The 56,411-nt window shown below is 63.6% G+C and carries 48 protein-coding genes and 1 pseudogene (2 of these 49 running past the window's edge); 29 read left to right on the top strand and 20 right to left on the bottom strand.

Translation table 11 applies throughout. The features are described 5' to 3' along the window. The 3 genes from ACVC5H_RS14230 to ACVC5H_RS14220 all read right to left on the bottom strand — a co-directional run. Window positions 1-277 carry the beginning of an MFS transporter gene (locus tag ACVC5H_RS14230; protein WP_489618501.1) on the bottom strand. It extends 1,031 nt beyond the left edge of the window, so the window shows 277 of its 1,308 coding nt (coding positions 1-277); the start codon lies at window positions 275-277; its stop codon lies off the left edge, out of view. A 148-nt stretch (window positions 278-425) separates the two neighbouring features. Then, window positions 426-1,184, bottom strand: a complete 759-nt coding sequence (locus tag ACVC5H_RS14225) for an SDR family oxidoreductase (RefSeq protein WP_489618500.1) — start codon at window positions 1,182-1,184, stop codon at window positions 426-428. A 37-nt stretch (window positions 1,185-1,221) separates the two neighbouring features. Next, window positions 1,222-2,655: an aldehyde dehydrogenase family protein gene (locus ACVC5H_RS14220; RefSeq protein WP_489618499.1), complete on the bottom strand. Its 1,434-nt coding sequence runs from the start codon at window positions 2,653-2,655 to the stop codon at window positions 1,222-1,224. Window positions 2,656-2,964: 309 nt separating this feature from the next. Here ACVC5H_RS14220 and ACVC5H_RS14215 point away from each other — a divergent pair, with 309 nt between their 5' ends. The 3 genes from ACVC5H_RS14215 to ACVC5H_RS14205 all read left to right on the top strand — a co-directional run bounded on the left by ACVC5H_RS14215 (window position 2,965) and on the right by ACVC5H_RS14205 (window position 6,261). Beyond that, window positions 2,965-3,741, top strand: coding sequence for a FadR/GntR family transcriptional regulator (locus tag ACVC5H_RS14215; RefSeq protein ID WP_489618498.1), 777 nt, complete (start codon window positions 2,965-2,967; stop codon window positions 3,739-3,741). A gap of 64 nt (window positions 3,742-3,805) precedes the next feature. Continuing rightward, window positions 3,806-4,753, top strand: coding sequence for a LysR substrate-binding domain-containing protein (locus ACVC5H_RS14210; protein ID WP_489618497.1), 948 nt, complete (start codon window positions 3,806-3,808; stop codon window positions 4,751-4,753). Between the two features lie 383 nt (window positions 4,754-5,136). After that, window positions 5,137-6,261, top strand: a complete 1,125-nt coding sequence (locus tag ACVC5H_RS14205) for a GGDEF domain-containing protein (protein WP_489618496.1) — start codon at window positions 5,137-5,139, stop codon at window positions 6,259-6,261. Window positions 6,262-6,287: 26 nt separating this feature from the next. On the opposite strand, the gene ACVC5H_RS14200 is transcribed toward ACVC5H_RS14205, so the two are convergent. From ACVC5H_RS14200 to imuA, 3 genes are read right to left on the bottom strand one after another with little or no spacing between them, the layout of a single operon-like run. Next, the gene (locus ACVC5H_RS14200; protein ID WP_489618495.1) at window positions 6,288-9,497 is read right to left on the bottom strand and encodes an error-prone DNA polymerase; all 3,210 of its coding nucleotides are present in this window, start codon (window positions 9,495-9,497) and stop codon (window positions 6,288-6,290) included. Window positions 9,498-9,506: 9 nt separating this feature from the next. After that, window positions 9,507-10,991, bottom strand: a complete 1,485-nt coding sequence (locus tag ACVC5H_RS14195; protein ID WP_489618494.1) for a Y-family DNA polymerase — start codon at window positions 10,989-10,991, stop codon at window positions 9,507-9,509. After that, complete coding sequence (gene imuA / locus ACVC5H_RS14190; RefSeq protein WP_489618493.1) at window positions 10,918-11,649, bottom strand: translesion DNA synthesis-associated protein ImuA; 732 nt, start codon at window positions 11,647-11,649, stop codon at window positions 10,918-10,920. The genes ACVC5H_RS14195 and imuA overlap by 74 nt, the downstream gene beginning before the upstream one ends. A 386-nt stretch (window positions 11,650-12,035) precedes the next feature. Here imuA and ACVC5H_RS14185 point away from each other — a divergent pair, with 386 nt between their 5' ends. Then, on the top strand, window positions 12,036-12,377 hold the full coding sequence (locus ACVC5H_RS14185; RefSeq protein WP_489618492.1) for a KGG domain-containing protein: 342 nt from the start codon (window positions 12,036-12,038) through the stop codon (window positions 12,375-12,377). A 157-nt stretch (window positions 12,378-12,534) separates the two neighbouring features. Here ACVC5H_RS14185 and ACVC5H_RS14180 read toward each other — a convergent pair whose 3' ends face one another. Next, window positions 12,535-13,290 carry a YoaK family protein gene (locus ACVC5H_RS14180; RefSeq protein WP_489618491.1) on the bottom strand — a complete coding sequence of 252 codons (756 nt, stop codon included), beginning with the start codon at window positions 13,288-13,290 and terminating at the stop codon, window positions 12,535-12,537. A gap of 276 nt (window positions 13,291-13,566) precedes the next feature. Here ACVC5H_RS14180 and ACVC5H_RS14175 point away from each other — a divergent pair, with 276 nt between their 5' ends. Further along, window positions 13,567-13,827: a hypothetical protein gene (locus ACVC5H_RS14175; protein ID WP_489618490.1), complete on the top strand. Its 261-nt coding sequence runs from the start codon at window positions 13,567-13,569 to the stop codon at window positions 13,825-13,827. 338 nt (window positions 13,828-14,165) lie between these two features. Here the strand turns inward: ACVC5H_RS14175 and ACVC5H_RS14170 are convergent, their stop codons facing one another. After that, on the bottom strand, window positions 14,166-14,696 hold the full coding sequence (locus tag ACVC5H_RS14170) for a CBS domain-containing protein (protein WP_489618489.1): 531 nt from the start codon (window positions 14,694-14,696) through the stop codon (window positions 14,166-14,168). 282 nt (window positions 14,697-14,978) lie between these two features. On the opposite strand from ACVC5H_RS14170, the gene ACVC5H_RS14165 reads away from it, so the two are divergent. From ACVC5H_RS14165 to ACVC5H_RS14155, 3 genes are all read left to right on the top strand, one after another. Continuing rightward, window positions 14,979-15,257 (top strand): SemiSWEET family transporter, encoded by a 279-nt coding sequence (locus ACVC5H_RS14165; RefSeq protein WP_489618488.1) that lies wholly within the window; start codon window positions 14,979-14,981, stop codon window positions 15,255-15,257. A 140-nt stretch (window positions 15,258-15,397) separates the two neighbouring features. Continuing rightward, entirely contained in the window at window positions 15,398-15,967 is a 570-nt protein-coding gene (locus ACVC5H_RS14160) for a DUF4142 domain-containing protein (RefSeq protein WP_489618487.1), read from the top strand. A 142-nt stretch (window positions 15,968-16,109) separates the two neighbouring features. Next, entirely contained in the window at window positions 16,110-16,358 is a 249-nt protein-coding gene (locus ACVC5H_RS14155; protein ID WP_489618486.1) for a hypothetical protein, read from the top strand. Window positions 16,359-16,732: 374 nt separating this feature from the next. Here the strand turns inward: ACVC5H_RS14155 and ACVC5H_RS14150 are convergent. The 4 genes and pseudogenes from ACVC5H_RS14150 to ACVC5H_RS14135 form a co-directional block, all read right to left on the bottom strand. Further along, window positions 16,733-17,281 (bottom strand): annotated as a pseudogene (locus ACVC5H_RS14150) (type 1 glutamine amidotransferase domain-containing protein); the annotation flags it as partial. 70 nt (window positions 17,282-17,351) lie between these two features. Then, window positions 17,352-17,570: a hypothetical protein gene (locus ACVC5H_RS14145; RefSeq protein WP_489618485.1), complete on the bottom strand. Its 219-nt coding sequence runs from the start codon at window positions 17,568-17,570 to the stop codon at window positions 17,352-17,354. A 153-nt stretch (window positions 17,571-17,723) separates the two neighbouring features. Continuing rightward, the gene (locus tag ACVC5H_RS14140; RefSeq protein WP_489618484.1) at window positions 17,724-17,981 is read right to left on the bottom strand and encodes a hypothetical protein; all 258 of its coding nucleotides are present in this window, start codon (window positions 17,979-17,981) and stop codon (window positions 17,724-17,726) included. A gap of 3 nt (window positions 17,982-17,984) precedes the next feature. Beyond that, complete coding sequence (locus ACVC5H_RS14135; RefSeq protein ID WP_489618483.1) at window positions 17,985-19,679, bottom strand: thiamine pyrophosphate-binding protein; 1,695 nt, start codon at window positions 19,677-19,679, stop codon at window positions 17,985-17,987. A gap of 218 nt (window positions 19,680-19,897) precedes the next feature. Here ACVC5H_RS14135 and ku point away from each other — a divergent pair, with 218 nt between their 5' ends. The 4 genes from ku (at window position 19,898) to ACVC5H_RS14115 (ending at window position 26,217) form a co-directional block, all read left to right on the top strand. Further along, entirely contained in the window at window positions 19,898-20,905 is a 1,008-nt protein-coding gene (ku, locus tag ACVC5H_RS14130; protein ID WP_489618482.1) for a non-homologous end joining protein Ku, read from the top strand. Next, window positions 20,902-23,457: a DNA ligase D gene (gene ligD, locus ACVC5H_RS14125; protein WP_489618481.1), complete on the top strand. Its 2,556-nt coding sequence runs from the start codon at window positions 20,902-20,904 to the stop codon at window positions 23,455-23,457. Before ku ends, ligD begins: the two co-directional genes overlap by 4 nt. Window positions 23,458-23,642: 185 nt before the next feature. Next, window positions 23,643-24,728, top strand: a complete 1,086-nt coding sequence (locus tag ACVC5H_RS14120; RefSeq protein WP_489618480.1) for a nucleotide excision repair endonuclease — start codon at window positions 23,643-23,645, stop codon at window positions 24,726-24,728. 109 nt (window positions 24,729-24,837) lie between these two features. Then, the gene (locus ACVC5H_RS14115) at window positions 24,838-26,217 is read left to right on the top strand and encodes a hypothetical protein (RefSeq protein WP_489618479.1); all 1,380 of its coding nucleotides are present in this window, start codon (window positions 24,838-24,840) and stop codon (window positions 26,215-26,217) included. Window positions 26,218-26,649: 432 nt separating this feature from the next. Here ACVC5H_RS14115 and ACVC5H_RS14110 read toward each other — a convergent pair whose 3' ends face one another. The 5 genes from ACVC5H_RS14110 to ACVC5H_RS14090 all read right to left on the bottom strand — a co-directional run bounded on the left by ACVC5H_RS14110 (window position 26,650) and on the right by ACVC5H_RS14090 (window position 35,655). Further along, complete coding sequence (locus ACVC5H_RS14110) at window positions 26,650-29,364, bottom strand: type VI secretion system Vgr family protein (RefSeq protein ID WP_489618478.1); 2,715 nt, start codon at window positions 29,362-29,364, stop codon at window positions 26,650-26,652. Window positions 29,365-29,717: 353 nt separating this feature from the next. Further along, a complete protein-coding gene (gene pdeM, locus ACVC5H_RS14105; RefSeq protein ID WP_489618477.1) occupies window positions 29,718-30,374 on the bottom strand; it encodes a ligase-associated DNA damage response endonuclease PdeM in 657 nt (218 codons plus the stop codon). Continuing rightward, window positions 30,371-32,869 carry a ligase-associated DNA damage response DEXH box helicase gene (locus ACVC5H_RS14100; protein WP_489622697.1) on the bottom strand — a complete coding sequence of 833 codons (2,499 nt, stop codon included), beginning with the start codon at window positions 32,867-32,869 and terminating at the stop codon, window positions 30,371-30,373. Before ACVC5H_RS14100 ends, pdeM begins: the two co-directional genes overlap by 4 nt. 31 nt (window positions 32,870-32,900) lie before the next feature. Beyond that, window positions 32,901-34,601, bottom strand: coding sequence for an ATP-dependent DNA ligase (locus ACVC5H_RS14095; RefSeq protein WP_489618476.1), 1,701 nt, complete (start codon window positions 34,599-34,601; stop codon window positions 32,901-32,903). Then, entirely contained in the window at window positions 34,594-35,655 is a 1,062-nt protein-coding gene (locus ACVC5H_RS14090) for a ligase-associated DNA damage response exonuclease (protein WP_489618475.1), read from the bottom strand. Before ACVC5H_RS14090 ends, ACVC5H_RS14095 begins: the two co-directional genes overlap by 8 nt. 349 nt (window positions 35,656-36,004) lie before the next feature. Here ACVC5H_RS14090 and ACVC5H_RS14085 point away from each other — a divergent pair, with 349 nt between their 5' ends. The 3 genes from ACVC5H_RS14085 to ACVC5H_RS14075 all read left to right on the top strand — a co-directional run bounded on the left by ACVC5H_RS14085 (window position 36,005) and on the right by ACVC5H_RS14075 (window position 38,535). Then, entirely contained in the window at window positions 36,005-36,937 is a 933-nt protein-coding gene (locus tag ACVC5H_RS14085; RefSeq protein WP_489618474.1) for an HDOD domain-containing protein, read from the top strand. Window positions 36,938-37,455: 518 nt separating this feature from the next. Then, window positions 37,456-38,205 (top strand): transporter, encoded by a 750-nt coding sequence (locus tag ACVC5H_RS14080; protein ID WP_489618473.1) that lies wholly within the window; start codon window positions 37,456-37,458, stop codon window positions 38,203-38,205. A 123-nt stretch (window positions 38,206-38,328) separates the two neighbouring features. Further along, window positions 38,329-38,535 carry a hypothetical protein gene (locus tag ACVC5H_RS14075; protein WP_338719658.1) on the top strand — a complete coding sequence of 69 codons (207 nt, stop codon included), beginning with the start codon at window positions 38,329-38,331 and terminating at the stop codon, window positions 38,533-38,535. Window positions 38,536-38,619: 84 nt separating this feature from the next. Here the strand turns inward: ACVC5H_RS14075 and prpF are convergent, their stop codons facing one another. From prpF to ACVC5H_RS14060, 3 genes are read right to left on the bottom strand one after another with little or no spacing between them, the layout of a single operon-like run. After that, the gene (gene prpF / locus ACVC5H_RS14070; RefSeq protein ID WP_489618472.1) at window positions 38,620-39,810 is read right to left on the bottom strand and encodes a 2-methylaconitate cis-trans isomerase PrpF; all 1,191 of its coding nucleotides are present in this window, start codon (window positions 39,808-39,810) and stop codon (window positions 38,620-38,622) included. Further along, the gene (gene acnD, locus ACVC5H_RS14065; RefSeq protein ID WP_489618471.1) at window positions 39,807-42,428 is read right to left on the bottom strand and encodes a Fe/S-dependent 2-methylisocitrate dehydratase AcnD; all 2,622 of its coding nucleotides are present in this window, start codon (window positions 42,426-42,428) and stop codon (window positions 39,807-39,809) included. The genes prpF and acnD overlap by 4 nt, the downstream gene beginning before the upstream one ends. Window positions 42,429-42,481: 53 nt before the next feature. Beyond that, on the bottom strand, window positions 42,482-43,201 hold the full coding sequence (locus tag ACVC5H_RS14060; RefSeq protein WP_489618470.1) for a GntR family transcriptional regulator: 720 nt from the start codon (window positions 43,199-43,201) through the stop codon (window positions 42,482-42,484). A gap of 261 nt (window positions 43,202-43,462) precedes the next feature. Here ACVC5H_RS14060 and ACVC5H_RS14055 point away from each other — a divergent pair, with 261 nt between their 5' ends. The 14 genes from ACVC5H_RS14055 to ACVC5H_RS13990 all read left to right on the top strand — a co-directional run. After that, complete coding sequence (locus ACVC5H_RS14055) at window positions 43,463-44,200, top strand: IclR family transcriptional regulator (protein ID WP_489618469.1); 738 nt, start codon at window positions 43,463-43,465, stop codon at window positions 44,198-44,200. Window positions 44,201-44,337: 137 nt separating this feature from the next. After that, window positions 44,338-45,090 carry a glutamine ABC transporter substrate-binding protein gene (locus ACVC5H_RS14050; RefSeq protein WP_489622696.1) on the top strand — a complete coding sequence of 251 codons (753 nt, stop codon included), beginning with the start codon at window positions 44,338-44,340 and terminating at the stop codon, window positions 45,088-45,090. A 115-nt stretch (window positions 45,091-45,205) separates the two neighbouring features. Beyond that, the gene (locus ACVC5H_RS14045; protein WP_489618468.1) at window positions 45,206-45,871 is read left to right on the top strand and encodes an amino acid ABC transporter permease; all 666 of its coding nucleotides are present in this window, start codon (window positions 45,206-45,208) and stop codon (window positions 45,869-45,871) included. After that, window positions 45,871-46,644, top strand: coding sequence for an amino acid ABC transporter ATP-binding protein (locus ACVC5H_RS14040; RefSeq protein ID WP_489618467.1), 774 nt, complete (start codon window positions 45,871-45,873; stop codon window positions 46,642-46,644). The genes ACVC5H_RS14045 and ACVC5H_RS14040 overlap by 1 nt, the downstream gene beginning before the upstream one ends. Next, a complete protein-coding gene (locus tag ACVC5H_RS14035; protein ID WP_489618466.1) occupies window positions 46,634-47,308 on the top strand; it encodes a HutD/Ves family protein in 675 nt (224 codons plus the stop codon). Before ACVC5H_RS14040 ends, ACVC5H_RS14035 begins: the two co-directional genes overlap by 11 nt. A 91-nt stretch (window positions 47,309-47,399) precedes the next feature. Next, complete coding sequence (locus tag ACVC5H_RS14030; protein WP_489618465.1) at window positions 47,400-48,848, top strand: formimidoylglutamate deiminase; 1,449 nt, start codon at window positions 47,400-47,402, stop codon at window positions 48,846-48,848. A 19-nt stretch (window positions 48,849-48,867) separates the two neighbouring features. Then, window positions 48,868-49,668, top strand: coding sequence for an N-formylglutamate deformylase (gene hutG / locus ACVC5H_RS14025; RefSeq protein ID WP_489622695.1), 801 nt, complete (start codon window positions 48,868-48,870; stop codon window positions 49,666-49,668). A gap of 158 nt (window positions 49,669-49,826) precedes the next feature. Beyond that, the gene (locus ACVC5H_RS14020; protein WP_489618464.1) at window positions 49,827-50,264 is read left to right on the top strand and encodes a universal stress protein; all 438 of its coding nucleotides are present in this window, start codon (window positions 49,827-49,829) and stop codon (window positions 50,262-50,264) included. A gap of 363 nt (window positions 50,265-50,627) precedes the next feature. After that, window positions 50,628-51,062, top strand: coding sequence for a hypothetical protein (locus tag ACVC5H_RS14015; RefSeq protein WP_489618463.1), 435 nt, complete (start codon window positions 50,628-50,630; stop codon window positions 51,060-51,062). 19 nt (window positions 51,063-51,081) lie between these two features. Further along, a complete protein-coding gene (locus tag ACVC5H_RS14010; RefSeq protein ID WP_489618462.1) occupies window positions 51,082-51,999 on the top strand; it encodes a DUF2145 domain-containing protein in 918 nt (305 codons plus the stop codon). A gap of 93 nt (window positions 52,000-52,092) precedes the next feature. Next, a complete protein-coding gene (gene nhaA, locus ACVC5H_RS14005; RefSeq protein ID WP_489618461.1) occupies window positions 52,093-53,280 on the top strand; it encodes a Na+/H+ antiporter NhaA in 1,188 nt (395 codons plus the stop codon). A 489-nt stretch (window positions 53,281-53,769) separates the two neighbouring features. Continuing rightward, window positions 53,770-53,895 (top strand): hypothetical protein, encoded by a 126-nt coding sequence (locus ACVC5H_RS14000; protein WP_338719703.1) that lies wholly within the window; start codon window positions 53,770-53,772, stop codon window positions 53,893-53,895. A 477-nt stretch (window positions 53,896-54,372) separates the two neighbouring features. Further along, window positions 54,373-55,317: a sugar ABC transporter substrate-binding protein gene (locus ACVC5H_RS13995; RefSeq protein ID WP_354563896.1), complete on the top strand. Its 945-nt coding sequence runs from the start codon at window positions 54,373-54,375 to the stop codon at window positions 55,315-55,317. 89 nt (window positions 55,318-55,406) lie between these two features. Then, window positions 55,407-56,411: the 5' portion of a sugar ABC transporter ATP-binding protein gene (locus ACVC5H_RS13990; RefSeq protein ID WP_489618460.1), read on the top strand. Its footprint extends 564 nt past the window's final position; 1,005 of the gene's 1,569 nt are visible here — the first part of the coding sequence; its start codon is at window positions 55,407-55,409; its stop codon lies beyond the right edge, outside the window.

Raw genomic sequence — 56,411 nt, 5'->3', positions numbered from 1 at the left:
AGCGCGCGCCGACCTTGTGCAGGATCATGTTGCTGGGCACTTCGAAGACGAAGTAGCCGAGGAAGAAGATGCCCGCCCCCAGGCCATAGACGGTATCGCTGAACTTCAGGTCCTGCAGCATCTGCAGCTTGGCAAAGCCGACGTTGACCCGATCCAGGTAGGAAGCCACGTAGCACAGGAACAGCAGCGGCAGCAGCCGCCAGGTGACCTTGCTGTAGGTCGCGTCTTCAAAGGATGTGCGCGCGCCGTCGGCGGCTGCGCCTGCTTGGTAGCTCATGTCTCGCTCCAGATGATGTTGGACTTGTCGTTGTTCTGCGTTTCCGGTTCGTTGTGACCGGTTGACGGTGCCCAGCATTGTAGAGACGGTGAGGGTATTGTCAAATCATTATCCTCACCGTTTGCATGAAGATTTTTACAGGCAGCCCTTACACACAACGTCCCCCATCGACCTCGATGCACACCCCCGTGACGAACTCGGCTTCATCCGAGCCCAGGTAGAGGCAGGCATTGGCGATGTCCTCGGGGGTGGAGAAGCGGCCCATGGGGATGGTGGCGACGAACTTCTTGCGGTTTTCGGGGGTATCGGGCACGCCCATGAATTCGGCCAGCAGGCCCGTGGCCGAGATGACCGGATTGACGCAGTTCACGCGGATCTTGTCCGGACCCAGTTCGGCCGCCATGGACTTGCTGGTGGTAATGACCGCGCCCTTGCTGCCGTTGTACCAGGTCAGCCCCGGACGCGGGCGGATGCCGGCGGTGGAAGCGATGTTGACGAAGGCGCCGCCGCCGACCTGGCGGAAATAGGGGACGAAGGTCTTGGCCGAGAGGAAGATGCTCTTCACGTTGACGGCATACACGCGGTCGAATTCTTCCTCTTCCACTTCCAGCATGGGACGGTTGCGGTGCGTGGTGCCGGCATTGTTGACGACGATATCGAGCTTGCCGAAGTGCTCCAGGGCGGTGGCCAGCAGCTGATCCATGTCGGCGCGTCTGGACACGTCGGCCTTGGCGAAGACGGCGCGGCCACCGGCCGCCCTGATTTCTTCGGCCACTCGCAGGCCACCGGCCTCGCTGATATCGGCCACCACCACGGCGGCGCCCTCACGGGCATAGGCCTTGGCGATGCCTTCTCCAAAACCCGAACCGCCACCGGTGACGATGGCTACCTTGTCTTGCAAACGCATGATGTGTCTCCTTGAAATTAAGTGCGTTGAATCGATGTCAGCCGTGACGGATGGCAATGGTCTTCAAGACCGTGAAGCCATAGAGCGCCTCGAAACCCTTCTCGCGCCCGTGGCCGCTGGCCTTCACGCCGCCGAAGGGCAACTCCACGCCGCCACCGGCGCCATAGTTGTTGATGAATACCTGGCCGCTGCGGATGGCCCGCGCCAGCCGCAGCTGGCGGCCGCCATCGCGGGTCCAGACGCTGGCCACCAGGCCATAGTCGGTGCCATTGGCCAGGGCAATGGCATCGGCTTCATCCTCGAAGGGCATGGCTGCCAGCACCGGACCGAAGACTTCTTCCTGTGCCAGGCGATGGCGTGGCGGCACGTCGCGCAGCAAGGCTGGTGCCTGGTAGAAGCCGCTGGAGGGCGCGCCCGGGGCGATCTCGCCTTGCGCCACCAGCGTGATGCCGTCGCCCCGCGCCTGCGACAGGAAGCCGGCCACGCGCTCCTGCTGGGTCTTGCGGATCAGCGGGCCGCAGTCCAGGTCCATCTGTGATGAGCCGACCTTGAGCTGCGAGAACAGCCCGGCCAGGCGCTCCAGCACCTGTTCATAGGCACCGCGCTGCACCAGCAGGCGGCTACCGGCCGAGCAGGTCTGGCCGGCGTTCTGCACGATGGCATTGACCACCACCGGCAGCAGGGCGTCCATGTCGGCATCCTCGAACACCACCTGCGGCGACTTGCCGCCCAGCTCCAGCGTGACCGGAGTGTGGTATTCGGCAGCCGCGCGCACCACCAGCTTGCCCACGCTGGGCGAGCCGGTGAAGGACACGTGATCCACATCCGGATGCCTGACCAGCAGGTCGCCTGCTTCATGGCCATAGCCGGTGACGATGTTGAGCGCACCTTCCGGGAAGCCGACCTCCGCTGCCAGTTCCGCCACCCGCAGGAGGGACAGGCAGGCATCCTCGGCCGGCTTGACCACGCAGGTATTGCCGGCCGCCAGGGCGCCGCCCACGCAGCGCCCGAAGATCTGCATCGGGTAGTTCCAGGGCACGATGTGGCCGGTCACGCCATGCGGCTCGCGCAGGGTCAGGACTGTGTAGCCGGCCTGGTAGGGAATGGTGTCGCCATGCAGCTTGTCGGCCGCGCCGGCGTAGAACTCGAAATAACGTACGATGGCGGCCGCATCGGCGCGTGCCTGCTTCATGGGTTTGCCGCAGTCGCGGCCTTCCAGCCGGGCCAGTTCTTCCTGATGCTCTTGCAGCTTGTAGGCCAGCTTCATCAGCAAGCGGCTGCGCTCGGCGGCGGACAACTTGCCCCAGGCCCCTTCATAGGCCCGGCGCGCGGCTTGTACGGCGCGCTCGATGTCGGCGGCATTGCCGCGGGCGATGGCCTCGAAAGGCTGGCCATCGGAGGGATCGATGACAGCGATGCTCTCGCCGGAGGCGGGTGCAACCCAGCGGTTGTCGATGAAGTGCTGTTTCATGGCAGGGCGGTCCTTGGCGTGCTTGATCTGAGGATGGTGGGACGGGCAGGGCAACAAGACGCCGCAGGTGGCGTGCAAAGGCAGCCGCGGAGTTGATCCGAGGCGGGTCCGGCAGAGGCTTGTCTCCTGATGGTTTGTGTTGTGCTGCTGTTTTGTTGTGCATGAATCTAAGCCCGCACACAGCAAGATGTCAAATTTATTTACTACTTTACTGACTGCCTGCAGGGCAATGCTGGCTCTGAAGCGGGCAAATCCGCTACCATACGCCCTACAAGTCCGCGCCCTGTTCCGCCTCTCTCCGGAGTTCCGATGCCCCTTTCCAGCAAGCCCGCGCGCCCCGGCGCTTCCAGCGAAATCCTGAGCCTCGCCGCCGCCGGCCTGGGGCCGGTGCGGCCTGAACGCTTCGCTGAACGGGTTTATGAAACCTTGTTCCATGCCATCGTCGAAGGCCGCATCGCGGTGGGCAGCAAGCTGCCCTCGGAAAACGACCTGGCCACGCTCTTCGAGGTCTCGCGCCCGGTGGTGCGGCAGGCGCTGGACCGGCTGCGCGAGGATCAACTGGTGGAATCCCTGCGTGGCTCCGGGACCTATGTGAAGGAAAAGGCGGGATTGGCCCCGGCTCGTCCCGATGGCGAACCCGAGACCCGCATCGGCCACATCATGAATGGCCTGGAGCTGCGCCTGGTGCTGGAACCTGAATGCGCCTACCTGGCCGCCCTGCGCCGCAACCGCCAGGATCTGGAACGGATGGATGCCTTGCTGCTGGGTTTCGAGGAGGCCAACCGGGTTGGCGGCATCGCCCACCATTACGATTTCGGCTTCCATGAAGCCATCGCCCTGGCTACCGGCAACCAGCGCTTCGTACAGGTGATGAAGACGCTGGAATACGATGTCAGCCACGCCGTCAACATGCTGCGCCACCTGATGCACATCCCGCCCTGGAAACGCTCCCAGGATGCCATGGACGAGCATCGCCAGATCTTCGAACTGATCCGCCAGCAGGATGCCGAAGGCGCCCGGCGCGCCATGCGCGGCCATATCGAGAATGCCCGCACGCGCATGTTCAACAGCCGGCCCGGCTTGTAAGGCCAGTTGTCATTCAACCTGTCAATCAATTTAACTACTTGCCAGACCGCAGGGACCCCATCGCATGGAATTACGCCAACTGCGCTACTTCGTGGCCATCGTCGATCACGGCTCGCTCTCGCGCGCGGCGCGCGTGTTGCACATCGCCCAGCCGGCACTGACCCAGCAGATCCGCCAGCTGGAAGACGAGCTGGCCGCACAGCTGCTGCACCGCTCGGCCCAGGGCGTGATCGCCACCGATGCCGGCAAGGTCTTCTACGAACATGCGCTGGCGATCCTCAAGCAGGTGCAGGATGCCAGGCAGGCCGTGGCGCAATCCACCGACAAACCCTCGGGGACGGTGGCGCTGGGCATACCGCAGAGTGTTTCCAATGCGCTGGCCTTGCCATTGTTGAATGCGGTGCGTGCGAACTATCCCGAGATCACCCTGCAACTGACCGAGGAATTGACCGGCAACCTCATCACCCAGTTGAAATCCGGGCGCATCAACCTGGCCGTGCTGTTCGACGACGGCCAACTGTCTTCCTTCGCGGCCACGCCCATGATCGAGGAAGAGATGATGTACATCACCCGCGCCAAATCACGCTATGGCGTGACGGGCCGCAAGGGCGTGCCCTTGTCCAAGGCGATCCAGGCCCCCCTGATCCTGCCAGGCCTGGCCCATGGCGTGCGTCCGCGCATCGAGAACCTGGTGCGCGCGCAAGGCATGAGCCTGGAGAACGTCATCGAGATCAATTCGGTGGCCATCCTCAAGTCCGCCATCCTGGCCGATATCGGCGCCACCATCCTGCCGGTGGCACCGCTGCTGGCCGACATCGAACGCGGCGAGATGGTGGCCCATCGCATCGCCGGCCAGCAGATTTCGCGCACCCTGGTGTTGTGCGCCTCCCGCAATATCCCGCTGACCACGGCCGCTGCGGCAGTGGAACGGCTGGTGCTGGATGTGACGGACGATCTGTGCCGCTCGGGCAAGTGGGGGCATACGCGCGTGCTGGAACGCGAGTCTGCGTAAAGAAATTGGTTTATCAATTCAGTTTTTTTGATGATTTGATGAATATTTTTGCTGCAGTGCCGTCATCGGTTAAACTGATGAGCTTCTGCCAGGCATGGGCCTGCATCACCCGATCATCCTCTTAATTTGCGCGAGGGCGCGCGTGGCATGCATTTTGCAGCCCGCAACGTAGCGGCAGGCCGCCTTGGGGGGCGGTCTTGATCCATCGGTTCTGGCAGCGTTTGCGTCACGGGGGGCCGTGACGCAGTGAGCCCGCATCGGCGTGGATGGGGCGGTATGGTCTTCCAGTAATCTTCAATGCCCTGCGGGGCGACCACATCCGGATGAATGCAGCTACTGCCAGCCTTGCGCTGGCCCTCGTACAGTTTTGCGGCGGCGTGATCATGGCGGGTCTGTTTCTGAACATGCCCCATGAACGCTGCACGCGTCTGTGGTCGCTCTCGGGCGGGCTGTCGGCCGCCGGCATCTGCGTCATGGTGGTGGGTTATGCCGGTGTGGGTGGGGCCTGGAATGGCTTGCTGCTGTTGACGGGCAATACCACGCTCTTCGCCGGCTGCCTTACCGCCTGGTGCGGACTGCGCAATTTCTACCAGCGTCGCACGGCGGTCTATCTGCCGCTGGTGATGGTGGGCATTTACGCCATCATTTTTACGATCCTGCTGCTCTACAAGGCGAGCTTTACCAATCGCAGCTACCTGGCCTTGTTCGCCTTGCAGATGGTGTTCTGGCTGGCGCTCATCGAATTCATGCGCGGCATGTCGGGGCCGGATGGGCAGCGCCATGGCGGATGGAGCTTCGGGCGCTGCATTGGCATCGTGTCGCTGTTCATCTTCATCTCCACCCATGTGGCCCGGTTCGTGCTGTCCTTTTCGCAGCCGGAACTGTTCGTTCCGCCAGCCATGAGTACCATCGGGGTGGCCTTGATCTACATGATCCCCATGTGCGGTTCGCTGCTGTTCTCGGTCTCGCTGATGATGATCTACTTCGAACGCCTGCTGGCCGAGAAGCAGCGCCTGGCCACCGTGGACGAGCTGACCGGCACCCTCAACCGCCGCGAGCTGGTGCGCTGCGGTGAACAGGCGCTGGCGCAGGCGGTACACGGCGGACGAGTGCTGACGCTGGCCTTCATCGACGTGGACTACTTCAAACTCATCAACGACAGCCACGGCCACCTGGTGGGGGATCGCGTACTGGCCGACATCGGTGCCTTGCTGCGCGAACACTGCTACCCGGGAGGCCTGATCGGACGCTATGGGGGCGAGGAATTCTGCGGGGTCTTCCCGGAGGTGTCCGAGGTCCAGGCACGCCAGATCGCCCAGCATCTGCTGGACACCGTGCGCAACCACGATTTTGGCCATGGCCAGTCGGTCACCATCAGCGTTGGCCTGGCGATCCTGCAGCCGGGCCGCTCGCGCAGCTGGGATGCCCTGGTGCATGAGGCCGACCAGGCGCTGTACCGCGCCAAGAGCGAAGGGCGCAATGCCTTCCGCATGGCGCTGGCGGCCTGATCGGGCCGGCTCGCTTCAGAAGGCATTCAGAAAAAATCCCGGCTGCGCGGCTGCAGCTCGCCCAGCAGATGGGTCCAGTCTTCCAGCCGTCCCGCCACCAGGTGGCGCACCTCGCCCTGGCACTGCCAGCTGCCATACACTCCCAGCAGGCGTGCATTCAACACTTCGCTGCGCTGCCGCTCCAGCACGGCAGGCCAGATGATGACGTTGGCCGAGCCGGTTTCATCCTCCAATGTCATGAAGATCACCCCCTTGGCCGTGCCCGGGCGCTGGCGCACCGTGACGATGCCGCAGCAGCAGGCGAACTGGCGGTTCTGCAAGCCGTTGAGATCGGCCACGCTCATGAAGCGCCGCCGCCGCAAGGTCTCGCGCAGCAGTGCCAGCGGATGGCGGCGCAGCGTCAGGTTCATGGCGCGGTAGTCGTCGATGATCTGCTCGCCTTCGCCGGGCGCTTCCAGCTGCACGGCATCGTCGCCCCGGGGCGCCGTGCGCAGCAGGTCGCGGTCGGGCACGGCACCGACCGCATGCCACAGGGCCTGGCGCCGATGACCGGCCAGCTCGCGCAAGGCGTCGCCCGCCGCCAGGGCCTGCAGGGCGTGGCGGTCCAGGGTGGCGCGCCGGGCCAGGTCATCGACGTCGGCAAAGGGCCGTTCGCTGCGGGCTTCTTCGATGCGCTGCGCCGCCTGTTCCGGCATGCCGCGCAGCAGGCTCATGCCCAGCCGCACCGCAGGCCGCGCCTGGCCGGCCGGGTCCGGTTCCAGGATGGATTCCCAGCGGCTGCGCAAGACATTGGCCGGCAGTACTTTCACCCCGTGCCGGCGCGCATCCTGGATCAGCTGCGAGGGCGAGTAAAAGCCCATGGGCTGGCTGTTGAGCAGGCCGCACAGGAAGGCTTCCGGCTCGTGGCACTTGAGCCAGCTGCTGAAATAGGTCAGCAGGGCAAAGCTGGCGGCATGGCTCTCGGGGAAACCGTATTCCCCGAAGCCTTCGATCTGGTTGAAGATGCTTTCGGCGAATTCGCGGGAATACCCATTGTCGGTCATGCCCATCACCAGCCGTTCATGGTGCGGCCCCATGCCACCCTTGCGTTTCCAGGCGGCCATGGAGCGGCGCAGGTCATCGGCTTCGCTGGGGGAATAGCCGGCCGCCTCGATGGCCACGTCCATCACCTGTTCCTGGAAGATCGGGATGCCCAGGGTGCGTTCCAGCACCTTCCTGATCTTGCCGCTCTTGCTGGTGTTGTCCGGGTAGTCGAAGCTGCCGCCCTCGCGCACCAGTTCACGCCGCCGCAGATAGGGGTGAACCATCCCGCCCTGGATCGGGCCCGGCCGCACGATGGCCACCTGCACCACCAGGTCGTACTGGGTGCGCGGCTGCATGCGAGGCAGCATGCTCATCTGCGCCCGGCTTTCGATCTGGAACACGCCGATGGTGTCGGCCTTGCAGATCATCTCGAAGGTGGCCGGGTCTTCGCGGGGGATGTCGTGCATCTGCATGACCTGCGGCAAGCCGCGCCGCAGGCTGACCAGTTCCAGGGTGCGGCGCAGGGCCGTCAGCATGCCCAGGGCCAGCACGTCGACCTTGAGCAGCTTCAGCGATTCAAGGTCATCCTTGTCCCATTCGATGACCGAACGGTCTTCCATGGCCGCATTCTGGATCGGCACCAGCCGCGAGAGTTGCCCGCGCGCGATCACGAAACCACCGGTGTGCTGCGACAGGTGGCGCGGGAAGCGCAACAGCTTGCCGGTGATGCTGGCCCACAACTGGATCTGCGGCAGTTCCGGGTCCAGCCCGGCTTCGGCAAAGCGGGCCAGCAATTCTTCGCGGCTGTCGAACCAGTGCTGCGACTTGGCCACCGTATCGACGATGGCGGCATCCACCCCCAGCGCCTTGCCGACCTCGCGCAAGGCGCCGCGCGGCCGGTAGCTGTGCACGGCGGCCGCCAGTGCGGCACGGCGGCGGCCGTACTTGCGGTAGATGTGCTGGATCACTTCTTCGCGGCGCTGGTGCTCGAAGTCCACATCGATGTCGGGCGGTTCATCGCGCTTTTCGCTGATGAAGCGGGCAAACAGCAGCCGGGTGGAGGTCGGGTCGACCTCGGTCACCCCCAGGCAGTAACAGACCGCCGAGTTGGCCGCCGAGCCGCGCCCCTGGCAGAGGATGCCGCGTGAGCGGGCGAACTTGACCAGATCGTAGACGGTCAGGAAATAAGCTTCATATGACTTCTGGGCGATCAGGCCCAGTTCCATCTCGATCTGCGCACGTACCTCGCCCGGCAGCCCCTGGGGATAGCGTTTGGCGGCACCGGCCAGGGTTTCCTGGCGCAGATAACCGGCCGGGCTCATGCCCAGCGGCACCAGTTCGTCAGGATATTCATATCGCAATTCAGCCAGGCTGAAATGGCAATCGGCGGCCACCGCCAGGGTCTGGGCCAGCGCGGCCGGGCCATGCACCAGCGAGAGCCGCATGCGTGGCCGCAGGTGCTGTTCGGCATTGGGCGCCAGCGCATGGCCGCATTCCTGTACCGGCTTGCCCAGGCGGATGGCCGTCACCACATCCTGCAGGTATTTGCGTGAACGCTGGTGCATCTGCACGTCGCCCACCGCCACCAGCGGCAGGCCGTGCCGGCGTGCCGCTGTGTCCAGCGCGGCGCGGTGCAGGTCGTCCAGCGGGCGATACAGGCGCGTCATGCCGACCCAGGCGCGGCCGGGGGCCAGCGCGGCGAACCAGCGCAGTTGGGCATCCAGCGTCTCTTCGCTGGCCGGGTAATCCGGCACCAGGATCAGCTGGCAATCGGGCAGGGCACGCAGGTACGACAAGGCGGGCGGAGGCTGGCTCAGGTCCTCCGGGGAGAGCAGGTAACTGCCTTTTTCGGCGCGGGTACGGGCCAGGGTGATGAGTTCGCAGAGGTTGCCATAGCCTTCGCGGTTCCTGGCCAGCGCCACCAGGGTCATGGCGGCCAGCGGGTGGGACGGTTCATCTTTGAGGGCGGTAAAACGGAAACAACTGCCGATGAGCAGTTTGAAATCCTGCGCCTTGCCGCGCTTGAGTTGCTCCATCCAGGCGGCATGGGCCCGCACCACCCCCGCCATGGTGCATTCATCAGTGATGGCCAGGGCACGGTAGCCCAGCTCGATGGCGCGCTCCACCAGTTCCTGCGCATGCGAGGCGCCGTGCAGAAAGCTGAAGTTGGTGCGGCAATACAGTTCGGCATAGTCGGGCAGAGAGGTTTGCATGCGTTCCTCCTAGCCGAACAAGCCGTGCAGGAACCATTGCGGTTCTTCATCGGACCCCTCGCCGCCTCGCCACTGGCGGAAGATCCAGTAATAGACGTGGCTGGCATCGCGCGCCGTGAAGTAGTCGCGTGTCAGGGGCCGGCCCTCCCACCAGCCGGCTTCGATGCGCTCGGGCGACGAAGTGAATTCCAGCGCACTCCGATAGAAGGGCTTGTGCTGCTGCACCCGCAGTGGCAAGGGTTCCTGCAGCAGCCACAGCGGGCGCGGCGGCAGCCGTGCCGGATCGCTGCTCAAGGGGGCCGGCAGGCTGGCGGCGGACTGCATCACGCTGCACCAGCGGTTGGCGATCTCGGGGCGGTGGTCGGCGCGCGGTGCGGCCTGTTGCACCTTGTCCGCGCCCAGCCGTGCCACCAGCAGCTCCAGCAGGCGCTGGTGGTCCTCGGCACTGCCGCCGGGCTCGGGAAAGAGCATCTCGCTGGCGGCCTGCTGGCTTTCCAGCTCGTCGGCGGCCAGGCCCAGGGCGATGGCCGGGGCGGGCAGTGCAGAGCGGGCCAGTTTTTCCTTGACCAGGGTGTGCAGGTGGTCTTCCTGCCAGGCCGGCACCGACAGCGCTACCTGCAATTCGGTGGGCGGTACCGCTTGGCGTCCGCGTTCATGTTCCAGCCACAGGTGCAGCTTCTTGATGGCCAGCTGGCGCGCGGCCAGCCAGCCGGCCAATTGGGCCAGCAAGCCCTGGGCATAGGCGGCCAGGATGTCGGTATGGTCGATGCGGTCCGGTAGCTCCACCCTGGCCTGGAAGGTCGGCGGCGCCACGATCCAGTCATGCACCTCGGGTGCGGCACCATAGGCGCGGTCCAGCATGGCCAGCAACGCCTGGCCGCAACGACGCTGCAATCCCGCCCGGGGCAGGCGCCGCACCTGGCCCAGCTGGCGGCAGCCCAGTCCGTGCAGCCATTCCAGATGGGTACGCGCAGCAGTGAGCAGGACCACCGGCAGGCGATCCAGATGGCGCTGCAGGGAGCCCTGGCTGAGCGTGCGCACGTAGCCGTAGCGCGCCAGCATCCAGGCCCCGGTGGCCGTGACGGCGCAGGACAGCGTGGCCGACAGGCCCAGCCGGGCGATGGTCACGCGGATCTTGCGGCACAAGGCTCGCACGCCACCGAACAGGCGCAGGCTGGCGCCGACTTCCAGCAAGACGCAGGCTTCTTCGGCCAGCCTCACCTGAGGGGTGTATTGCAGCAGGGCCAGGGCGGCCTGTTGCAGGGTGGCTTGTTCGCGGGCGGCATCGCGCTCGTGCAGATGGGCTTGCGGCGCCAGCAATTGCACGCCGCCGCGCCGCATGCCCTCATGCACGCCCAGCGCGCGCGCTGGCGTGGTCAGGGCAGCCACGCGCTCGCGCTCGATGACCACGGCCGGGGCCTCATCCAGCCAGTTCGGACGAAAGACTTCCAGCGGCAGCAGTGGCAGGTGTACTGCGATCCACAGGGGTGACATGGCGTTGCAAATTCGGTGAAGGCAGCAAAGGGAGAAACAGGCTTTGTTCGCGCAGCGGCCCGCGCCGCTTCAGAAAACCGATCTCCAGCCCGTCCCGCGCCGACTTGAGCGTCAGCCGCAGGGGCGCGGGCGAGGGTTCGCGGGCGCAAGAGAGCGGGCGCAGCATGAAGAACAGCGTCTGCCCGGCCTGGGCCGCCACATGCAGGCGCCGCAGCAGATCGTGATCGCCCTTGCGCAGGCGCGGCTGCCACATCAGCAGGACCTGGCAGCTATCAGCCCGCAAGACCTGCTCGGCGGCCCAGCAGGCATCGGCCGCATGATCGGCCTGCAACTGCAGCAGCCGCGCGGCATCCACTCCCAGGTGCGCCCAGCCGGGGGCATTGACCTGATGCGGCGCTTGCAGCAGCGCAATCCGGTGGGCGCTCGTCGGTGGACGTGCCAGCACCGGGCGCAACAGGCGCAACTCGCCGATGCCGTCCTGCGGCAGCAGCAATTCGATCAGCACTCCTGGCGGCCAGCCGCGTTCGGGCAGTTCGGCATCGAGCGCCTCGAAACCGCTGGCGACGCCGCGCGCACCGCCCCGCGCCAACTGGGAAGCCAGCCAGAGCGAAGGGTGGATGATTTCCGGACTGCGGACCGGAGAGGCGGGTGTCAACATGGCAATCAAACGGCAGGAGGGGCTAAAAACAGCAGAAAAATACGATACTGTATAAATATACAGTAATTGTTTTGGTGTGTGACAAAAACTGCCTTTATCCCTACAGGAGAGTGAAGTTTCCTTGTTGCAATATCGGAATGGAGGTTCCGGGTGAAGATTGATACCAAAAAGGAAAGCTCATCTTCATGCTTTCCTACATGTCCTACAGCTATTGCTGACATGGGCTGGGGAGCTCTTCCGATAGTGAGGTTCGGTGAGGCTTTCTACACTGCAGACGTGGACAAAGTTGGTTGCCAGCCGCGTGCTCGCGCAGAGCAGTAGGGCTTGCCGGGTGGCAAATGTCTGCTCCATCCGATCATCCGATCATCCAAGACAAGGAGTCACACATGGCAAATTCACAAAATCCGGGGAACAGCAATCGCGGCTTTGCCGCCATGGACAGGGAGAAACAGCGTCAGATTGCCAGCATGGGCGGCAAGGCTGCCCACGCCAAGGGCGCGGCCCATGAGTTCACCTCTGCCGAAGCCCGGGAAGCCGGACGCAAGGGTGGCCTGAACAGCCACGGCCGCAAGAATGCCGCTGCGGCGGCCGCAGCGCAGAATGGCAATGGCGGCAACGGCGCCGCCACCAGTGCTCAGCCGCAGATGACCCAGAGCACTCCGCAAGAGGGCAACGACGCCCCGCAGCAACCGCAGCAGTCGGACAGCACCCCGCAGCAGCAAGGCTGAGCCACCACGGCGGCCGGGCCACCTCAGGCATGGCTCAGGCGCTCCCAGGATGGTGGCTGATCGCATCAGGAACCGGGCGGTGCAAGTAGCGATAACAAGAAAACGAAAGGCGCGTTGAGCGCCTTTTTTGTTGCCTGTAGCGGTCAGACGTGTCTTTTCATGGCCGTGCCAGATCATCCATCATCGGCACCAGCGCCAGCAGGAACAGCGCGGCCGCCAGCGGCATGGTGGCCAGGAAGCCCACCAGCTTGAAACCGAGGGCGCCGGTCACTCCACCCAGGAAGAACATCAGCAGCAACGACGACAGCAGCATGAACTTGCGCCGCGCCCCCGGTACCGGATCTTCCGCCCCGGCCTCGCCGGGCTGGTGCGGCGCCAGGGTCCAGTAGCACATCTTGCCGATCTCGATGCCGATGTCGGTCACCAGGCCGGTGACGTGGGTAGTGCGGATCTCGGAGCGCGAAATCTTGCTGATCATGGCATTCTGCAAGCCCATCACGAAGCACAGCAAGGCCACCGTGACCGGGACGAACAGCAGGCGGTGATTCTCGAGATTGCTGCCGAGGATGCCAAAACAGAGCAAGAGCATCGCCTCCAGCATCAGCGGCATGGCGTATTCGCTCTGCAGGCTGCGGCGGCGGGCCCAGTTGATCATCACCGCCGAACAGGCCGCCCCCAGCAGGAAGGAGAACAAGGCACTGGCACCGGCCACCAGCAGCAGGGTTTCCCCCAGGACCAGGTTGTCGGCCAGCGAAGAGACGATACCCGACATGTGCGAGGTGTACTGGCCCACGGCCAGGAAGCCACCGGCATTGACGGCCCCGGCGATGAAGGCCAGCGAGCGTCCCAGGTGGCGGTTGGAAAGATCGGTGCGCGCCGGACTGGTGAGGCGGCGCAGGTAATTGATGGGCATGACGGGTCCAGACGAAGTAGCAACGACACCAGGCGGCAGCATCCCCTAGTCGCCATTTCTTCGCCTGCTACGTCGGAGAGACTCATCTTCGTTCCTTCCTACGCAGATCGGCGGTGGCTTCTTGCTGCCTTTACCTTCAGTGTTTCTTATGCTGACAAGAATACTTCTTCCTGGCCCGGCGCGGGGAAGGATGCAGCAATGCCTGACGTGCGTCAGTGGCGCAGGTGTTGGAGGCATCACCCGGCCGGGTCCTCAATCTTGTTACAGGAGCACACCATGAGCATTCCCATCGACATTCCCGGCGGCGAAAAACTGGGCGAACTGAGCGGTCCAGCGGGCGGCCCGGAGGGGAGCCCGGTCATGCAGCCAGGCGTGCAGCAATCCGAAGAGGGCGGGTTTCGCGGCATCGTGCTCATCGGCGCTTGCGCGCAGGCACCGCAGGAGCCGGTGTCCACTTACGTCTGTGCATTGCTGCGCCCGACCAGCGAGCTGGCCTATGCCGATGCCCTGGCTTATATTGCCGGACGGCGTAATTGAACCTGTCTTCAGAGAGATCGGCCAAGGAGGAAAAAACAATGGCCGCCTGGGGGAGGCGGCCGGAGGGGGAGGGATATAAGACGCCGAGGATCGGGGGAATCTTCGGAGAATTTCTGCTTATGAAAACGACCCGTGGGGATAAACCGATGGGGGATGGACTGTATTCATGACACGACGGAGGGGGACGTTCGTATCGGAATGTGGGGTCCTCGGTTTCGAGTTCGTTGAGATGCATAGTAGCGATGCACCGCAAAAAAGGAGATCGGACATTGCCCGATTAGCGCGTAGGAAAAAACCTACAAAATATCGCGCGCATTCATCGCAAAGCCGCACCAGCCCTAGCTGCGGCCGATATTGACCTCGTGCATGTCGCTGTTGCGCACCTCCGGCAATTCATAGTCGCCAGATGGCGACACCCCGTCGGCGTGGCGCATCGGTGCGGCCGGCAGGGAAATCTCTGCCAGCGCGCCGCCCACGCCACGGTTCTGGGTCTTGGCGGCGACGTCGCCCAAGCTCACCATGCCGACCAGGTTTTTCTGGCGGTCCATCACGGGCAGGCGGCGGATCTGGCGCTGCACCATGTCGTCCAGCACGTCATCCACCGGTTCATCTTCATAGCACCACAGCACGTCGTGGCTCATCACCTCGGTCAGCGGCAGGCTCTCGGAGAGGCGATTGTGGGCCACCGCGCGCAAGACGATGTCGCGGTCGGTGACCAGCCCGACCAGATTGTGCTGGGCATCGCAGACCGGCAGGGCACCCACGTCCAGCGCCTCCATGGCCTGGGCGGCGCGGATGACGGAATCGTCCGGGCTCAGCGTGTGGGCGCCGCGCGTCATGACGTCGGCAATGGTTCGGGTAGCGTGCATGTTGACCTCCTCTGATTGGGTGAGATGGATTTCTCTTGCCCCTCCAGACTAGGCAAGGACAGCCCATGTCGCAATGCCGCATGCGCCTTTTGTCGGGTCGGCAGATTCGCGCAGGCGCGTACGAATGCGCCGACCTGGCGCGGCCGTGAAGCCCAGGCAAGCGAGCCGGGCAAAACTTCCTACAATGCCTCGCGGCGCTGGCCGACTGTGGCCGCCGCCCCGCCTGGTCCACCATCGGCACTCCATCTGCTTGCGGGGCTCGTCCGGCTCCGGTTGACCATCATGTCCGATCACATCACCGACCTCATTGGCTGGGGCGCTACCCTCATCCTTTTGCTCACCATTTCTTCCCAAGTCTATGAACAATGGCGCAGCCGTTCCACGCAGGGGGTCTCGCACTGGCTGTTCGCCGGACAACTGGCCGCGTCGACCGGCTTTGTGATCTATAGCGTGCTGCAGGGGGATTGGGTGTTCGTGGTGTCCAACGTGTTCCTGCTGTTCACCGCGCTGCTGGGCCAGGTGCTGTACCTGCGCAATCGCCGCCGTCAGCAGTCGTCCTGACAAGGCGACGCTCATCGATTCTTACAGCGGTCATTGGCGCTGTCTGATTCAAGCGCACGGTCTTCGTGACTACAGTGAAAACATCCTGACCCGTGCAGGTCAGCAGCAGACCCATCATCCCCAAGTCAAAGGAGTCCACCATGCAACTCATCCCGACCATTCAGTCCCGCCTGCCATCCTGTAGCGGCCGCCGCCTGATCGGCGCCAGCGTGTTGATGCTGGCCGGCGCCGCGCTGTCCTTCAATGCGGCGGCCGAGTCGGTCAGCAGCAAGGACAAGAGCTTCATGACCAAGGCCGCCGAGGCCGGTCACACCGAGATCGAAGCCAGCAAGATCGCCTTGGAAAAGAGCAGCAGCCAGGCCGTCAAGGATTACGCCCAGAAGATGATCGACCAGCACACCACGGTCGACGAGCAGCTCAAGCAACTCGCTTCCAGCAAGGACGTCACGCTGCCGACCGAACCCAGCATGGCCCAGCGCGCCAAGATCGCCATTCTCGACAAGCTCTCCGGCAATACCTTCGACAAGCGCTATGCCAGCATGATCGGCGTGTCCGCCCATGAGGATGCGGTCAAGCTGTTCCAGAAGTCCTCCAAGGAAGCGCAAGATCCTGATGTGAAGACTTTTGCCACCAAGACCCTGCCTGGCCTGCAGGAGCACCTGCAGATGGGCCGCGAATTGAAGCAGAGCATGCAAGCCAGCAAGAAATAAGCTGCCTTGCCAGGGAGCAAGGCAGCTCTCCGTCGAAAAGAAGCCTTTTCTTGCCGTCCCGATGGACTATGCTGAAGGCAGCCTTGCTCCCGTTCCCAGTCATGCCGTCCCCCTTACGCCCACGTGCTCAGGAGACCCCGCCATGAAACACTTCGCCAAATCCGTCGAACAGCAGCAAGCCGGTCACTTCATGCCCCGCGTGACCAAGCTGGACAAGCACAAATACGTCGCCTACCTCGATACCCGCATCGATGCGCTCTGGCATATGGACCTGGACGATCTGGGCGGACAGCCGGTGCGCATCTGCAAGAAGCGCAAGGAGGCCGAAAAGGCTGCGCTGGCCTTGCTGGCCGAGGCCATGCACAAGCATGAGATGGCGCAGAGGGGATAGGCTGACCTCGGAAGCCGGCCGTTTTTGGCCCGGCCATCACCGTGATGCCAATGCCGTCCTGATCATCCCGGGCGGCATTCTTGTTTTTAGGCCAAATCCTTCATCCCCCAACAGCCAACTTCCCGCCAAACCGGCCTCCAGCCAAAAAAAATCGCGGGTCAGCCCCGCGATTCTTCATTTTCCTTCATATCGGCCTGTAACCACCCTCAGCCGTCGCTCTGCGCCGATTCGCCATGGGCGACCGCAAAGGCTTCGTTCTCATGGCTGGGCGGGGCTGCCGGGGCGCTGCCTTTCTCGGACAGATGGGGCTTGCCGGGAGCGCCGGCGGCCGGTTCTTCGCCTGCCGCGCCTGCGGCAGGTTGCTGGCGTTGTTCCCGGCGCTGCTGTTCATCCAGCAGCTTCATGAATTCATTGTTGAAGGCCGGAATATCCGTGGGTTTGCGCGAGGAAACGAAGTTTTCATCGCGCACCACTTCCTGGTCCACCCATTGGCTTCCGGCGTTCTTGAAGTCGTCCTGCAGGCTGGGCCAGCTGGTGACGGTGCGGCCCTTGGCGATGCCGGCCGAGATCAAGAGCCAGCCGCCGTGGCAGATGGAGGCGATGGGCTTCTCGGCATCGTTGGCGGCGCGCACGAAATTGCGTGCCTCCGGCAGCAGGCGCATGGCGTCGCCATTGACCACTCCACCAGGCAGCAGCACGGCGGAATAGTCGGCCGGGTTGGCGGCATCGAGGCTGCCATCGACGCTGACTACCTCGCCCTTGTCCACGTGCTTGAAACCCTGCACGCTGTCGCTCTTGTCAGAGAGGATGTGGACGGTGGCACCAGCGGCTTCAAGCGCCTTCTTCGGTTCCAGCAGTTCGGCCTGCTCGAAGCCGTCGGTCACCAGGACGGCGACCTTCAGTTGGTTGTAGCGATTGCTCATCATGCTTCTCCCTTGAAAAAAGAAGGGCGGCCGGCATGCACCGGCCGCCCGTGGGGTGGGCGGAAAGAATTCAGCCAGCTTTGGGGGTGTTTTCCTTGACCCGGTTGCTGTTCTGATGGTCGTTGCGCGCACGGTCCATCTCGGGTGCCTTCTCGATGCGCGTGATGTTGGAGGTGGCCACCGGATCGCTGCCGGGGAAGCTCATCTCGTTGGCTTCATCCAGAGCCACCTCGGAAGGGGTGTCGTACTGGTTAGGACGATGATCCTTGTTGGATTTGCTTGCGCTCATGCTCTTCTCCTTCTGTTCTGATGGGATGGGCCGGTATCGGCAGGGCCTGATGCAGCCATGAGATGAAGCTTACTGCGCCATCCGGAGCGACCCTATAAGCGGGAGGCGCAACCGTACGTAAGAATGCGCGAGGCAGATTTCCGCCGCGACGACTCAGGGCCAGGGCGCCGGAGTGACGTCCTCGAACTGCGTCTGCTGTGCGGGCGAGTCCGGTACTGCATCGGGTTTGCGGCCCGGATGCAGCATGCTGCCGGTGATGAGCTCCAGCTCCCGTTCGGCGGCGATGAAGGCCGTGTCCTCCAGCGGCTGTTCGGCCACCGGCCAGTGTTCGATGGCCCAGCGCTTGTAATCGCCGAAACGTGCGCGCAGCTGGCGTGCGTACTCCTCTCGCTGTTGTTCGAGGGATTCCATGGCTCATCCTCCCTTCATGGCGATCAGGCTTTCCTTGACCTTGGCCAGACCGAACTTCCAGATCTGTTCCATCTTGATGTGCGGCATCACGGGCAACTCCGCCGGATCGATGAACACATCCAGCACCGCCGGGCCGGGCGCGGCCAGCAATTGCTGCAGGCTCTCCTGCAACTGGTCCGGTGTGCGGGCGCTGAAGCCCTGACCACCACAGGCGCGAGCGAAGGCGGCGAAATCGGCATTGGGGAATTCGGAACCTTCGAAGGCGGGCATGCCGGCTTCTTCCATTTCCAGATGCACCAGGCCCCATTCGCGGTTGTTGAAGACCACCACCTTCACCGGCAGCTTGTGCTCCACGCTGGTCATGAATTCACCCAGCAGCATGGTGAAGCCGCCATCGCCCACGGCCACGATCACCTGGCGCTCGCGGTTGAGCGCCTGGATACCGTTGGCCTGGCCCAGCGAGGTGCCCACTGCCGCATTGTTGAACGAGGCCAAGAGGCGCTGATGCCCGCGCTGGCGGATCCAGTTGCCGCACCAGAGCGTGACCACGCCGGTATCGATGATGAAACGCGCATCGTCGTCGGCCAGGTCGCTCAGGGCGCGGGCCACGCTTTGCGGCTTGATCTTCTTGTGATGGCGCTTGATGTCGGCGGCGCTGTCCAGCTTGGCATTCCAGCGCTCGCGGTCGGCATTGGCCTGCTGCAAAAAACTGCTGTCGGTCTTGCCCTCGACCTTTTCCAGCAAGGCCTGCACCGACGGCCCGACCGAGCCGGTGATGCCCAGCGTGACCGGGGCGCGGCGGCCCAGCACGAAGCCGCGCTCGTCGATCTGGATCACCTTGGACTTGGTGGGCAGGAATTCGGAATAGGGATAATCCGAGCCCAGCATCAGCATCACCTCGGCCGCATGCAGGGCATCAGTGCCGGGCGCGCCGCCGATCAGGCCGACCCCGCCGATCCAGTGCGGATGGTCATAGGCCACCAGATCCTTGCCGCGGAAGGTATGCATCACCGGGGCCTGCAGCTTGCTGGCCAGCGCCAGCACCTCATCGATGGCGCCCCGGCAGCCATTGCCGGCAAAGATGGCGACCGAGCCGGCCGCATTGATCAGGTCGGCAGCGGCGGCGATGTCGGCCGCTGGCGGCGCCAGGTCGGTGCGTGCACGCAGGGTGTGAATGCTGGGCACGCTGCCGCTGACCTTGGCACCGATGATATCTGCAGGAATGTTCAGGTGCGCCACGCCCCGTTGTGCATAGGCCTGGGCAATGGCCTGGTGGAATACGGCGGGCGCCTGTTCCGGGCTGGTAATGATCTGGCTGTAGGCGGCCACGTCGCGGAACAGCAGGTCGGGTGAATTTTCCTGCAAATAATCGGTACCGCGCCGCGCGGCCGGTACGCCGCCCGAGATGGCCAGCACCGGGGCGTGATCCTTGCGGGCTTCATAGAGGCCGGCGACGAGGTGGTTGGCGCCCGGTCCGGTGGTGCCGCAGCACACCGCCAGGCGGCCGGTCAGCTTGGCCTGGCCGGCGGCGGCCAGGGCCGCACCTTCTTCGTGGCGTACGCCTATCCATTCGATGCGCTTGTCGCGGCGCAGGGCGTCGGTCAGGGGATTCAAGGCGTCACCGACCACGCCGAAGATCTGGCGTACGCCAATCTCGTAGAGGGTGTCGATGAGGATGTCTGCAACGGTGGCGGGCATGGCGGCTCCAGAGTGGGGAGGGGATCGCTCAAGGGTAAGGTGCACTGCGTCCTGCCTGTATCGGTGAGTGCGGTAAATCCATGTAGGAGAAGGCCCGTGCTGCCGCTGGGCCGCAGGCGCATTCCTACGCGGGCTTCATTGCCAGTCCGACTGCGCCGCGCGCCGGGCAATTTGATAATTGGTCCAATTGGCCCATCAGCGAACTTGTGGAGGAAGCGATGCGACGCGCACTGTGGAAAGGGGCGATCAGCTTCGGGCTGATCAATATCCCGGTCGAACTCTATACGGCCGAAAAACACGATGAGCTGGACTTCACGCTGCTGGACAAGCGCGACCTGTCGCCGGTGGGCTACAAGCGCTACAACAAGGCCTCCGGGCGAGAAGTGCCGTGGGAAAACATCATCAAGGGCTACCAGTACGAGGACGGCAAGTTCGTCCTCATGTCCGATGAAGACCTGCGCCAGGCCAACGTGGAGGCGACCCAGAGCATCGACATCCAGAGTTTCGTGGAGCGCGATCAGGTGCCCATCCTCTACTATGAGCAACCTTATTTCCTGGCCCCGGCCAAGGGCGGTGACAAGGCCTACACCCTGCTGCGCGAGACCCTGCTGGCCAGCGACAAGATGGCCATCGCCCAGATCGTCATCCGCACGCGCCAGCATCTGGCTGCGCTGATCCCCCAGGGCGACATGCTGCAACTGATCACCTTGCGCTACCCCAGCGAATTGCGCACGCCGGATGATTTGACGGTGCCTTCGCGCAAGTCGAAGAAGTCTGCCGTGACCAGGCAGGAAGTGGAGATGGCGCGCGCGCTGGTGGACCATATGTCGTCCGAATGGGAGCCAGATCAATTCCACGATACCTACCGCGATGACGTGTTGGCCCTGATCCAGAAGAAGATCAAGAGTCGCCAGACCCACGAGGTGGCCGAGCCGGACGAGGCCGCCGCGCCAGCCAGCAGCGGCGCCAAGGTGGTGGACCTGATGGCGTTGCTCAAGAGCAGCCTGGAAGGGCGCGGCAAGTCCAAGCCCTCTCCGAAGGAAAAAGCCGAGGAGGGTGGTGCCAAGGTTCACAAGATCGCTGACCGCAAGCCGGCCGCCAAGCGCAGCAGTGGCAGCAAGGCAGCGGCCACGACTAAAACATCGTCCCGCAGCAAGGCTGCCACCGGCAAGAGCAGCGCGCGCAGCAGTCCCGCCCGCGCCAGCAGCAGGAGGGCACAGGCATGAGCCGTTCGTCTTCTGCGCTGGACCGTTATCACGCCAAGCGCGATTTCAGCATTACGCCCGAGCCTTCCGGACAGGGAGAACGGGCGACCCAGGCGGGGAGCCTGCAATTCTTCATCCAGCGCCACCATGCCCGGCGGCTGCATTACGATTTCCGGCTGGAACTGGACGGCGTGCTCAAGAGCTGGGCCGTTCCCAAAGGTCCCAGCCTGGACCCGCACGACAAGCGCCTGGCCGTGCGGGTGGAAGATCATCCTTTCGATTACGGCACCTTCGAAGGCGACATTCCTGCCCATCAATACGGCGCCGGGCATGTGGTGCTATGGGATCGCGGCCAGTGGCTGCCCCATGGCGATCCGCATGCCGGGCTCAAGAAGGGCCATCTCAGTTTCGCGCTGTCGGGCGACAAGCTGCAAGGCCGCTGGGCGCTGGTGCGCATGGGCAAGCCCGCCGAGGATGGCAAGGAAAACTGGCTGCTCATCAAGGAGGACGACGCCGCCGCCCAGACCGGCGAAGCTGCGGCCATCACCGAGCTGCGCCCGGAAAGCGTCAAGGACAAGGGCGATGCCACGCCTGCAAGCAAGACCCGGCGCGCTTCTCCCGACCATGCCGCCAGCGACATGCCCGAGACAGTCGAGGCCCAGCTGGCCACGCTGGTCGATAGCGCTCCCCAGGGCGATGAGTGGCTCTCCGAGCTGAAATTCGACGGCTATCGTGGCCTGTGCCGCATCGAACAGGGCCGAGCGGCGATCTATACCCGCGAAGGGCTGGACTGGAGCCATCGATGGCCCATCCTGGTGGAGGCGCTGGCCAGGCTGCCGGTCGAGCAGGCCTGGATCGATGGCGAAGTGGTGGCCCTGGACGCCGATGGTCGCATCAGTTTTGACGCCCTGCAAAACCTGGTGCGCGGCGACCGCCAGCAGGCCAACGGCATCCGCATCGCGCTGTATGCCTTTGACCTGCTTTACCTCAACGGCCATGACGTGCGCGAACTTCCGCTGCACCAGCGCAAGGAATTGCTGCGTGACATCATCCCGGGCAGCGATGAACAGGGCTTGCTGCTCTACAGCGAGCACATTGCCGGCCACGCCGATGAAGTGTTTCACCACGCCTGCCAGCACGGTATGGAAGGTATCGTGATCAAACGTGTCGACGCTCCCTACAGCGGGCGGCGTGACCGCAACTGGCTCAAGGTCAAGTGCGAGCACCGGCAGGAATTCGTCATCGCGGGTTATACCGAGCCGGCCGGGCAGCGCAGCGGCTTTGGCGCTATCCTGGTGGGGGTGCATGACGAGCAGGGGCAGTTGCGGTACGCCGGCCGTGTGGGGACGGGTTTTGATGATCGGCTGCTGGGCAGCATGCTCAAGCAGTTCCAACGTCTGGAGCAGGACCGGTCGGCCTTCGTCAACCCTCCCACCGGCCATCAGCGGCGCGGGGTGCACTGGTTGAAGCCGGAGCTGGTGGCCGAGGTGAAGTTTGCGCAGTGGACCCAGGCCGGCATCCTGCGCCATGGCAGCTTCGTGGCCCTGCGGGAAGACAAGGAGCCCGTGGACATCGTGCGTGAGACACCTGGTGCAGCCCCTGGCGAGACATCAGATGCGGCTGGGACAGCCCCGGCTGCACACTCATCCAGGCGCAGCGCCGAAGACCTGTCCAAGCCGGTGATGGTGGCGGGCGTCAAGCTGACCCATCCCGGCAAGATACTCTTTCCCGATACCGGCCTGACCAAGCTGGAACTGGCGCGCTACTACCAGAATGCGGCGCCCTGGATCCTGCCCGAACTCAAGCAGCGCCCGCTGTCGCTGGTGCGCTGTCCCGATGGGCATGCCGGCAAATGCTTCTTCCAGAAACACACGGGCCAGGGCATGCCGGAGGCCATCGATACCATCGAAGTGCCGGAAGGCGATGGCAAGGCCCAATACATGATGGTCAACGACGTGGCCGGGCTGGTGGCGACCGTGCAGATGGGCGTGCTGGAACTGCACGCCTGGGGTGCCACCGGCCGCGCACTGGACAAGCCCGACCGTGTGGTATTGGACCTCGACCCGGCCCCGGATGTGCCGTGGGCCACCGTGGTGGAGGGCGCGCAGCTGGTGCGGGGGTTGCTGCAGGAGATCGGCCTGACGTGTTTCTTGAAGACGTCCGGTGGCAAGGGCCTGCATGTCATGGTGCCGATCCGCCCGGAACACGGCTGGGATGTGGTGAAGGACTGGGCGCACCGGCTGGCGGCACATCTGGCGCGGCTGCTGCCGGATCGCTTCATTGCGCGCATGAGCAAGGCTGCCCGCGAGGGCAAGATCTTCATCGATTATCTGCGCAATGCGCCCGGCGCCACTACCGTGGTGGCTTATTCGGTGCGCGCACGGGATGGCGCGCCGGTTTCCGTGCCGATTACGTGGGAAGAGCTGGAGCAGGGCATGCGGGCTGACCATTTTCAGGTCGCAACCATGCCTGCGCGGCTGGAAAGCCTGACCCGCAGCGATCCTTGGGCCGGTTTCGGCAAGTCGGCGCAGCGCTTGACACGGGCCATGCTGGACGCTTTCCCCCCCGCCTGAACTGCTCTCAAGCTCTACAAGGCGGCAATGTCCTACACGATCTTCATCTTCCTGCCGACTGTGGTGGCAAGAGGCCAACTTCATAATCCACTTCAACTTGATGGCCCGGCATGTCCGGGCCGTTTGCAACCTGACAGAGCACGCCTCGCCGTGACATGAACAACAACAAGGATTTGGCCAGCGCCATGAACACCCTCAGCCACCGCACTTCGCTGACCCAGCTGTTGACCCGCCCCCTGCAAGCCGTGATGCCTGCCCTGATGCCCCAGGCACCCGCTGCGCTGCACGCCGCCCAGCCGCGCAAACTGCCGGCCGCGCTGGTAGACCGGTTGCTGGAGCAGGAAGGCCGGCGCGGTATGCGCCACGCAGATTTGCCCCGTGCCACCTTCAATGCTCCCCAGCCGGCGGCGCATCGGGCGGCCACCTTCAGCTATCCGCTGCATATCGACCGTGCCAGCATTGAAGCCTTGCCGTCGACCTGGGGCGTGTACATTTTGCGCGGTATGAACGATCAGGTCTTGTATGTTGGCCGCAGCGTGAATCTGCGCAGCCGCGTGCTGGCCCACTTGCACAATCATGAAGAACAATTCCTGATTGGCCAGACGCGCCGCATCGAATGCCGCCGCACTGCCGGTGAGCTGGGTGCAGCCTTGCTGGAGAACTGCCTCCTGCGCGATCTGCGGCCTTCGCACAACAAGAAGCAGCGCATCAAGCGTGGCCTGTTCACCTTGCGTCTGAATACCGCTGGCCAGCCGCAAGTGGTCCGGGTTGAGGAGCGCGAATTGAGCCGCGCCGAGAATCTTTTCGGCCTCTACACCAGCGAACACGCCGCCCAGGACGCCTTGCAAAAGATGGTGGAGGGCCACGGCCTGTGCTCCATCGCCACCGGCCTGGAACGGACTGATGGATTCGGCATGGCGTGTTTCGGCCGCCAGATCCGCCGCTGCCGTGGTGCCTGCACCGGTGAAGAGTCGCATGAACAGCACCAGCAGCGCCTGATGCAGGCCCTGGAAGACCTGCGCATCCTGCCTTGGCCTTATGCCGGACCGATGGGGCTGGTGGAGCAGGGCGATGGCTGGCAGCAGGTACACGTGATCGACCGTTGGCGCTACCTGGGTTCGCTGGACCGGGACCACCGCCAGCTTCCCAGCCGCCCGGCGGCCAGCCTCAAGGGCTTTGACCTGGAAAGCTACAAGCTGGTGATCCAGCCCTATCTGCTGGGCCAGCTGGAACTGCGTCCTTTGCCGGGCCTGCCGCTGCCGCAGCACTGAGCATGTCGCCGCACGGGCCGGTTTCGCCGGCCCGTGGCCTTTCTGGCGCGGCTCATCGCCGCTGTCTCCTTCTCCCTCGATTTTTTCTGCGTTTCTCCTTCCCGATCCGATGCAACGACGATTTCCTCTCCCTATCGCCGCCATCCTGCTGGCCGCTCCCGTGACCTTGAACATCGCCCATGCGGCCGAAGCGGGAGGCTACTGCACCCGTGAGCAGACCCTCGACAAGGACCAACTGGCCGCCACGCTCATCCGGACTTATCCCGTGAGTACGGCCTATCTGTCGGTGGGCAAGGAGCCGGCCCCGCTGAATTCGCCCCGGGCGCTGGTGGCCTGGCTGCTGCAAAAGCGTGCGATGGAAAAATCAGGTGGACAGCCCTGCCAGGGGGATAGCTGCAACGTTGACCACATGGCTACGGATGTGCAATCGCTGCTGGAGGGTAAGGACGGGCGCTTCCAGCCCAGCGGCCGCAGCGATGATGTGGTGGCCTTCTTCCGCGACGACAGTCGCGTGGCCTTGCGCTGCAAGGTCCCTGATGCGACCCCGGCGTTGGCCCACGCGGATGCCGCCTTGCGCATGGGTGTGGCGGCGGCTGCTGCGCCCACGCCAGCGGCTGGCCCTGCGACGCCACCCGTTGCCGCTGCGGCTGGGGCGGCGCAGACGCAGCAGGGCGGGTGGATGGATCATGTGCGTATTCGCGGCAATCCTGACCAGCTGTCCATCGATCATCGTGACAAGGCTGCGTTTGCCTCGGTCGACCGCGCGCGCGTAGCGCTGGCCAATGACGATGTGGCGCAATCGCGCACCAATGACGTGGTGGTCTATGCGGGCTATTCGCTGGACAAGCGTCCCATGGGGGAGCCGGGCAGCACTTACGAGGCGGTGCCTTACGTGGGCTTCAAGCAGAACCGTGTCATCAACTATGACAGCGGTAGTGCCGAGGTCACCACGACGCGCACCAGCCAGGTGGGGATGTTGTCGGCCTTCCACTTTGCCCATGCCGATACGGCCAACACTGAAGACCTGACTGCGCGTCCCGACTATCTGGTCAACAACAGCGATGGATCGCGGCTGCTGACGGTCAACTTTACGCTCACGCCGGTGCGGCCGGGCGTGCTCAACGATTTCCTGCGCTGGAACAATGGCCTGGCCTTCAAGCCTATCCTGATCGGCCAGAGCCGCAATGGTATCTACATCAACCGGGGCGATGCAGATGTCTATGACGAGCATCGTGACTTCATCCGTCTGGGTGCACAGGCCGGTTTCACGCTGTCTTCCACCAATCCAGCATTGCCGTTCGATTTCACGACGACCTTTACGGGATTGAAGGCATTGCAGGGGAGCCGCAGCATTCATTACTGGAAGTCGGTGCTGACCTACAACTTCAACCAGAATGTGGGCTTGAGCCTGGATTATTCGAACGGCTTGCTGCCGGATAGCGGAGATCCTGAGCGCAAGTGGGGGTTGGGGGTGTCGAGCAAGTTTTGATTATTGGACGGATTGCTGATGGGGGATGGGTGTCGTGCTGTCGCGCGGTTTAATCGCCATGGTCAAAAATAGCCTTTTGATGAAGAGTAATCCATCACTCCTATTTCGACTGCTTTCCTAGAAATGATGGGCAAGTCTCAACTTCAGGCTTCGAGTAATAAGTCATAGTGACCACTTCTCCCGTAGCTTGGTCTATTACGTAGTCATCCACCATGACCACTTTTCGATCCGCGCTGAAGGTCGCCCCATACGGGTTCATGTCCTTTGTCGCGTGCTGGAGCCTCCAAATGCAAGCCTCCGTGCCACGATAATTTATGGCTGACGGGGAAATTTCCATGCTCCGGGCTACGCATGGCGGTCTCCAGATAAGCATTGTCGTCATGAGCGAGACGAGGAGGAAGAAAAGGCGGGCTGATGAGCATAAACACTCCCTTAGCGTGAGAACGAGAATTTCCGCGAACCTTTTGCACTCACGGTGCTGTTCGGTAAAGGGGGCAGGCTTGCCGCTGCACTCGCCCCACCCGGAAACGCATGCGTTCCCCCCTTCACCGAAAACGTCCCCGGACAAGCAAACGTAATATTCCCGCCCTCCAGCGTCACCGAAGCCTGTCCCGCCTGCAGCACGATCTTCTGGCGCGCCTTGATCTCGATGCCCTCATTGACGCTGATTACGCTCACCTCCTTGTCGGCGAGGATCTCCAGCGCATCGGTATGTGCCTGCAGCGAGACCGGTCCGTTGCCCGCATAAGCCTGGATACCGCCCTCATGCGCAAACAAGGTAGCCGCCTTGCCAGCGGCCAGGCTGGCGGTGTCGGCAGCAGTCCAGTGGGTATCGCCCTGGCTGGTCCAGTGCAGGTTCTCACCGGCATAGAGCACCGTGGAAGCAGCGCTGGCCCAGTTGATGTTGGCCGGAGATTCCATCAGCACCGCCGCCTTGGCGAACTTCTCGACCGGCTGTGCACTGTCGCTCTCGCGGGAGCCCTCTTTGCTCTTGAAGGTGTCCTGGCCATTGACGCTGCCCGGATGCTTGCCTTGATCCGCAGGGTCGATGATGGAGATGAAATCCCTCTTGGACTGCAAGGCATCTGCACTATGCAGCACCTGTTGCTGCGTGGCGGCATCCCCCATGGTTTGGGCCAGTTGCTGCGCCCCCTTCAGTTGGGCGACGGCTTCCCGGGCATCCATCTGCGTGCTGGTTACGCTGGCCCCGGCAGCCGGGCGCGCCGTCGAGGAAATCAGCAAGCCCTCTGCACCGCGCACCACGCCCCAGGCGTCACTACGCAATTCAAAACCCTGACCGCGATAGCTGCCGCGCTGTGCGCCTGTGTCGGCCTGTTCGATCAGGTGGCCGAGATTGAGCTGGGATCTGGCCTGGCTGGAGGCCAGCCGCATGCGCAGTTGCGACTGCGTGTCGTCCACCACCCATTGATTGAAGCCGCTGCCATCATGCGCCGTGCTGTGCCAGCCCGAGATCGTGCCGGCATGGTTGGCCCCCGAGTCGGCACCAGCCGGGAAGGGCGGCACGTCGCTGCCGTTGTAGAGCTGCGCGACTACGACAGGCCGGTCGATATCGCCCTCAATGAAATCGATCAGCACTTCGCGGCCAATGCGCGGAGTGAACTGGCTGCCCCAGTTGGGGCCGGACTGGGCTTCGGCCACGCGTACCCAGGTGCCGGAGGCGTCGTTGCCGGGCGCGTTGCCGTCTTTGTCAGCGAGGTTGCCGGTCTCGCGCAGGCCGCCAGGGTTCGGCGCCTGGCCGCGTTGCCAGTGGAACTGCACCTTGACGCGATGATTGCGGTCCGTGGTGACGGCAGCGTCCGGCAGGCCGGTGACCAATGCCGTCTGGGTGCCGCGTGCAGTCGGCTTGAGACGCTCCGTGATCGCGGCAGGAACGATGGGAACCACATCGCGCACGGCCACGAAGCTGTTGCGGTAGGTGCCGGCTTTGAGATCGTCGTCTGAGCTGGCGCGCGGGGATGGTGAGCCGGTCAAGCCGTGGCCGAGCGATGCGGGCAATACCTCATCAAGGATCTGGGCAATGTTGCTGTCGAAGTTGTTGCGAGCACTATGGCTGACCGACAGCAGCTTGAAGCGGTTCTCTCCTTCCGGATAACGCTCATGCTGGGTGAGGGCGAACTGAGCGCCGGCAATGAGCTGGCGCACAGCGCCCGCACCTTCGAAGCGCTTGTTCTGCAGTTCCATGGCCTGCAGCATCAGCAGGGCATGATCCGATGCCGCCTGCTGGTCGGCAAAGTCCTGCTGGCCGCTGCCGTCGTAGACCGGCAGGTCAGGGAGCTCCCCGGCATCCAGGCTGGAGCGCTCTTCGGCCGAAGGTGAAGAAATCTTCTCAGGATGCCAGCTGGCCAGGGCCACCGCGTTGGAACGCACGCTGCGCACGGCGCTGAAGTCGGTGATGGCATCACTGGACTCAGTGGCCGCGACACGGTGAAAGCGAATGCGCGCATCACCACCCGGCAGGTCCGGCGCCTTGGCATCACGGTCGAAGATGACCAGTTTGTGCCGTGCCTGTTGCTGGCCGCAGGCCTGGTCCTCGTCACCATCCTGCCGATGTTCGAAACGGAAATTGAGGCCTTCGCTGGCCAGAATGCGGCGCAGGAAGGCGAAATCGCTCTCGCGGTATTGGGTGCAGATATCGCGCCTGGCGAGCGTCTGCGTCACGTCCAGCGAGAAATTGGCTTGCGGGTATTCCTTCAGGACTGCGCTGGCGATGTCTATGACGCTCATGTCCTGGAACAGGAAGCTGTCACGGCGCCGGTCGAGGAAGGCGAGGAAGGATTCCAGCCGCAGCCGGTAGCGCACCAGCCCGCCATCGGCGCCCAGCCAGGAAGCCTGGGTGCAGTAGCCGTGCCAGGCGCGCCGGCTGCCATCAGCCTGCAGCAGGCGCAGGGTCAGCTCGGTGCCGATGAATTGCTTGAGGTCGAGATCGGTGGAGACGGACAGGGCATCGATATCGAACTGGAAGTTGTCATTGACGCTTTCCTGGCCGTGGAAGCGCTCTACCACCAGTGATTCAGGGAGATCGGCGGCCTGGGCGCTGCTCAGGGTGATCAGGCGCGCATGTTGCGACAGGCCGGGGCCGAGCAGCGCAGAAAAAAATTCTGTGGGGAGATCCGAAGTGAGAGGCAAGTGCGGCGCAACCGAAGCGGTGCGCAGCCTGTGGTGCGTTGGTGCATCTTGGGTCACGGGATAGCCTCATCTTGATGGTCCGCCATTCGCGCTCTGCGGCGAATGCACGTGTGTTGGTCTTCAACACCACGCTGGCATCAAGTTGTCCCCGTGCTACCCCTGTCATCGACTGCTGCATGGCGACGGCTTCAGATAAAGAGGCCGTCCGTTTTTTGTGCCGTGCATTTTGCCAACCCAGGCTTTCCACCTCCATCGAATTAATTCGTTAATTCACTACTAAAATAGGGCTGCGCAGACGAAAGCTTCATGCCGCGTTGCCACAGCATGAAGTTTCGGTTTTATTGAGCCAGGATTCAGCCAGGCAGCGGCAGCACGCAGTCTTCGGCCGCCAGGTAGATGCGCTGGCCCGGCTGGGCCTCGACGCGGTAGCCGCCCGTAAAGGCGCCGAAAGCCGGCAGCATGGCCCAGCGGCCATCGAGCACGAAGCAGGGCAGGCGCAGGGCATCGCCTGCGGCGCAGAGGCGATAGACGGGATGTACATGGCCGACGATGGCGAAGGCGCCCGCCACCGTCTGCGGATGATGGCAAAAGGCCAGCGGGCCTACGCGCCAGGGCTCATCGACAATCTCGATATCAAGTTCGGCAGGAGGATCGCCGGCATGGTGGTCATGATTGCCGCGTACCAGGGTGAGGGCGAGCCTCGCATTCCGATCACGCCATTGCGACAGGGCCGATAGCGTGCCCGCCGCCCGGCCTGTGCGTGCGTGCAGGAAATCGCCGAGGAAAACGATGTGGCGTACCGCATGCTGCTGAACCAGCGCATCGATGGCCTCCAGATTGGCGCGCGTCGTTCCGTGCGGGACCGGGATGCCACCAGCGCGAAAGGCGGCCGCTTTGCCGAAATGCACGTCGGCCAAGATCAGCATGGCCCGCTCGCGCCACAGCAGGGCGCGTTCCGGCAGCATGGTCAGGGATACGCCATCGGCGTCGAAGCAGGGGTGTTTCATCATGCAGTTTTCTTGGGGCGGGGCTTGCGCTGATCGCGGGCGGCGGTCTTGTCGGCGGCGCCTTCCAGTTCGCGCAGCATGCGGGCCACGCGGTCCGCCAGTTTCTCGGTGGAGAGTTTCTCACGGAAGCGTTCCACCATCAGTGGCAAGGCGAACGGGGTAGGGCGTTGCAGTTGCACCAGCGTCAGGCTGCGCGCGCGCAGCTCGGCCAGGGTGAGGCGCAGGCGTTCCAGTTCCAGCTCCTGTTCCAGCACTTCGCGCTGAGCTTGCGTCAGCAGCAGGTTGCCGGCGTCGTGCTTACGAAAGACCTCAAAGAACAGCGCGGACGAAGCCTGCAACTGGCGCGCGCTCTTGTGCTGGCCCGGATAGCCCTGGCTGACCAGCCCGGCAATGCGGGCAATCTCGCGGAAGCGCCGCTGCGAAAGTTCGGTGGCGTTCAGGCTGGAGAGCACGTCGTCCAGCAAATGGTCTTCGCTGAAGAGTGCTTGTGCCTGTTCCGGGGCCAGCCGCGCCATCTCCACTTCATCGGCGGCCAGCAATTCAACCCCGTAGTCGTTGACGGCAATGGAGAACGTCGCCGCCCGCGTGCTGGCCAGGCGCCAGGCCAATAGTGAGGCCAGCCCCATGTGCACCAAGCGGCCGGCAAAGGGATAGAAGAACAGGTGATGGCCCTCGCGGCTCTTGAGCGCTTCCACCACCAGCCGATCTCCGGTAGGCAGTGCCGACCAGGCGTGCTGCAGCGCCAGCAGCGGCTGCACGGCCTGCATTTCAGGTCCGTCGAAGCGCTGCTGCTCGGCTTGTTGCAGACGGTCCAATACGGCGTGCGCCAGGGTGGAGGACAAGGGCATGCGGCCGCCTTGCCAGCGCGGTACGGCGCCGCTGCCGGCGGTACTGCGGCGTACCCAGGCCGTCATCTCGTGCACCCGGACGAACTCCAGCACCCGGCCGCCGAAGAGGAAACGGTCACCCGGGCGCAGGCGCGCAATGAAGCCTTCTTCAATGGTACCAATCCGCCCGCCCTTCATGTATTGCACGTGCAGGCTGGCGTCGGCCACGATGGTGCCGATGTTCATGCGATGTCGGCGCGCGATGGCCGGGACTTCCACGCGGTAGATGCCATCCTCGCCCGCGCGGACACGGTGGTATTCGGGATAGGCGGTCAGGCTCTGGCCCCCGCGCACCACGAAATCCAGCGCCCATTGCCACTGATCCTGGCGCAAGTCCCGATAGGACCAGGCCTGCCGTACCTCCTCCAACAAGCTGTCGGCCCGAAAGCCGCCGCCCAGGGCGATGGTCACCAGATGCTGGACCAGCACGTCCAGCGGCGTTTCCGGCACCGGACGCTGTTCGACGCGGCCGGCTGCTACCGCATCCTGGGCGGCGATGGCTTCCACCAGTTCCAGGCTGTTGGTCGGCACCAGCGTGGCGCGCGAGCTGCGCCCCGGTGAGTGGCCGGATCGCCCGGCGCGCTGCAGCAGCCGGGCTATGCCGCGCGGGCTGCCGATCTGCAGCACCCGCTCCACGGGCGTGAAATCCACGCCGAGATCCAGGCTTGAAGTGCAGACCACCGCCTTGAGACGCCCATCGCGCAGGCCTTGCTCCACCCAGTCGCGGACCTCGCGGTCCAGCGAGCCGTGATGCAGGGCGATGATGCCGGCCCAGTCGGGCCGTGCATCCAGCAGATTCTGGTACCAAAGTTCAGCCTGGGAGCGCGTATTGGTGAAGACCAGGGTACTGCCGCTGGTCTCGATTTCCTGCACCACGGCCGGCAGCATCTGCATGCCCAGGTGCCCGGCCCAGGCAAAGCGGGCGGGCTGGGGTGGCAACAGGGTATCGATGACGATGCGCTTGCGTTGCTCGCCCCGCACCAGCACGCCTTGCGCGGCAGCAGCCGGGCCCAGCAGGGCTTGCAGGGATTGGTCCAGATTGCCCAGCGTGGCGGAGAGCCCCCACACCACCATCCCTGGACGCCAGCGCTGCAGCCGCGCCAAGGCCAACTGCACCTGCACGCCGCGCTTGTTGCCCATCAGTTCGTGCCATTCATCGACGATCACCGCGTCGAGACGGCCAAATCGCTGTTGGGCATCGGCTTGCGAGAGCAGCAGAGACAAGCTTTCCGGGGTCGTCACCAGGGCCTGGGGCAAGGATTTCATCTGGCGCGCGCGTTCTCCCGAGGCGGTGTCGCCAGTACGCATGCCGGCTTGCCAGTGCGGCAGCAAATCAACCAGCGGCGCTTGCAGGGCGCGCAGGGTGTCGGCGGCCAGGGCACGCATCGGGGTGATCCACAGAACCCGCAGGCCGCCTGCGCTGGCGGGCAGTTCGGGCTGGCCCAGCCTGGGCTCGGCGTGCAGCAGGGCGCCGAACCAGACGGCATAGGTCTTGCCGGAACCGGTGCCCGAATGCAGCAGGCCGCTCTTGCCCTGGCCGGCAGCCTGCCAGACTGCGCGCTGGAAGTCGAAGACTTCCCAGCCGCGCCGGGTGAACCATTGTTCGGCCATCCTCAGCGCGGCTTTTTCGCCTGGGCTGGGTTTATTCGTCTTGCGTGGCACGGTGCAGTTCCTTCTGATCTTCGTGCTGCAGGCTGGCCGATGGTCCCAGCAGTGCGCGTAGGCTGGGCAGGGTATCGGCCTGTTCGACAGTCTTGTCCAGGCGCTGGCGCAAGATGCGGGGAAAACGCACGGCAACGCCTGCCTTGTGGCGCGAAGACAGGGCGATACCCTCAAAGCCTATCTCGAACACCATGCTGGGCTTGACACTACGTACCGGGCCGAATTTCTCGATGGTGGTCTTGCGGATGGCCTGGTCGACCACGGCAATTTCTGCATCGGTGAGACCGGAATAGGCCTTGGCAAAGGGCACCAGCTTGCGTTCGCCCTGTTCGTCAGGGGCATCCCAGACCGCGAAGGTGTAGTCGGTGTAGAGCGAGGCGCGCCGCCCGTGGCCTGCCTGGGCGTAGATCAGCACGGCATCGATGGAATAGGGATCGACCTTCCACTTCCACCAGGTGCCGACGTTGCGGGTGCGGCCAATGCCGTAGTGGGCGTCCCGTTGCTTCAACATCATGCCTTCCACGCCGCGCTCGCGCGAGGTGGCGCGCAACTGGGCCAGCGCATCCCAGTCGGGGGCGGTAATTTGCGGGGCCAGCATCAGGGCGGCGGCAGCATGGTCTTGCAGCATGGCTTCCAGCCGCATGCGGCGCTCGTGCTGGGGCAGGCCGCGCAGATCCTGGCCGTCCTGTTCCAACAGGTCGTAGGCGATCAGGCCGGTCGGCAGTTCGGCCAGCAGGCGCGCGCTCAGACTCTTGCGGCCGATGCGCTTTTGCAGCTCGGCGAAGGGCGCCACGCGATCGGCTTGCCGACCGGAATCGGGCAGGCGGATCACGATCTCGCCATCGATGACGGTGCCATCGGGCAGGGCCAGCGCGGCCAGTTCAGGAAAGCGATCGGTGATCAATTCTTCGCCGCGCGACCACAGCCAGTTGCTGCCATGGCGCCGCACCAGCTGGGCGCGGATGCCGTCGTATTTCCATTCCACTTGCCAGTCCGTGAGCGGGCCCAGGGTGGCCGGTGACTCCAGCAGGGGATGCGCCAGGAAGAAGGGGTAGGGTTGGCCGCCCTGCAATTGCGCATCCTGGCCTTCGGCCGGGGCGATCAGTTGCGCATAGCGCAGGGCATCGGGTCGGGCGCGACCGTCGGTCCAGCCGACCATGCGCTGGGCTACCAGTTTGGGATCGAGCTGGGCAACGCTTGCCAGCGCACGCGTGACCAAGAGACGAGACACCCCCACGCGAAAGCCGCCGCCGATCAGTTTGGAGAGCAGGAATCGCCCTTGCCAGTCCAGCTCATCCCAGGCCGCGAAGAGTGCCGCGCGGATCAGCGCCGGATCGGCTCCCCGCAACGGGGCGATGCGTTCTTCCATCCAGCGTGCCAGGCCCAGGTCGTTGCCGGCCTTGGGCGGGGGCAGCACATGGGCGATGGTTTCGGCCAGGTCGCCCACGCTGTGGTAGCACTCCTCGAACAGCCATTCGTCGATCTGGGCATAGTCCATTGCGCATTGTTTGAGCAAGCCGGTAGGGACGGCCTGGCGAGGCTTGCCGCCGGCCAGGAAATAGACCGCCCAGGCAGCGTCGGCGGCCTCGGCATGGCCGAAGTAGTCTTGCAGCGCGGCCAGCTTGCGGGTGGTGGAGGTGGTGGCGTCCAGTTCGGTGTAGAGCCGGGAGAATTCACGCATGGCGGTTGTCCTGCTCCGTGACGGCCGGGGCTGCGGTCGGGCCGTCGTCAGTTTCTTCATCTCCATACTCGGTAGCGAAGGCCCCGGCATCCAGCCCGTTCTGCCGTAGCCAGCGCACCATGGTGGCGACCTGGCCGTGGGTCACGATGATGCGCTCGGCGCCGGTGGCGCTGATCGCTTCCTGCAGGGCCGGCCAGTCCGCGTGATCGGACAGCACGAAACCACGGTCCACCCCGCGCCGCCGGCGCGTGCCGCGCAAGCGCATCCAGCCGCTGGCGAAGGCATCGCTGTAGTCGCCAAAGCGGCGTATCCAGGGCGAGCCTGCGGCGGAGGGCGGCGCAATGATCAGGCTGCCGGCATAGGCAGCGGCCTTGCCGCGCTTGCCGGCCTCGGCTTCGCCCACGGTGAGGGTGTCCGGCAAGGCGACACCGGCCTCACGGTAGAGACGATTGAGCGGCTCCACCGCGCCATGGCAGACGATGGGACCGATGCTGGCATCGATACCGTGCAAAATGCGCTGGGCCTTGCCGAAGCAATAGCAGAGCAGCACGCTGGCGCGGCCCTCGGCGGCGTTGCCGCGCCACCACTGGTTGATCTCCTCGAAGATGTCCCGCTGCGGCTGCCAGCGGTAGATCGGCATCCCAAAGGTGGATTCGGTAATGAAGGCATGGCAGCGTACGGGTTCGAAGGGGGCACAGGTGCCATCGGGTTCCAGCTTGTAATCGCCGGAGGCCACCCAGATGCGGCCGGCATGCTCCATGCGCAATTGCGCCGAGCCCAATACGTGGCCGGCCGGATGCAGGGACAATTGCACGCCGTTGTGGCTGATCCGTTCACCATAGCGCAGCGCTTGCAGGTTGATCTCGGCACCCAGGCGGGCCCGCAGGATGCCCGCACCCGGCGCCGCGGCCAGGTAGTGCGCATGACCCATGCGCGCGTGGTCGGCGTGGGCATGAGTGATCACCGCGCGAGCCACCGGGCGCCAGGGATCGATGTAGAAATCACCGGGGACGCAATACAGGCCTTCCTTGCGTACCACCACCATGTCTTCCATGCGGGTTTCGTCCTTGCTCTGCTTCGAAAAATCGTTCGGCTCTCTTGTGCCGTCTCTGACGGGTTTTGTCCATGGCCGCAGGGCCTGTGCAGCGGCTTTGCAGCGGGTTATATGAAGCTTTTGGCAAAGTTGCACTGGAGCCATGCCATCAGCTTAACGGCAAGCCCGGCGGCCGGCTGTCGGCGCGGGTCTTGCGTTTCTGTCAGCAAGCAGGAAATCACGAGCCGATAAAACTTGTGTTGCCTTTGCATTGCCGCATCGCACAACGACCATTATTTGGGTATGCTTGTCGCCAACTCAAATTGGCACCGCGCCAAGTATCAAACTACAAAGAATCCCACGAATCCTCATGCCTCATTACGTCGACCCCCAGGTTTTCCGTGAATTGCAGGACTCCGAAGTCTTGCCTGCCCCCTCCGGTGTGCGTCTGAAGATCATGCAGATGTGCCAGCAGGAAGACATAGCGCTGCCTGAGCTGGTGGCGCAGGTCCAGGGCGATCCTGTGCTGGCTGGCCGTCTGATCCAGATCGCCAACATTCCCAACATCAACAAGGGCCGCATGGTGGCCTCGGTCAATGTCGAGCTGTTGCTGATGGTGGGCTTGCACGCAGTGCGCCAGATGGCGCTGGCGATCTCGCTGACGGAATCCGCCCGGCGCGGGGATTGCAAGGAATTCGACTATGACCAGTTCTGGAGCCGGTCGACGGCCATGGCCTGTGCCGGCCAGGCCTTGGGCGACCTCTTGCAGATAGCGCCACCGGCCGAGATGTTCACCATCGGGCTACTGGCCGATATCGGCCGTCTGGGCCTGGCGTCGGCGCGCCCGAAGCGTTACGGCGAACTATTGGGCAGTGGCATGCAGGGGGGCGCTTTGCGCCAGGAAGAAAAGGCGCTCTTCGGATTCAGTCACCTGGAGCTGGCCGCAGCGATGATGCAGGACTGGCTCTTCCCCAAGCTCTTCTGTGAAACCGTCTTGCACCACAGCGAGGCCGACAGTACCGGCATGGATGAAGAAGACCGCCAGCAGCGGCTGATCCGCCTGCTGGAACTGGCCGCCTGTGTGGCCGACGTCTGCGTAGCCAGCGACACCGAGCGGACGGCCTTGCTGCCGCGCCTGCTGGCCTTGGGTGAACGTTTCGAGTTGCCGGTTTCCAGTCTCGAATATCTGTGCGGCCGCGTCTCCTGGGACTGGAGCGACTGGGGTGCCTTGCTGAAGGTGCCGACCCGTGTATTGCGCGAAATCGGCCCGGAACTGGCCGCTGCCGCCGAACAGCCGACATGAGCTGACTGCAAGAATCGTCAGATTTAGTCAGGAAAAATCGAAGTTTTTTGTTGTAGTTTTGTCAGACCCCGATGTTACTATCCACCTCGCTCTGGAAGTGAAGCGCCTCTGTTGACCGTCAGGACCGCCGCAGCAAACGCCTGCGGCACTGAGCGTCCCGTCATCATCAGATCCAGCCCGAACTTCGCTTCCAGCTGCGCGCGAGGCGCGATGAACCCAGCCAGATTGATGTTCCTTCCGTAAAAGCCACGGCATTTACCGCAGCCACCAACGAGGACATATTCATCAAATAAGCCTTGCCAGCACCTCTCCTGTCCGGAATGCATGGCCAGTCTCTTTGCTAATGTGTCCCGGCAAGGCAGCGGTGCGATTTCCCTTCGGTTCGCTCCGACCACATCGTTTTATCCGTCGCCTGCGACGTGTCCTGTCACGTCCGTGGCAGGCAGGGGTGTGTCATGGCGGCGGCTCGGAGAATGCCGTACCGATCATAGAAAAAACACAAGAAAGTGGGGTCTTTCATGAAAAACAAAACCATCAAGCTGTCCTGTTTGGGAGTACTGCTGCTGGCAGCCAGTCATCCGGCCTTCGCGGCGCACCCGCTGGTGACGGACGACGCGGGCGTGCAGGGAGACGGCGGCATCCAGCTCGAAATGAATACCGACTGGAGCAAGCAGAACGGCAACGCCGGTCATGTAGGTGCATTTACCTTCACCTATGGGATCACCGACAAGCTGGACCTGTTCTTCAACCTGCCGCAGACCTTCCAGTCGGCGACCGGCACGGGCGTGGGAGACGTCTCGGTCGGCGCCAAGTGGCGCTACTACGAAGCGGACAGCCTGGCCCTGGCGCTCAAGCCGGAGTTCTTCATGCCCAGCGGCGATGAAGACAAGGGCCTGGGCACGGGCGAGAACAGCATGGCCCTGACCGGGATTGCTTCCTACGAAACCGGCCCCTGGACCCTGCACGGCAACCTCGGCTTGCGTTATAACCGCTTCAAGCTGGAGAGTGACCAGCAGGCCCAGCGCAAGACCCTGTGGCGCGCCTCGGCGGCCGTCTGGTATGGCTTGAATGAGCAATGGCGTCTGGTGGGCGATACCGGCGTGGCGCAGAATGCCGATGCCTCCAGCAAGAAGCTGCCGTCCTACGCCCTGGTGGGCGTGATCTGGTCGCCCAGCAAGACGGTGGATCTGGACGCCGGCGCCAAATTCGGTCTGAACAAGGCCGAGGTGACGCGTCAGTTCGGGGTAGGGGTTACCTTGCACTTCTGACAGGGCAGCTCAGCAGCGCACAAAGCTTCATCTCTGTGCGCTGCAACATGCAATGCGCTGGAAAGCCGCGCCAAATCTGCTATCGTTGACCTTGGCGCAAGGCCACGACTAAGGAGACGACATATGGATCTGGTGGAAAAATTCGATGCCAAGGGCAAGACCGGCGCACCTTACCACGTAGAGGTGTACCAGACGCAGCAGGATGAGGCCGATGAGGCTGCACAAGCCTTCACCCGCAGCTACAAGCTGGCCGATGGCCGCGCGCTGGATCCCCTGACCAACGAAAAATTCAGGATCGTCCAGACGGGCGAGAAAATCTACCGCGTCTGAGTCCCGACCCGCAGCAGGCCGATCAAGCCGGCACCGCAAGGTAGCCGGCTTTTTTGCGTCCTGTAGCGCCGCTGAAGCGATGGCTCAGAACGCATCCCCCGGCACTCGTACCCAGCCTTCCATCAGCACGCGCGCACTGCGGCTCATGATGGCCTTGGTAACGACCCATTGTCCGCCTTCCAGCTTTGCTTCCGCACCCACACGCAGGGTGCCGGACGGATGGCCGAAGCGCACGCTGTTGCGCTCGCCGCCGCCCGCCGCCAGGTTCACCAGCGTGCCCGGAATGGCTGCGGCCGTGCCGATGGCCACCGCTGCGGTGCCCATCATGGCGTGGTGCAGTTTGCCCATGGACATGGCTCGGACCAGCACGTCGGTGTCCTGCACCGTGACAGTTTTGCCGCTGGAAGAGACATATTCCCTGGGCGGGGCCACGAAGGCCACCTTGGGCGTGTGCTGGCGCGTGGCCGCTTCTTCCACCTTGCTGATGAGACCCATGCGAATGGCGCCATGGGCACGGATGGTCTCGAAGCGCGTCAGCGCGGCCGGATCGCTGTTGATGGCGTCCTGCAGTTCGGTTCCGCTGTAGCCGATCTCGGCTGCATTCAAGAAGATGGTCGGGATGCCGGCATTGATCATGGTGGCCTGGAAGCTGCCCACGCCGGGCACTTCCAGCGTATCGACCACGTTGCCGGTGGGGAACATGGCGCCGCCTGCGCCTTCCTCCTCGGCCGCCGGATCCATGAATTCCAGCTGCACTTCGGCGGCCGGGAAGGTCACGCCATCCAGTTCGAAGTCGCCGGTTTCCTGTACCTGTCCACCGCGCATCGGCACGTGGGCCACGATGGTCTTGCCGATGTTGGCTTGCCAGATGGTGATGACGGCCACGCCATCCTGCGGCAGCTTGGACGGATCGACCAAACCGGCGGTGATGGCGAAAGGACCGACGGCGGCCGAGAGATTGCCGCAATTGCCGCTCCAGTCGACGAAATCCTTGTCGATGGAGACCTGGCCGAACAGGTAATCGACGTCATGGCCCGGGCGTTCGCTGCGCGAGATGATGACGGTCTTGCTGGTGCTGGAAGTGGCGCCACCCATGCCATCGATCTGCTTGCCATAGGGATCGGGACTGCCGATCACCCGTTGCAGCAGCTTGTCGCGGGCACGGCCCGGTACGCGGGCGGCGTCGGGCAGGTCGTCCAGCTTGAAGAAGACACCCTTGCTGGTGCCGCCGCGCAGGTAGGTGGCGGGGATGCGGATCTGGGGGACCTGGCTCATGCTTGTTCCTTGGCGTTCTGGCCGGCGTTGGCGGAGGCTTCCAGGAAATCCTGGGCGAAGCGCTGCAGCACGCCACCGGCTTCGTAGATCGAGACTTCTTCGGCGGTATCGAGGCGGCAGGTTACCGGCACTTCCACGCGCTCGCCGTTCTTGCGATGGATGACCAGCATCAGGTCGGCACGTGGACGGCGTTCGCCGATGACGTCATAGGTCTCGGTGCCGTCGATGGCATAGGTGTTGCGGTTCTCGCCGGGCTTGAATTCCAGCGGCAGCACGCCCATGCCGATCAGGTTGGTGCGATGGATGCGCTCGAAGCCCTCGGCCACAATGGCTTCCACGCCGGCCAGGCGCACGCCCTTGGCGGCCCAGTCACGGGACGAACCCTGGCCGTAGTCGGCGCCGGCGATGATGATCAGGGGCTGCTTGCGCTCCATGTAGGTTTCGATGGTTTCCCACATGCGCATGACCTTGCCGTCCGGTTCCAGTCGCGCCAGTGAACCTTGCTGCATGCTGCCGTCGGCTTTCTTCACCATCTCGTTGAAGAGCTTGGGATTGGCAAAGGTGGCGCGCTGCGCGGTCAGGTGGTCGCCGCGGTGAGTGGCGTAAGAATTGAAGTCTTCTTCCGGCAAGCCCATCTTGGCCAGGTATTCGCCGGCGGCGCTGTCGAGCAGGATGGCGTTGGAGGGCGAAAGGTGGTCGGTAGTGATGTTGTCGCCCAGCACCGCCAGCGCACGCATGCCCGAGAGTGTGCGCTCGCCGGCCAGCGCGCCTTCCCAGTAGGGAGGGCGGCGGATGTAGGTGCTCTGGGGGCGCCAGTCGTACAGCGGGCTCACAGTCTGGCTGCGATCCACGCGGGCGGCGAACATCGGCGTATAGACGTTGCGGAACTGCTGCGGCTTGACGGCTGCGGCTACCACGGCATCGATTTCCTCGTCGCTGGGCCAGATGTCCTTCAGGCGGATTTCCTTGCCCTCGGCGGTGACGCCCAGCACGTCCTGCTCGATGTCGAAGCGGATGGTGCCGGCAATGGCATAGGCCACCACCAGCGGCGGCGAGGCCAGGAACGCCTGCTTGGCGTAGGGGTGGATACGGCCATCGAAGTTGCGGTTGCCGGACAGCACGGCGGTGCTGTAGAGATCGCGGTCAATGATTTCCTGCTGGATCTTGGGATCGAGCGCACCCGACATGCCATTGCAGGTCGTGCAGGCAAACGCCACGATGCCAAAGCCCAGTTTCTCCAGGTCGGCGGTCAAGCCGGCTTCTTCCAGATACAGTTCAACCGCCTTGGAGCCAGGCGCCAGCGAACTCTTCACCCAGGGCTTGCGGGCCAGGCCGAGACGATTGGCATTGCGCGCCAGCAAACCGGCGGCGATCACGTTGCGCGGGTTGCTGGTGTTGGTGCAACTGGTGATGGCGGCAATGATGACGGCACCATCCGGCATCTTGCCCGGTTCGTTCTCGACCTTGCCGGCAATGCCTTGCGCGGCCAGTTCGGAGACCGGCAGGCGCTTGTGCGGGTTGCTCGGACCGGCCAGGGTGCGTACCACGGTGGAGAGGTCAAAGCGCAGCACACGTTCGTACTCGGCCTTGGCCAGGGTGTCGGACCAGAGGCCCGCTTGCTTCGCATAGGTTTCCACGAGTTTGACCTGCTCATCTTCGCGGCCGGTCAGCTTCAGGTAATCGATGGTCTGCTGGTCGATGGAGAACATGGCGGCGGTCGCGCCATATTCCGGGGCCATATTGGAAATGGTGGCGCGGTCACCCAGGGTCAGGCTGGCAGCACCGTCGCCGTAGAACTCCAGATAAGCGCCCACCACCTTCTGCTTGCGCAGGAATTCGGTCAGCGAGAGCACGATGTCGGTCGCAGTGATGCCCGGCTGGCGGCGGCCGCTCAGCTCCACCCCGATGATGTCCGGCAGGCGCATCCAGGAGGCGCGGCCCAGCATGACGTTTTCGGCTTCCAGTCCGCCCACGCCGATGGCAATCACGCCCAGCGCATCCACGTGCGGGGTGTGGCTGTCGGTGCCGACCAGGGTATCGGGGAAGGCGATGCCATCCTTGGCATGGATCACCGGCGACATCTTCTCCAGATTGATCTGGTGCATGATGCCGTTGCCGGGCGGGATCACGTCCACGTTCTCGAAGGCCAGCTTGGTCCAGTCGATGAAGTGGAAGCGATCTTCATTGCGGCGATCTTCAATCGCACGATTCTTTTCAAACGCCTGCGGATCATCGCCGCCACATTCCACCGCCAGCGAGTGGTCCACGATCAGTTGCACCGGCACCACCGGATTGACCTTGGCCGGGTCGCCGCCCATGTCGGCAATCGCATCGCGCAAGCCTGCCAGGTCCACCAATGCGGTCTGCCCCAGGATGTCGTGGCAGACCACGCGCGCCGGGAACCACGGGAAATCCAGCTCGCGCTTGCGTTCGATCAGCTGGCGCAGCGAATCGGTGAGGGTGGCCGGATCGCAGCGGCGCACGAGGTTTTCTGCCAGCACACGGGAAGTGTAGGGTAGGGTGTCCCAGGCGCCGGGACGGATCGCTTCCACGGCGGCGCGGGCATCGAAGTAATCCAGGCGGGTGCCGGGCAGTTGCTTGCGGTATTGGGTATTCATGGCGGTTGGCTCGTGTCTCGTTGATGGAATGGTTGTTGTGTGGGCGGTGCGGTTCAGGCCTGGTCGCGCTGGCCGGTGCTGCCGGGCCCGGCCTGGGCGATCTGGTGCTCGATGTTGCGGCGGGAGGCGCCGATGTGGCGCCGCATGAGCAGGTCGGCCAGCTCGCCATCGCCGTCGGCCAGCGCATCGAGGATGCGATGGTGTTCGGCAAAGGCCTGGCGCGGCCGGTTGGGGGCTGCGGAATACTGGATGCGGTACATGCGGGCCAGCTGGTACAGCTCGCCGCAGAGGATGCGGGTCAGGATCTGGTTGCCGCTGGCCTGGATGATCTTGTAGTGGAAGTCGTAGTCGCCTTCCTGCTGATAGTAGCCGCGCCCGGCCTGGAAGGCTTCGTCCTTCTCGTGGGTGTCCAGCACCCGGCGCAATTCGTCCAGCTCGGCCCGGCTCATGCGCTGCGCGGCCAGGCGGCAGGCCATGCCTTCCAGAGATTCGCGGATCTGGAACAGTTCCACCAGGCCCTCCAGGGTCAGCGAGACCACCCGCGCGCCCACGTGCGGTACGCGCACCAGCAGGTTCTGGCCTTCCAGGCGATGGATGGCTTCCCGCAGGGGACCCCGGCTGATGCCATAGGTGCGGGCCAGTTCCGGCTCGGAAATCTTGCTGCCGGGAGCGATCTCGCCTTGCACGATGGCGCTTTGAATCTTGCGAAAAACGTGTTCGGAGAGGGTTTCTCCGTCGCGTTCTGCGCCCGGCAGTGCAATGAGCTCACTCATGGGTTTTTACCGTGTCGACAATCTTCGGGATTTTATGCATTTAATCATAGCACTATGCCCAAAAAATGGAAGAAGTGTCGACACTGGAATATTTTCGGCACTGGGTAGTTAAAAAATAGCATGAGGCAATTTTCGTTACAGGTGAGAAAATTCAGCCGCCCGTTGGGAATATATGAACAAGTGGTTCAAATTTTTTCTATTTATTTCCTCATATGCGGGAATCGTTCGCCTAAAGTGAGAAATTAACCTTATATTGCCGCCATGGACTCACCACAAACCTCTACCATCGTTGACCGCGTTCTCCACGTACTCTCCGGCGTGGCCCGTGCCGGCAAGCCCGTCAGTGCCAAGCAGATTGCTGCCATGGTGCAACAACCGGTCAGTACCGTTTATCGCCACCTGGCTTCCCTCAAGAAGTGGGGATTGCTGCAGGAGCATATGAATTCGGGCACCTTCGAGCCGGGTCCGACCGGTGTGCAGCTGGCCTGGGGATTCGACCAGAACTCCAACCTGATCAGCCAGAGCCGCGAGGAAATCATTTCGCTGGTTCAGCGCAGTGGCGAAAGCGTGGGCCTGCTGGTGCCGATCAATGGCCAGATGGTGTGCATCGCCATGGAAGAAAGCGATCAGCCGCTGCGCTGTTCCTTCACCAAGGGGCGGGCACATCCCTTGCTTAAGGGAGCATCGGCCAAAAGCCTGCTAGCCTTCATGCCGCGCAAGCTGCAGCAGAAGCTGCTGGCGGACCAGTTGGGCGACAAGCCCGAGGAAGCCGCCGCGCTGGAGGCGCAGCTCGATGAAATCCGCCGTCGCGGTTATTCCATCAGCGAGAGTGAAGTGGACCTGGGCGTGTGGGGCGTCTCGGTTCCCATCATGACCTCCAATGGCCGCCTGGAAGGCACCATCACCCTGATGGCACCGGCCCTGCGTGTGGGCAACCGCGAGCAGGAGCTGGTCCGCATGACGGTGGAGTCGGCCCAGCGCATCTGTAATCGTTTCTAAGCCAGTCAGCTTGCGCCGTCCGGAGAAGACGGTGCTGGCTGGTCGCGGGGAGCCTGAACGGCTCCGTGGATTTTGCTGTTCGTTGCGCCGGCTTTCGGCGTCCGGTCGATATCGTCGTTTCTATTGAGGAACTCATGATGAAGCTTTCCAAGCTGCTCTGCGCCGTTACGGCCAGCCTGGCCCTGCTGTTGGCGGCTGCGCCCGCCGCCCGTGCCGCCGACAACGTGATCCGCGTCGGCACCGATGCCACCTTCCCGCCGATGGAATTCGTCAAGGATGGCAAGCGAACCGGTTTCGATGTCGAACTGATGGAAGCCCTGGCCAAGACCATGGGCAAGAAGATCCAGTGGATCGACATCGATTTCAAGGGCCTGATCCCCGGACTCATCTCCAACCGCTTCGATATCGCTGCCTCGGCCATCTACATGACCGATGAGCGCCGCAAGGTGGTGGCCTTCAGCGATCCTTATTACCGGGGCGGTCTGGCCGTGCTGGTGCGCCGCGACGACAGCAGCATCAAGGTGCCCGAGGATCTGAACAAGGGCAAGCGCGTCTCGGTACAGGTCGGCACCAAATCGGTGGGCTACCTGCGTGACAACTTCCCCGGCGTGGAGCGCGTGGAAGTGGAAAAGAACCAGGCCATGTTCGACCTGCTGGCGACCGGCCGTGTCAATGCCGTGGTAACCGGGCGTCCGGCGGCGGTGGAATATGCCCGTACCCAGCCGCTGGTGCGGGTGCTGGACAAGGGCCTGACCACCGAGCTGTATGGCTTTGCCTTGCGCAAGAACGATACCGAACTGGCCGAACACCTCAACAAGGCCCTGCAGACCCTGCGCATCAATGGCACCTATACCGCGCTGACCGACAAGTGGTTCGGCAAGAGCGAGTAAGTTCCTGAGCGCCCGGCTTGGCGGGTTCGCCGGGCGCATTCATTCCCCCTGTGCATGCATGACCTGGCCCGATCGCCAGTGACCGGGCGCGGGTCTCCTTTTGCCGGAGCGCATCATGAAACTGGATTTTTCGGGCGTCTGGGACAGTTGGCCCTCGCTGCTCCACGGCACCATGGTGACGGTGGAGATCACCGCCGCTTCGCTGGTCCTGGGTTGCGTGCTGGGCCTGCTGGTCGGCCTGGGGCGGCTCAATCCCCGCCGCCGCACGCTCTATGCCCTCTGCACCTTCTACCTCACGCTGGTGCGCGGTACGCCCTTGCTGGTGCAGTTGTTCCTGTGGTTCTTCGGGCTTCCGCATGTGGGCGTGATCCTGCCCGCCTATGTCTGCGGCATCCTCGGGCTGGGCATCTACAGCGCGGCCTACGTGTCGGAAATCGTGCGCGGCGCCATCCAGTCCATCGAACGCGGACAGATGGAGGCAGCACGTTCGCTGGGCTTGCCGTATCGCATGGCGATGCGCCGCGTGATCTTGCCGCAGGCCTTCGTGCGCATGATCCCGCCGCTGGGCAATGAATTCATTGCACTGATCAAGAACTCGGCGCTGGTGTCGCTGCTGACCATTGCCGACCTGATGCATGAAGGCGAGAAGATCATCAGCATTACCTACCGCTCGCTGGAAACCTATCTGGTCATCGCGCTCATCTATCTCGTGCTGACCGGCGTGACCACGCTGGTGCTGCGGCGGATCGAGAAAGTCCTGCGTTCGGAAGGGAGGGTGTGATGGAACAGGCCATCGTCGACATCAAGGGCTTGCGCAAATCCTTCGGCAGCCAGCTCGTCCTGAAGGACATCGACTTTGCTGTGGCGCCCAGCCAGGTGGTGGTCATCATCGGTCCCAGCGGCAGCGGCAAGAGTACCTTCCTGCGCTGCCTGAACGGGCTGGAAACCGCCGAGGGCGGCACCGTCATGGTGTGTGGCCATCCGGTGGTGGAGGGCGGCCGCATGATGCCCGAGCCCATGCTCGATGCCTTGCGCGCCGAAGTGGGCATGGTGTTCCAGTCCTTCAACCTGTTCCCGCACCTGAGCGTACTGGACAACATCACCCTGGCGCCTACCTGCCTGCGCGGCGTGCCGCGCAAGGCGGCCCAGGAGCAGGGCCTGCGCCTGCTCAGGAAGGTCGGGCTGGAGCACAAGGCCAGGGACTATCCCGGCACCTTGTCCGGTGGCCAGAAGCAGCGCGTGGCCATCGCCCGCGCCCTGGCCATGGAACCCAAGGTGATGCTGTTCGATGAACCGACCTCGGCGCTGGACCCCGAACTGGTCGGTGAAGTCCTGCAGGTGATGAAGGACCTGGCCGGCGAAGGTATGACCATGCTGATCGTTACGCATGAAATGGGCTTTGCGCGCGAAGTGGCCGATGTGGTGGTGGTGATGGATCATGGCAGCATCGTCGAATCCGGTCCGCCTTCGGAGATTTTTACTTCACCCCGGGAAGCCCGTACCCGCAGTTTCTTGCAAACCATGCTGGCCCGCGAGGTGGTGCATGGTCGGTGAGGCCCATTCGACGGTGGTTTCCGGCACGCTCCCGCACGCCGGTGCGATCCAGTTCGTCGGTGAGCTGGGGCGCATTGCCGCCGTGCCCTGGAAGAACGAGGGCGGGCAGACCCGCGAACTGTGCGTGGAACCCCCCGAGGCGGATTTCGGCCATTTCGTCTGGCGCGCCAGCGTGGCGGACGTGGGCGTGGATGGTGAATTCTCTACCTTCGCCGGCATCGATCGCACCATCGTCCTGCTCGAAGGAGGCGGCTTCACCATGCACAGCCAGGGCCGGCAGGTGCACGACCTGGCGCATTGCTTCGTCCCGTATCCTTTTCCTGGCGAGCAAGCCATCAGGGTGCAGTTGCATGGTGCGCCGACGCTGGACTTCAACCTGATGGTGCGACGCGAGTGCGCCGAGGGCAGGGTGGTGGTGCTGAGTGAAGGCAAGGGCAAGCCGCGTTGCCTGCCCAGGCACAGCGTGCTGGTCTACGTGGCGCAGGGTGCGGCTTGCCTGTCGGATCAGCGCGGGCTGCAGCAATCCCTGCGCCGTGGCGAATTTGCGCGCCTGCGCGAGGACCATGCGGCGGGCCTGCCCGATCTGGTGTGCGCGCCGGGATCGGTAGTGCTGGTGGTCTGCATCCTGCGCACACGCGAGAAAGGTCCGTCATGTAAACCCTGAACGCGCCGGCGCCTCGCTGATTCCACCCGCGCCAGCGGCAGCGAAGCGTCCGGTTTAGACTACAGAACCGCCAAAGAAAATAGGTGAGCAAATGGTTTCGCTTGGCGAACATACGCCGCAACACCTGCATCAGCATCCTGCCGAGGACCAGCCCGGCGATGCACTGTTTTGCCCGCTGGCCCTGTTGCCGGAGGGCTGGCGCAAGGATGTATTGCTGCGTTGGGACGCTGCAGGCAGCCTGGTCGACGTCAGCCCGGCCAGTGCAGCCGGCCAGGCCAGAAGCGCATCCGGACCGGTCATTGCCGGCATGCCCAATCTGCATTCACACGCCTTCCAGCGCGCCATGGCCGGCCTGACCGAAGTCATGGGCAGCCCGGCGGATTCGTTCTGGAGCTGGCGCAAGCTGATGTACCGCTTTGCCCAGCGCCTGCAGCCCGAGCATCAGGAAGCCATTGCCCGCCATCTCTACATCGAGATGCTCAAGGCCGGTTACACCTCGGTCTGCGAATTCCATTACCTGCATCACGCCCCCGGCGGCGCACCCTATGCCGACCGCGCCGAACTGGCGCTGCGCCTGATGCAGGCTGCTGCTGAAGCCGGCATCGGCATGACGCTGCTGCCGGTCCTCTATCAGTACGGTGGCTTCGGCAGCCAGCCTGCCTCGCCCGAGCAGGCGCGTTTCCTCGGCTCGGCGCAAAGCCTGCTGGCCTTGCGCGAGCGGTTGCTGCAGGTCTTGCCCGAGAATCCCATGCGACGCTACGGGGTGGCGCCGCACTCCTTGCGCGCGGTGTCGCCCGAGGGACTTGATGAACTGGTGAGCGGCCTGCGGCAACAGCGTGGCGGACAGGATGCCCCGATTCATATCCACATCGCCGAGCAATGGCGCGAGATCCAGGATTGCCTGGCCTGGTGCGGCCAGCGGCCGGTGCAATTGCTGCTCTCGCTGCAGGAACTGGACGCCCGCTGGTGCCTCATCCATGCCACCCACATGGACCTGGGGGAATACCAGGGGCTGGCGGCCAGCGGTGCGGTGGTGGGTCTGTGTCCGACCACCGAAGCCAATCTCGGTGACGGCATCATCGATGCCGCACAGCTGCTGGAATCGTGCACGCCCTGGGGCATCGGATCGGACAGCCATATCGCCATCAACCTGCGCGCCGAATTGCGCCTGCTGGAATATGGCCAGCGCCTGCATCACCGCCGGCGCAACGTGCTGGCCTCGGAGGCCGCGCCGGCCACCGCCGACCGGCTGTTCGTCCAGGCTTTGTCGGGCGGTGCTGCGGCGACCGGGCGCGCGGTCGCCGGGCTGGCGGTCGGCCAGCGGGCCGACTTCGTGGTGCTTGATGGCGAGGACGTCAACCTGGCCGATCGCAGCCCTTCGCAACTGCTCTCGGCCCTGGTGTTCTGCGAGCACGATGGCCAGCCCATCCAGGATGTCTACGTCGGTGGCCGCCAAGTGGTGAAGGCGGGCCACCATCCCCTGCAGGAGAGCGCCCGCCAGGCCTATCGCCGCGCGATTGCCGATCTGCTCAAGGACTGAGGAAGCCACCATGCCTGTCATGCCGCAAGAGATTTTCCACCTGCACCAGGGCAGTTCGCCCTTGCTGATTTCCATGCCGCACGTCGGCACGCGCCTGCCCGGGGAGTTGACATCCTCCTACAGCCAGACCGGCTTGCAGGTCGACGATACCGACTGGCACATCGCCGAACTGTATGACTTTGCTGCCGACCTGGGGGCATCGGTGATTCGTCCTTTTCATTCACGTTACGTGATCGATCTGAACCGGCCGGCCGACGGACAGAGCCTCTATCCGGGACAGAACACCACCGGGCTTTGTCCATTGACGACCTTCGACAACCTGCCGCTGTACCGCAGCGGTTGCGAACCCGATGGTGCCGAGATCGCACGCCGTCTGGATCTCTACTGGCATCCCTATCACGCCGCCTTGCAGGCCGAACTGGCACGCCTGAAGGCGCTGCACGGCTACGCGCTGTTGTGGGATGCGCATTCGATCCGCTCGGTGATTCCCCATCTGTTCGAGGGGGAGCTGCCGGTTTTCAATTTTGGCACGGCCAGCGGCGCAGCCTGCGCCCCCGGCCTGGGCGAAACCCTTCTGGCGCTGGCGCAGCAACTGGCTCCGCAGTATCGGGCAGTGCTCAACGGACGTTTCAAGGGGGGCTACATCACCCGCCATTACGGACAGCCGGCACAGCAGGTGCACGCCATCCAGCTCGAACTGGCCCAGCGCAGCTACATGCAGGAGCAGGCGCCTTATGCGCTGCAAGCCGGATTGACTCAACAGCTCAAGCCGGTGCTCACGCAACTGGTGGCAAGGTTCATGGCGTTCCAGCCGTATTGAGGTGCTCGCGGGCAGCACCATTTGATCCAGCGCAAATGCCCGCCAGCTCTGGCGATGCAGCCGGTGCGGCTTGATGCATGTCAAGTCCGTTCAGGTCGGTGAGGCTTAGTATGCAGTCATACCAAGTCAACGCAATCCAGTCACCTGCTGAGGTCATCATGTTCAAGAACATCCTGTTGGCAACCGATGGTTCCCGTCTGTGCAACGAGTCCGTGAAGGCCGCCATTGCGCTGGCCAAGAGCTGCGGCAGCACCTTGATCGGCTTGTCGGTGGCGGGCAATCTGCGGGCACTGTCGATTCCCGAAGTCAGCGTGGGCGTGGATGTGGCGCGCACCGAGGAAGCCGGCCGCGAACGTGCACTGGCCAGTGTTGAAATGATCACCGCGATGGCACGTGAAGAAGGCGTGCCCTGCACGGTGCAGGTGGCCCAGGGCGGCCGCCCTTATGAAGAGATCATGCGCGTGGCCGAGCGCGAACATTGCGATGCCATCATCATGGCTTCCAAGGCGCGCTCCACGCTGGGCCGGCTGCTCTTGGGCAGCCAGACGCAGAAGCTGCTGGCGCACAGCAAGGTGCCGGTGCTGGTTTATCGCTGATTGACCAAAAGATGAAGAAATGCGCTCAACATCAGTGCGCATTGGGCGGTTGAAAGTGCCGTCGTGAAGGTTTGTGGTGTGGAGGGTCGGGCCGTTCCTGTGGAGAGGGACGGCCCTTTTTTGTTTGGAGTTCTGCAATATATCAATGCGTTAAGGCCGAGTTTACAGCGGTTAGTTTCTGATAATTGCCATCAGTCTGTGCAAAGTTCTACAGCAGGGCAGATCGCGCAGGATAGACTCACGTCGAAGATAGCCCCATGAGAACCTGGCCGGTTTGGTGCCACCATCCAGTGCCAGATGCAACTCCAGCACCACGCAGCCATCCACTACATGAAAAGACTAAATAAGACCTGCGCGTCGGCAATGGCGCTTTTGATTCTGATTTCTTCCCAGAATGTCCTTGCCAAGGGCTTCTCGGTCTCGGTCTCGCTCAGCGTCAGCGGCACCGTGACCAGCATCTCGGACAGCATCAGCAAGGCTACCTCGACCGTGATGACCCTGGTGCAAGAGACCCACGGCCCCTACGAGGTGACCGATATCACGGTGGCCGAAAACCGTGACAACCAGATGCGTCTGACCTTGAAGGCCCAGGGCGACGACTCACGCCCGGACCTCTACCTGTACGTGTCGGGCCGTGATTACGCCAACGTCAATCTCGGCGTGGGCCAGATCGTGGACGCAGCACAAAAGCCTTATGGCCTGGCGTTCTATCAGCACTACGACAAGCATCCCTTCGTCGTGGTCCTCAACGACGAATGGATGTCTGAGCTTCCGGCCCGTCAAGTGGCATTGCAATAACGCTGCTGGTGGCCCGAGCATGAGTTTTTCCTGGCGTCGCGCCTGGCTGCAGGTGCTCCTTTGCGTGCTCTGCCTGGGTACCATGGCGCAGGTGCACGCAGCCAATCTGTTCGTCTATTGTGACCAGTCCCTGGAATTGAGCGCGGCCCAGAAGAACCGCGTGCTGCTCTTTGCCTCTACCGTGCGGGAGGAATTGGATCGTTCGGGTGAGGGGAGTGCCATCATCTCCCGTTCGGCCATCGACCTGGACCGCTTCAATATCCGCTATTCCCACGCTGGCCTGGCCGTCCGCAACAATAACGCTTCCTGGCGCGTGCGCCAGCTGTTCTATGAGTGCGAGAAAGAGAAGCCGGACATCTACGACCAGGGCATCGCAGGCTTCCTGATCGATAACGACAGTGCTTCCACTGCCTATGTGTCGCTGGTTTTCGTGCCCGGGGTGCTGGGGGTGGAGATGCGTCGCGCGGCGGAGGACGACAACCTGACCAGCCATCTGCTGGGGGAGCATTACAGTGCCAATGCCTATCCTTTTTCCACGCAGTTCCAGAACTGCAACCAGTGGCTCATGGAAATGCTGGCTTTCGCCTGGGGGCAGTTGAGCCTCAAGGACGATGCGCGGGCCGCAGCCCAGCAATGGCTGCGCGAGAGCGATTTCCGGCCCACCGACATCAACGTGAAGCACGACTATCTGATGTGGGCCAGTCATTTCATTCCCTTGCTGCACGATGTCGATCATCCTGCGGCCAATCTTGAGAAGAACCTGTACCAGGTCACCATGCCGGCTTCCATCGAGTCCTTCATCCATCGCCGCGATCCGCAGAGCTACCGGGTCGAAATGTGCATGGCCGAAGACCGCATCGTGATCCACCGGGGATGGAGCCGGATTCCCGATGGCTGTGTGGCTGCAGCGGATGACCAGGTTCTGCCAGTGAATTAGGCGCAAGCGCTCGCGACCGAAGAAGTCTGGAGAAAAGCCGCTGCCTTTGTTACAGTCGGCCCTTGTTTCGACGACGACAACAAGGAGCCGACATTGACCACATCCCCTCAGCAGACCCGCGGCGGCAACGCCTTTACCCGATTCTTTGCGCACGAAGCCGCTGGCGGCATCGTGCTGGCCATCGCCGCCGTGCTGGCGCTGATCATCAGCAACAGCGGCTGGCGCGAGGCCTATGAGGCCTTTACACGCATCCCGGGAACGGTCGACATCGGCGGCCTGGTGGTTCTGTCCAAGCCGCTGCTGCTGTGGGTCAACGATCTGTGGATGGCGGTCTTCTTTTTCCTGGTGGGTCTGGAGATCAAGCGCGAATTCGTCGAGGGCGAGCTGGCCTCGCGCAAGCAGGCGATCCTGCCGGCCGCAGCCGCCCTGGGTGGCATGCTGGTGCCGGCCGGCATCTATGCGCTCATCAACCTGGGCGATCCGGTCGCCCTGCGCGGCTGGGCCATTCCTGCTGCCACCGACATCGCCTTTGCCATCGGTATCGTCATGCTGCTGGGCTCGCGCGTGCCGACCTCGCTCAAGGTATTCCTGACGGCCGTGGCCATCATCGATGACCTGGGGGCCATCGTCGTGATCGCGCTGTTCTATACCGACCACCTCTCGCTGGGCATGCTGGCCGGCGCTGGCGTGGGGACGCTGCTGCTGGTGCTGCTCAATCGCAGTGGCGTGCGGCGCGCCGATGTCTATCTCGTGGTCGGCCTGGTGATCTGGGTGTGCGTGCTCAAGTCGGGCATCCACGCCACCCTGGCCGGGGTGGTTACGGCCCTGGCCATCCCCATGCGCAATACCGAAGGCCAGCCGCTGGCCGGCGCGCTGGAGCATGGCTTGCATCCCTGGGTGGCGTTCCTGGTGCTGCCCATGTTTGCCTTTGCCAATGCCGGTGTCTCGCTGCAGGGCATGTCGCTGGACAGCCTGTTCGCGCCGATTCCGCTGGGCATTGCCGGCGGACTGGTGCTGGGCAAGACCATCGGCGTCTTCGGCGCGGCCTGGCTGATGATCAAAAGCGGCCTGGCTGCCGCCCCGGCGGGTGCCACCACGCGGCAGTTCGTGGGTGTCTGCATGCTCTGCGGCATCGGTTTCACCATGAGTCTGTTCATTGGTGGCCTGGCTTTCCAGGGCCTGAGCCCCGATTTCGAGGCCAAACTCAAGCTGGGCGTCTTGGGAGGGTCGATCCTGGCCGGTTTGCTCGGCACGCTGGTGTTGTGGCGCAAAGAGATATAAGCGCTGTGAACATCTACTCAGGACTTGTTTTCGTCACGGAAACTCGGCGCGCAGCCAGGCAAAAGCGCCGAGCATTCGCCCAAAAGCTGCACTGAGTCGTCATTTGGCGACGATTTCGCAACTTTCGGTTTTGCGATGCAAAAATTAATCAAAAATTAATTTTTTGCACACCAACGGTGCGATTCCGGGCGGAAAGGGCCTCTGCGTTTCACATCGCGAAGTGAATCTCTACGACAACGAAATGCAGCCGGGGAGCTCGGCCTTGAATTGCTGCTGCGCAGAACAGACGATGCTTTACACCACCTTTTGGCAGTAGCACCATGCTTCTACGGGCCTGTAACGGCGCGGCGTGGAAGGGCGCCGATGCTGACACTACTGACAACAGCGCCCGCAGCAAGCCGGGGATATTGTCGTTTCGACATTTTCACCCGTTGGAACGATAAGCCGGGCGAATAACAGCCCGGCCATCAAAAAGCAGAGGAGACAAGCATGAAACTGGTTGAATTGCTCATGGCCTATGGTAGCCAGGCACTGGTGTGGTATGCGATGTACGTGATCGTGGGCAGCTGTGCTTTCGGGGCGTACGTCTGGCGCCGTACTCATCTGGGCCACTGATCCTCTTTCGTTTTTTCCTGGCGCACGCGGGCGCGAGCCCGTCGCTGCGCAGTTGGCGACAAGCCGACGGATACCGGACCAGTGCCAGCCTGAAGCATGCCGCATCCCATCCCGCGCACGGGCGCGGCCATGGGAGCGGTGCCGCGCTGGTTTCCCGTCCGTATCGTCGTTTTTCTTCCCATTTCTCCTGCCGCAGCGGCGGGGAGTGTCTTGCCGGCGCTCCCCGCCGCTGGGCCTTGTGACCCGCCCGCCTGGCCTGCAGCAAGCTTCTGCCGATAGCCTCCAGATATGCAAAAAAAAGCTGCACCGCAGCTTTATTTTCTGATTTTGCGGTGCTATTCTCCCATCCGCGCAAACGTTTGCGCTCCGATAACGGCGTCTATCTACGGCCTGTTCACACTTAATCTGCGAGATGCGCAGATTAAGTGTGAACAGGCCCTGGGAAACGTCGGCAACATCAAAATACTGGAGACCCAGATGAACAAATTCACCCGCCGCCATTTCGCCATCGCCGCTCTGGCTTGTGCAGTCCTTCCCGGCGCCGCCATGGCGCAGACTCCGGCCAAGCCCAAGGTCGCGCTGGTCATGAAGTCGCTGGCCAATGAGTTCTTCCTGAACATGGAGAACGGCGCCCGCGAATACCAGAAGGCCAACGCCAGCAAGTTCGACCTGATCGCCAACGGCATCAAGGATGAGCAGGACACCGCCAATCAGATCAAGATCGTCGAGCAGATGATCGTCTCCAAGGTCAATGCCCTGGTGATCGCACCGGCAGACTCCAAGGCCCTGGTGCCGGTGGTCAAGAAGGCGATTGATGCCGGCATCATCGTGGTCAACATCGACAACAAGCTCGATGACGCGGCCCTGAAGGAAAAGGGTATCACCGTGCCGTTCGTGGGCCCCGACAACCGCAAGGGTGCCAAGCTGGCCGGTGACTACCTGGGCAAGCAACTGCAGAAGGGTGACAAGGTTGCCATCATCGAAGGCGTCTCCACCACCTTCAATGCACAGCAGCGCACCCTGGGCTTCCAGGATGCCATGAAGGACGTTGGCGCCAACGTGGTGACGGTTCAGTCCGGCCAGTGGGAAATCGACCAGGGCAACAAGGTCGCTGCCTCGATCCTGAACGCCCATCCGGACATCAAGGCCATCCTGGCCGGTAACGACAACATGGCGCTGGGCGCCGTGGCTGCCATTCGCGCTGCCGGCAAGACCGGCAAGGTGCTGCTGGTGGGCTACGACAACATCAACGCCATCAAGCCGATGCTCAAGGATGGCCGCGTGCTGGCCACCGTCGACCAGTTCGCCCAGCAGCAAGCCGTCTTCGGCATCGAGACCGCCCTGAAGGCGCTGTCCGAGAAGAAGCCGCAAAGCGCCCTGGGTGGCGTGGTCGAGACCAAGGTCTCGCTGGTCACCAAGTAATACCGGCGCGTTCCGCGTCTTCTCTGCAAGGTCCTGCGCCCTGGTCGGGCGCGGGACTTTGCCTCTCCCTCCTTGCGCGCTACAGACCCATGCAGCCCAACGAATCCTCCTCCCCACGCTCGCCTTTGCTGTCGCTGTCCGGCATCGGCAAGAGCTACGCCGCCCCGGTGCTCGATGGCATCGACCTGGATCTGCATCCAGGCCAAGTGCTGGCCCTGACCGGCGAAAACGGTGCCGGCAAGAGTACGCTCTCCAAGATCATCTGTGGCCTGGTCGATGCCAGCGCCGGCAGCATGACGCTGGATGGCCAGCCCTATGCACCGGTCTCGCGCACCCAGGCAGAAGGCCTGGGCATCCGCATGGTGATGCAGGAACTGAACCTGATTCCCACGCTGTCGATTGCCGAAAATCTGTTCCTGGAAAAACTGCCGCGCCGCTTCGGCTGGATCGACCGCAAGAAGCTGGCCGAGTCCGCCCGCGCCCAGATGGAAGTGGTAGGTCTCGGTGAGCTGGATCCGTGGACGCCGGTGGGCGAACTGGGCCTGGGCCACCAGCAGATGGTCGAGATCGCGCGCAACCTGATCGGCAGCTGCCGCTGCCTGATCCTGGACGAACCCACCGCCATGCTGACCAACCGAGAGGTGGAACTGCTGTTCTCCCGCATCGAGCGCCTGCGCGACGAAGGCGTGGCCATCATCTACATCTCGCACCGGCTGGAAGAGTTGAAGCGCATTGCTGACCGCATCGTGGTCCTGCGCGATGGCAAGCTGGTCTGCAACGACGACATCGGCCGCTATTCCACCGAACAACTGGTGCAGCTGATGGCGGGCGAACTGACCAAGGTCGACCTGGACGCCAGCCACCGCCGCATCGGCGCCCCGGTGCTGCGCATCCGCAGCCTGGGCCGTGCGCCGGTGGTGCAACCGGCCAGCCTGGCGCTGCATGCCGGCGAAGTGCTGGGCATTGCCGGCCTGATTGGCTCGGGTCGTACCGAACTGCTGCGCCTGATCTTCGGCGCCGACCGTGCCGACCAGGGCGAAATCTTCATCGGCGATGCGCAAGCGCCCGCACGCATTCGCAGTCCCAAGGATGCG

The sequence above is a fragment of the Herbaspirillum sp. Her3 genome (assembly GCF_057961275.1).
This window is presented reverse-complemented; position numbering and strand designations above follow the sequence as displayed.

What these genes read in the sequence shown, in the direction of transcription:
- ACVC5H_RS14050 (WP_489622696.1), top strand. Translation starts at nt 44,338, where the DNA reads ATGAAGCTTTCCAAGCTGCTCTGCGCCGTTACGGCCAGCCTGGCCCTG.
- ACVC5H_RS14015 (WP_489618463.1), top strand. Translation starts at nt 50,628, where the DNA reads ATGGCGCTTTTGATTCTGATTTCTTCCCAGAATGTCCTTGCCAAGGGC.
- ACVC5H_RS14035 (WP_489618466.1), top strand. Translation starts at nt 46,634, where the DNA reads ATGGTCGGTGAGGCCCATTCGACGGTGGTTTCCGGCACGCTCCCGCAC.
- ACVC5H_RS14165 (WP_489618488.1), top strand. Translation starts at nt 14,979, where the DNA reads ATGTCCGATCACATCACCGACCTCATTGGCTGGGGCGCTACCCTCATC.
- ACVC5H_RS14045 (WP_489618468.1), top strand. Translation starts at nt 45,206, where the DNA reads ATGAAACTGGATTTTTCGGGCGTCTGGGACAGTTGGCCCTCGCTGCTC.
- ACVC5H_RS14145 (WP_489618485.1), bottom strand. Translation starts at nt 17,570, where the DNA reads ATGAGCGCAAGCAAATCCAACAAGGATCATCGTCCTAACCAGTACGAC.
- imuA (WP_489618493.1), bottom strand. Translation starts at nt 11,649, where the DNA reads ATGTTGACACCCGCCTCTCCGGTCCGCAGTCCGGAAATCATCCACCCT.
- ACVC5H_RS14200 (WP_489618495.1), bottom strand. Translation starts at nt 9,497, where the DNA reads ATGCAAACCTCTCTGCCCGACTATGCCGAACTGTATTGCCGCACCAAC.
- ACVC5H_RS14010 (WP_489618462.1), top strand. Translation starts at nt 51,082, where the DNA reads ATGAGTTTTTCCTGGCGTCGCGCCTGGCTGCAGGTGCTCCTTTGCGTG.
- ACVC5H_RS14090 (WP_489618475.1), bottom strand. Translation starts at nt 35,655, where the DNA reads ATGGAAGACATGGTGGTGGTACGCAAGGAAGGCCTGTATTGCGTCCCC.
- ACVC5H_RS14135 (WP_489618483.1), bottom strand. Translation starts at nt 19,679, where the DNA reads ATGCCCGCCACCGTTGCAGACATCCTCATCGACACCCTCTACGAGATT.
- ACVC5H_RS14205 (WP_489618496.1), top strand. Translation starts at nt 5,137, where the DNA reads ATGGCGGGTCTGTTTCTGAACATGCCCCATGAACGCTGCACGCGTCTG.
- ACVC5H_RS14180 (WP_489618491.1), bottom strand. Translation starts at nt 13,290, where the DNA reads ATGCCCATCAATTACCTGCGCCGCCTCACCAGTCCGGCGCGCACCGAT.
- ACVC5H_RS14085 (WP_489618474.1), top strand. Translation starts at nt 36,005, where the DNA reads ATGCCTCATTACGTCGACCCCCAGGTTTTCCGTGAATTGCAGGACTCC.
- ACVC5H_RS14080 (WP_489618473.1), top strand. Translation starts at nt 37,456, where the DNA reads ATGAAAAACAAAACCATCAAGCTGTCCTGTTTGGGAGTACTGCTGCTG.
- ACVC5H_RS14120 (WP_489618480.1), top strand. Translation starts at nt 23,643, where the DNA reads ATGAACACCCTCAGCCACCGCACTTCGCTGACCCAGCTGTTGACCCGC.
- ACVC5H_RS14000 (WP_338719703.1), top strand. Translation starts at nt 53,770, where the DNA reads ATGAAACTGGTTGAATTGCTCATGGCCTATGGTAGCCAGGCACTGGTG.
- ligD (WP_489618481.1), top strand. Translation starts at nt 20,902, where the DNA reads ATGAGCCGTTCGTCTTCTGCGCTGGACCGTTATCACGCCAAGCGCGAT.
- ACVC5H_RS14225 (WP_489618500.1), bottom strand. Translation starts at nt 1,184, where the DNA reads ATGCGTTTGCAAGACAAGGTAGCCATCGTCACCGGTGGCGGTTCGGGT.
- ACVC5H_RS14220 (WP_489618499.1), bottom strand. Translation starts at nt 2,655, where the DNA reads ATGAAACAGCACTTCATCGACAACCGCTGGGTTGCACCCGCCTCCGGC.
- ACVC5H_RS14095 (WP_489618476.1), bottom strand. Translation starts at nt 34,601, where the DNA reads ATGCGTGAATTCTCCCGGCTCTACACCGAACTGGACGCCACCACCTCC.
- hutG (WP_489622695.1), top strand. Translation starts at nt 48,868, where the DNA reads ATGCCGCAAGAGATTTTCCACCTGCACCAGGGCAGTTCGCCCTTGCTG.
- ACVC5H_RS14040 (WP_489618467.1), top strand. Translation starts at nt 45,871, where the DNA reads ATGGAACAGGCCATCGTCGACATCAAGGGCTTGCGCAAATCCTTCGGC.
- ACVC5H_RS14210 (WP_489618497.1), top strand. Translation starts at nt 3,806, where the DNA reads ATGGAATTACGCCAACTGCGCTACTTCGTGGCCATCGTCGATCACGGC.
- pdeM (WP_489618477.1), bottom strand. Translation starts at nt 30,374, where the DNA reads ATGATGAAACACCCCTGCTTCGACGCCGATGGCGTATCCCTGACCATG.
- ACVC5H_RS14170 (WP_489618489.1), bottom strand. Translation starts at nt 14,696, where the DNA reads ATGCACGCTACCCGAACCATTGCCGACGTCATGACGCGCGGCGCCCAC.
- ACVC5H_RS14100 (WP_489622697.1), bottom strand. Translation starts at nt 32,869, where the DNA reads ATGGCCGAACAATGGTTCACCCGGCGCGGCTGGGAAGTCTTCGACTTC.
- ACVC5H_RS14155 (WP_489618486.1), top strand. Translation starts at nt 16,110, where the DNA reads ATGAAACACTTCGCCAAATCCGTCGAACAGCAGCAAGCCGGTCACTTC.
- ACVC5H_RS13995 (WP_354563896.1), top strand. Translation starts at nt 54,373, where the DNA reads ATGAACAAATTCACCCGCCGCCATTTCGCCATCGCCGCTCTGGCTTGT.
- ACVC5H_RS14020 (WP_489618464.1), top strand. Translation starts at nt 49,827, where the DNA reads ATGTTCAAGAACATCCTGTTGGCAACCGATGGTTCCCGTCTGTGCAAC.
- ACVC5H_RS14195 (WP_489618494.1), bottom strand. Translation starts at nt 10,991, where the DNA reads ATGTCACCCCTGTGGATCGCAGTACACCTGCCACTGCTGCCGCTGGAA.
- ACVC5H_RS14115 (WP_489618479.1), top strand. Translation starts at nt 24,838, where the DNA reads ATGCAACGACGATTTCCTCTCCCTATCGCCGCCATCCTGCTGGCCGCT.
- ACVC5H_RS14030 (WP_489618465.1), top strand. Translation starts at nt 47,400, where the DNA reads ATGGTTTCGCTTGGCGAACATACGCCGCAACACCTGCATCAGCATCCT.
- ACVC5H_RS14175 (WP_489618490.1), top strand. Translation starts at nt 13,567, where the DNA reads ATGAGCATTCCCATCGACATTCCCGGCGGCGAAAAACTGGGCGAACTG.
- acnD (WP_489618471.1), bottom strand. Translation starts at nt 42,428, where the DNA reads ATGAATACCCAATACCGCAAGCAACTGCCCGGCACCCGCCTGGATTAC.
- ACVC5H_RS14055 (WP_489618469.1), top strand. Translation starts at nt 43,463, where the DNA reads ATGGACTCACCACAAACCTCTACCATCGTTGACCGCGTTCTCCACGTA.
- ACVC5H_RS14215 (WP_489618498.1), top strand. Translation starts at nt 2,965, where the DNA reads ATGCCCCTTTCCAGCAAGCCCGCGCGCCCCGGCGCTTCCAGCGAAATC.
- ACVC5H_RS14140 (WP_489618484.1), bottom strand. Translation starts at nt 17,981, where the DNA reads ATGGAATCCCTCGAACAACAGCGAGAGGAGTACGCACGCCAGCTGCGC.
- ku (WP_489618482.1), top strand. Translation starts at nt 19,898, where the DNA reads ATGCGACGCGCACTGTGGAAAGGGGCGATCAGCTTCGGGCTGATCAAT.
- ACVC5H_RS14060 (WP_489618470.1), bottom strand. Translation starts at nt 43,201, where the DNA reads ATGAGTGAGCTCATTGCACTGCCGGGCGCAGAACGCGACGGAGAAACC.
- ACVC5H_RS14075 (WP_338719658.1), top strand. Translation starts at nt 38,329, where the DNA reads ATGGATCTGGTGGAAAAATTCGATGCCAAGGGCAAGACCGGCGCACCT.
- prpF (WP_489618472.1), bottom strand. Translation starts at nt 39,810, where the DNA reads ATGAGCCAGGTCCCCCAGATCCGCATCCCCGCCACCTACCTGCGCGGC.
- ACVC5H_RS14185 (WP_489618492.1), top strand. Translation starts at nt 12,036, where the DNA reads ATGGCAAATTCACAAAATCCGGGGAACAGCAATCGCGGCTTTGCCGCC.
- ACVC5H_RS14160 (WP_489618487.1), top strand. Translation starts at nt 15,398, where the DNA reads ATGCAACTCATCCCGACCATTCAGTCCCGCCTGCCATCCTGTAGCGGC.